At 63.8% G+C, this 55,643-nt stretch carries 51 protein-coding genes and 1 pseudogene (2 of these 52 only partly in view); 22 read left to right on the forward strand and 30 right to left on the reverse strand.

Annotation, left to right across the window (positions count from 1 at the left end; genetic code table 11):
- Both LNV07_RS21870 and LNV07_RS21875 read left to right on the forward strand, forming a co-directional pair.
- Positions 1–807, forward strand: the 3' portion of a protein-coding gene (locus LNV07_RS21870) for a LytR/AlgR family response regulator transcription factor (protein ID WP_263573319.1). The gene continues 42 nt to the left of window position 1, outside the view; the window shows 807 of its 849 coding nt (coding positions 43–849); its start codon lies off the left edge, out of view; its stop codon occupies positions 805–807.
- A 115-nt stretch (positions 808–922) separates the two neighbouring features.
- Positions 923–1,267, forward strand: coding sequence for a PspC domain-containing protein (locus LNV07_RS21875; protein ID WP_263573320.1), 345 nt, complete (start codon positions 923–925; stop codon positions 1,265–1,267).
- A gap of 24 nt (positions 1,268–1,291) precedes the next feature.
- On the opposite strand, the gene LNV07_RS21880 is transcribed toward LNV07_RS21875, so the two are convergent.
- Genes LNV07_RS21880 through LNV07_RS21890 form a run of 3 tightly spaced genes read right to left on the reverse strand, consistent with a single transcriptional unit; the run spans position 1,292 to position 4,516 of the window.
- Entirely contained in the window at positions 1,292–2,002 is a 711-nt protein-coding gene (locus LNV07_RS21880) for an ABC transporter ATP-binding protein (protein WP_263573321.1), read from the reverse strand.
- A complete protein-coding gene (locus LNV07_RS21885; RefSeq protein WP_263573322.1) occupies positions 1,995–3,260 on the reverse strand; it encodes an FtsX-like permease family protein in 1,266 nt (421 codons plus the stop codon). Before LNV07_RS21885 ends, LNV07_RS21880 begins: the two co-directional genes overlap by 8 nt.
- A gap of 5 nt (positions 3,261–3,265) precedes the next feature.
- Entirely contained in the window at positions 3,266–4,516 is a 1,251-nt protein-coding gene (locus tag LNV07_RS21890; protein ID WP_263573323.1) for an efflux RND transporter periplasmic adaptor subunit, read from the reverse strand.
- 204 nt (positions 4,517–4,720) lie between these two features.
- On the opposite strand from LNV07_RS21890, the gene gstA reads away from it, so the two are divergent.
- Positions 4,721–5,329: a glutathione transferase GstA gene (gene gstA, locus LNV07_RS21895; protein WP_263573324.1), complete on the forward strand. Its 609-nt coding sequence runs from the start codon at positions 4,721–4,723 to the stop codon at positions 5,327–5,329.
- Between the two features lie 65 nt (positions 5,330–5,394).
- Here the strand turns inward: gstA and LNV07_RS21900 are convergent, their stop codons facing one another.
- Entirely contained in the window at positions 5,395–7,425 is a 2,031-nt protein-coding gene (locus LNV07_RS21900; RefSeq protein WP_263573325.1) for a hypothetical protein, read from the reverse strand.
- A 100-nt stretch (positions 7,426–7,525) separates the two neighbouring features.
- Positions 7,526–8,713 carry a GGDEF domain-containing protein gene (locus tag LNV07_RS21905; RefSeq protein ID WP_263573326.1) on the reverse strand — a complete coding sequence of 396 codons (1,188 nt, stop codon included), beginning with the start codon at positions 8,711–8,713 and terminating at the stop codon, positions 7,526–7,528.
- Between the two features lie 107 nt (positions 8,714–8,820).
- Between LNV07_RS21905 and LNV07_RS21910 the strand changes: the two genes are divergently transcribed.
- Positions 8,821–9,600: a substrate-binding periplasmic protein gene (locus LNV07_RS21910; protein ID WP_263573327.1), complete on the forward strand. Its 780-nt coding sequence runs from the start codon at positions 8,821–8,823 to the stop codon at positions 9,598–9,600.
- A gap of 8 nt (positions 9,601–9,608) precedes the next feature.
- Here the strand turns inward: LNV07_RS21910 and LNV07_RS21915 are convergent, their stop codons facing one another.
- Positions 9,609–10,283 carry a nitroreductase family protein gene (locus LNV07_RS21915; protein ID WP_263573328.1) on the reverse strand — a complete coding sequence of 225 codons (675 nt, stop codon included), beginning with the start codon at positions 10,281–10,283 and terminating at the stop codon, positions 9,609–9,611.
- 148 nt (positions 10,284–10,431) lie between these two features.
- The gene (locus tag LNV07_RS21920) at positions 10,432–11,238 is read right to left on the reverse strand and encodes a DUF3667 domain-containing protein (protein ID WP_263573329.1); all 807 of its coding nucleotides are present in this window, start codon (positions 11,236–11,238) and stop codon (positions 10,432–10,434) included.
- Between the two features lie 848 nt (positions 11,239–12,086).
- On the opposite strand from LNV07_RS21920, the gene LNV07_RS21925 reads away from it, so the two are divergent.
- Positions 12,087–13,097, forward strand: coding sequence for an esterase/lipase family protein (locus LNV07_RS21925; protein ID WP_263573330.1), 1,011 nt, complete (start codon positions 12,087–12,089; stop codon positions 13,095–13,097).
- 474 nt (positions 13,098–13,571) lie between these two features.
- On the opposite strand, the gene LNV07_RS21930 is transcribed toward LNV07_RS21925, so the two are convergent.
- From LNV07_RS21930 to LNV07_RS21945, 4 genes are read right to left on the reverse strand one after another with little or no spacing between them, the layout of a single operon-like run.
- Positions 13,572–14,342, reverse strand: a complete 771-nt coding sequence (locus LNV07_RS21930; protein ID WP_263573331.1) for a LytR/AlgR family response regulator transcription factor — start codon at positions 14,340–14,342, stop codon at positions 13,572–13,574.
- The gene (locus tag LNV07_RS21935; RefSeq protein ID WP_263573332.1) at positions 14,339–15,439 is read right to left on the reverse strand and encodes a sensor histidine kinase; all 1,101 of its coding nucleotides are present in this window, start codon (positions 15,437–15,439) and stop codon (positions 14,339–14,341) included. The genes LNV07_RS21930 and LNV07_RS21935 overlap by 4 nt, the downstream gene beginning before the upstream one ends.
- A 49-nt stretch (positions 15,440–15,488) precedes the next feature.
- Complete coding sequence (locus LNV07_RS21940) at positions 15,489–15,911, reverse strand: hypothetical protein (RefSeq protein WP_263573333.1); 423 nt, start codon at positions 15,909–15,911, stop codon at positions 15,489–15,491.
- Between the two features lie 14 nt (positions 15,912–15,925).
- The gene (locus LNV07_RS21945; protein ID WP_263573334.1) at positions 15,926–16,960 is read right to left on the reverse strand and encodes a tetratricopeptide repeat protein; all 1,035 of its coding nucleotides are present in this window, start codon (positions 16,958–16,960) and stop codon (positions 15,926–15,928) included.
- Positions 16,961–17,243: 283 nt separating this feature from the next.
- On the opposite strand from LNV07_RS21945, the gene LNV07_RS21950 reads away from it, so the two are divergent.
- Both LNV07_RS21950 and LNV07_RS21955 read left to right on the forward strand, forming a co-directional pair.
- Positions 17,244–18,230 carry an extracellular catalytic domain type 1 short-chain-length polyhydroxyalkanoate depolymerase gene (locus LNV07_RS21950; RefSeq protein ID WP_263573335.1) on the forward strand — a complete coding sequence of 329 codons (987 nt, stop codon included), beginning with the start codon at positions 17,244–17,246 and terminating at the stop codon, positions 18,228–18,230.
- Between the two features lie 44 nt (positions 18,231–18,274).
- Complete coding sequence (locus tag LNV07_RS21955) at positions 18,275–19,006, forward strand: DUF2306 domain-containing protein (RefSeq protein ID WP_263573336.1); 732 nt, start codon at positions 18,275–18,277, stop codon at positions 19,004–19,006.
- A gap of 102 nt (positions 19,007–19,108) precedes the next feature.
- On the opposite strand, the gene LNV07_RS21960 is transcribed toward LNV07_RS21955, so the two are convergent.
- The gene (locus LNV07_RS21960; protein ID WP_263573337.1) at positions 19,109–21,586 is read right to left on the reverse strand and encodes a sensor domain-containing protein; all 2,478 of its coding nucleotides are present in this window, start codon (positions 21,584–21,586) and stop codon (positions 19,109–19,111) included.
- On the opposite strand from LNV07_RS21960, the pseudogene LNV07_RS25590 reads away from it, so the two are divergent.
- Together LNV07_RS25590 and LNV07_RS21965 are read left to right on the forward strand one after the other, a co-directional pair.
- Positions 21,513–21,860 (forward strand): annotated as a pseudogene (locus tag LNV07_RS25590) (SMR family transporter); the annotation flags it as partial. The gene LNV07_RS21960 and the pseudogene LNV07_RS25590 sit on opposite strands and share 74 nt — an antisense overlap.
- Before the next feature lie 176 nt (positions 21,861–22,036).
- Positions 22,037–22,774, forward strand: coding sequence for a transglutaminase-like domain-containing protein (locus tag LNV07_RS21965; protein WP_263573338.1), 738 nt, complete (start codon positions 22,037–22,039; stop codon positions 22,772–22,774).
- Positions 22,775–22,818: 44 nt separating this feature from the next.
- Here LNV07_RS21965 and LNV07_RS21970 read toward each other — a convergent pair whose 3' ends face one another.
- The gene (locus tag LNV07_RS21970; protein ID WP_263573339.1) at positions 22,819–23,295 is read right to left on the reverse strand and encodes an SAM-dependent methyltransferase; all 477 of its coding nucleotides are present in this window, start codon (positions 23,293–23,295) and stop codon (positions 22,819–22,821) included.
- A 419-nt stretch (positions 23,296–23,714) separates the two neighbouring features.
- Between LNV07_RS21970 and LNV07_RS21975 the strand changes: the two genes are divergently transcribed.
- A complete protein-coding gene (locus LNV07_RS21975) occupies positions 23,715–25,094 on the forward strand; it encodes a DUF885 domain-containing protein (protein WP_263573340.1) in 1,380 nt (459 codons plus the stop codon).
- Positions 25,095–25,519: 425 nt separating this feature from the next.
- Here the strand turns inward: LNV07_RS21975 and LNV07_RS21980 are convergent, their stop codons facing one another.
- Genes LNV07_RS21980 through LNV07_RS21995 form a run of 4 tightly spaced genes read right to left on the reverse strand, consistent with a single transcriptional unit; the run spans position 25,520 to position 28,395 of the window.
- Positions 25,520–25,864, reverse strand: coding sequence for a protein tyrosine phosphatase family protein (locus LNV07_RS21980; RefSeq protein ID WP_263573341.1), 345 nt, complete (start codon positions 25,862–25,864; stop codon positions 25,520–25,522).
- Between the two features lie 7 nt (positions 25,865–25,871).
- A complete protein-coding gene (locus LNV07_RS21985; protein ID WP_263573342.1) occupies positions 25,872–26,333 on the reverse strand; it encodes a YeeE/YedE family protein in 462 nt (153 codons plus the stop codon).
- A 14-nt stretch (positions 26,334–26,347) separates the two neighbouring features.
- The gene (locus LNV07_RS21990) at positions 26,348–26,779 is read right to left on the reverse strand and encodes a YeeE/YedE family protein (RefSeq protein WP_263573343.1); all 432 of its coding nucleotides are present in this window, start codon (positions 26,777–26,779) and stop codon (positions 26,348–26,350) included.
- Positions 26,780–26,829: 50 nt separating this feature from the next.
- Positions 26,830–28,395 carry a methyl-accepting chemotaxis protein gene (locus tag LNV07_RS21995; RefSeq protein WP_263573344.1) on the reverse strand — a complete coding sequence of 522 codons (1,566 nt, stop codon included), beginning with the start codon at positions 28,393–28,395 and terminating at the stop codon, positions 26,830–26,832.
- Positions 28,396–28,629: 234 nt separating this feature from the next.
- Between LNV07_RS21995 and LNV07_RS22000 the strand changes: the two genes are divergently transcribed.
- Positions 28,630–29,346, forward strand: a complete 717-nt coding sequence (locus LNV07_RS22000) for a hypothetical protein (RefSeq protein ID WP_263573345.1) — start codon at positions 28,630–28,632, stop codon at positions 29,344–29,346.
- A 62-nt stretch (positions 29,347–29,408) separates the two neighbouring features.
- Here LNV07_RS22000 and LNV07_RS22005 read toward each other — a convergent pair whose 3' ends face one another.
- Both LNV07_RS22005 and LNV07_RS22010 read right to left on the reverse strand, forming a co-directional pair.
- Positions 29,409–29,690 carry an HU family DNA-binding protein gene (locus LNV07_RS22005; protein ID WP_263573346.1) on the reverse strand — a complete coding sequence of 94 codons (282 nt, stop codon included), beginning with the start codon at positions 29,688–29,690 and terminating at the stop codon, positions 29,409–29,411.
- 155 nt (positions 29,691–29,845) lie between these two features.
- Positions 29,846–30,457: a hypothetical protein gene (locus LNV07_RS22010; RefSeq protein WP_263573347.1), complete on the reverse strand. Its 612-nt coding sequence runs from the start codon at positions 30,455–30,457 to the stop codon at positions 29,846–29,848.
- A gap of 129 nt (positions 30,458–30,586) precedes the next feature.
- Here LNV07_RS22010 and LNV07_RS22015 point away from each other — a divergent pair, with 129 nt between their 5' ends.
- Together LNV07_RS22015 and LNV07_RS22020 are read left to right on the forward strand one after the other, a co-directional pair.
- A complete protein-coding gene (locus tag LNV07_RS22015; RefSeq protein ID WP_263573348.1) occupies positions 30,587–31,420 on the forward strand; it encodes an AraC family transcriptional regulator in 834 nt (277 codons plus the stop codon).
- Between the two features lie 122 nt (positions 31,421–31,542).
- On the forward strand, positions 31,543–31,956 hold the full coding sequence (locus tag LNV07_RS22020; RefSeq protein ID WP_263573349.1) for a VOC family protein: 414 nt from the start codon (positions 31,543–31,545) through the stop codon (positions 31,954–31,956).
- Positions 31,957–31,996: 40 nt separating this feature from the next.
- Here the strand turns inward: LNV07_RS22020 and LNV07_RS22025 are convergent, their stop codons facing one another.
- The gene (locus LNV07_RS22025) at positions 31,997–32,632 is read right to left on the reverse strand and encodes an NAD(P)H-dependent oxidoreductase (RefSeq protein WP_263573350.1); all 636 of its coding nucleotides are present in this window, start codon (positions 32,630–32,632) and stop codon (positions 31,997–31,999) included.
- Positions 32,633–32,830: 198 nt separating this feature from the next.
- Here LNV07_RS22025 and LNV07_RS22030 point away from each other — a divergent pair, with 198 nt between their 5' ends.
- Complete coding sequence (locus LNV07_RS22030) at positions 32,831–33,952, forward strand: alpha/beta fold hydrolase (RefSeq protein ID WP_263573351.1); 1,122 nt, start codon at positions 32,831–32,833, stop codon at positions 33,950–33,952.
- On the opposite strand, the gene LNV07_RS22035 is transcribed toward LNV07_RS22030, so the two are convergent.
- Genes LNV07_RS22035 through LNV07_RS22045 form a run of 3 tightly spaced genes read right to left on the reverse strand, consistent with a single transcriptional unit; the run spans position 33,919 to position 36,973 of the window.
- Complete coding sequence (locus tag LNV07_RS22035) at positions 33,919–34,674, reverse strand: LytR/AlgR family response regulator transcription factor (protein ID WP_263573352.1); 756 nt, start codon at positions 34,672–34,674, stop codon at positions 33,919–33,921. The genes LNV07_RS22030 and LNV07_RS22035 overlap by 34 nt on opposite strands.
- Positions 34,671–35,741: a sensor histidine kinase gene (locus tag LNV07_RS22040; RefSeq protein WP_263573353.1), complete on the reverse strand. Its 1,071-nt coding sequence runs from the start codon at positions 35,739–35,741 to the stop codon at positions 34,671–34,673. The genes LNV07_RS22035 and LNV07_RS22040 overlap by 4 nt, the downstream gene beginning before the upstream one ends.
- A complete protein-coding gene (locus LNV07_RS22045; protein ID WP_263573354.1) occupies positions 35,738–36,973 on the reverse strand; it encodes a CaiB/BaiF CoA transferase family protein in 1,236 nt (411 codons plus the stop codon). Before LNV07_RS22045 ends, LNV07_RS22040 begins: the two co-directional genes overlap by 4 nt.
- Before the next feature lie 172 nt (positions 36,974–37,145).
- Between LNV07_RS22045 and LNV07_RS22050 the strand changes: the two genes are divergently transcribed.
- The 3 genes from LNV07_RS22050 (at position 37,146) to LNV07_RS22060 (ending at position 40,625) form a co-directional block, all read left to right on the forward strand.
- A complete protein-coding gene (locus tag LNV07_RS22050) occupies positions 37,146–38,819 on the forward strand; it encodes a BamA/TamA family outer membrane protein (protein WP_263573355.1) in 1,674 nt (557 codons plus the stop codon).
- Positions 38,820–38,939: 120 nt separating this feature from the next.
- A complete protein-coding gene (locus LNV07_RS22055; protein ID WP_263573356.1) occupies positions 38,940–39,554 on the forward strand; it encodes a DUF7010 family protein in 615 nt (204 codons plus the stop codon).
- A gap of 84 nt (positions 39,555–39,638) precedes the next feature.
- The gene (locus LNV07_RS22060) at positions 39,639–40,625 is read left to right on the forward strand and encodes a 2-dehydropantoate 2-reductase (RefSeq protein ID WP_263573357.1); all 987 of its coding nucleotides are present in this window, start codon (positions 39,639–39,641) and stop codon (positions 40,623–40,625) included.
- Between the two features lie 58 nt (positions 40,626–40,683).
- Here LNV07_RS22060 and LNV07_RS22065 read toward each other — a convergent pair whose 3' ends face one another.
- Entirely contained in the window at positions 40,684–40,914 is a 231-nt protein-coding gene (locus LNV07_RS22065) for a DUF3079 domain-containing protein (RefSeq protein WP_263573358.1), read from the reverse strand.
- A gap of 161 nt (positions 40,915–41,075) precedes the next feature.
- Complete coding sequence (locus LNV07_RS22070) at positions 41,076–42,839, reverse strand: ABC transporter ATP-binding protein (protein ID WP_263573359.1); 1,764 nt, start codon at positions 42,837–42,839, stop codon at positions 41,076–41,078.
- Between the two features lie 266 nt (positions 42,840–43,105).
- On the opposite strand from LNV07_RS22070, the gene LNV07_RS22075 reads away from it, so the two are divergent.
- From LNV07_RS22075 to LNV07_RS22085, 3 genes are all read left to right on the forward strand, one after another.
- Complete coding sequence (locus tag LNV07_RS22075) at positions 43,106–43,408, forward strand: luciferase domain-containing protein (protein WP_263573360.1); 303 nt, start codon at positions 43,106–43,108, stop codon at positions 43,406–43,408.
- Between the two features lie 58 nt (positions 43,409–43,466).
- The gene (locus LNV07_RS22080) at positions 43,467–44,090 is read left to right on the forward strand and encodes a glutathione S-transferase (protein ID WP_263573361.1); all 624 of its coding nucleotides are present in this window, start codon (positions 43,467–43,469) and stop codon (positions 44,088–44,090) included.
- 110 nt (positions 44,091–44,200) lie between these two features.
- Positions 44,201–45,457 carry a glycerophosphodiester phosphodiesterase family protein gene (locus LNV07_RS22085; protein WP_263573362.1) on the forward strand — a complete coding sequence of 419 codons (1,257 nt, stop codon included), beginning with the start codon at positions 44,201–44,203 and terminating at the stop codon, positions 45,455–45,457.
- Positions 45,458–45,521: 64 nt separating this feature from the next.
- Here the strand turns inward: LNV07_RS22085 and LNV07_RS22090 are convergent, their stop codons facing one another.
- Both LNV07_RS22090 and LNV07_RS22095 read right to left on the reverse strand, forming a co-directional pair.
- Positions 45,522–46,481 (reverse strand): PEP-CTERM sorting domain-containing protein, encoded by a 960-nt coding sequence (locus tag LNV07_RS22090; protein ID WP_263573363.1) that lies wholly within the window; start codon positions 46,479–46,481, stop codon positions 45,522–45,524.
- A gap of 154 nt (positions 46,482–46,635) precedes the next feature.
- Positions 46,636–47,502 (reverse strand): c-type cytochrome, encoded by an 867-nt coding sequence (locus tag LNV07_RS22095; RefSeq protein WP_263573364.1) that lies wholly within the window; start codon positions 47,500–47,502, stop codon positions 46,636–46,638.
- A gap of 157 nt (positions 47,503–47,659) precedes the next feature.
- Between LNV07_RS22095 and LNV07_RS22100 the strand changes: the two genes are divergently transcribed.
- Entirely contained in the window at positions 47,660–48,934 is a 1,275-nt protein-coding gene (locus tag LNV07_RS22100) for a glutamate-5-semialdehyde dehydrogenase (protein WP_263573378.1), read from the forward strand.
- 6 nt (positions 48,935–48,940) lie between these two features.
- Here LNV07_RS22100 and LNV07_RS22105 read toward each other — a convergent pair whose 3' ends face one another.
- Positions 48,941–51,673: a beta strand repeat-containing protein gene (locus LNV07_RS22105; protein ID WP_263573365.1), complete on the reverse strand. Its 2,733-nt coding sequence runs from the start codon at positions 51,671–51,673 to the stop codon at positions 48,941–48,943.
- A gap of 125 nt (positions 51,674–51,798) precedes the next feature.
- On the opposite strand from LNV07_RS22105, the gene LNV07_RS22110 reads away from it, so the two are divergent.
- Positions 51,799–52,434 (forward strand): response regulator transcription factor, encoded by a 636-nt coding sequence (locus LNV07_RS22110; protein WP_263573366.1) that lies wholly within the window; start codon positions 51,799–51,801, stop codon positions 52,432–52,434.
- Here the strand turns inward: LNV07_RS22110 and LNV07_RS22115 are convergent.
- Both LNV07_RS22115 and LNV07_RS22120 read right to left on the reverse strand, forming a co-directional pair.
- The gene (locus tag LNV07_RS22115) at positions 52,412–54,178 is read right to left on the reverse strand and encodes an ATP-binding response regulator (RefSeq protein ID WP_263573367.1); all 1,767 of its coding nucleotides are present in this window, start codon (positions 54,176–54,178) and stop codon (positions 52,412–52,414) included. The genes LNV07_RS22110 and LNV07_RS22115 overlap by 23 nt on opposite strands.
- Before the next feature lie 92 nt (positions 54,179–54,270).
- Positions 54,271–55,643, reverse strand: partial view of a beta strand repeat-containing protein gene (locus LNV07_RS22120; protein ID WP_263573368.1) — the final stretch only. It continues 1,375 nt past the right edge of the window; only the last 1,373 of its 2,748 coding nucleotides appear in the window; the start codon falls outside the window, past its right edge; its stop codon occupies positions 54,271–54,273.

The raw sequence follows: 55,643 nt of genomic DNA on the forward strand, positions 1-55,643 counted from the left end.
GAGGATGAGCCTTTGCTGGTCCGATTGCTCAAGGAGGCGCTAGGTCGACTCTGGCCGGAACTGGAGATCGTCGCGACCTGCTTGAACGGAATCGACGCGCTGGCGAAGGCGCTAGTGACCTTGCCCGATGTCATCTTTCTGGACATCAAGATGCCGGGCAAGAACGGCCTGAAGGTCGCCGAGGAGCTTGGCGCGCAATGGCCTGCCGGCAGCGAGCGGCCGCTGATTGTCTTCCTCACCGCCTACGACGAGTTTGCGGTCGACGCCTTCGTTCACGCCGCGGCAGACTACCTGGTCAAGCCGGTCGATGAAGACAGGCTGATGCAGACGGCGGCCCGTCTGCGCGAACGGCTGGCGCCGCGCTTGGCGCCCGCGCCGACCGACGGCGCGGGGGCTGCCGAGCTGACGCGCTTGCTGGCGCGCCTGGAGGTGCTGGTGCCCGAGCCGCCGATGCCGGTGCCGGCCATCGCGGCGCCGACGGGCGCAAACCTCACGCTGATCCGCGCCGCAGTTGGCAACGAGGTGCGCATAATCCCGATCGACGAGGTGTTCTACTTCGAGGCGCTGGATCGTTATGTCAACGTCGTCACGCGCGACACCGAGGCGCTGATCCGCATGAGCCTGAAGGAGCTGCTGCCGCAACTCGACGGCAACAAGTTCTGGCAAATCCACCGTGGCACCATCGTCTGCGCCCTGCGCATAGAAAGCGCGATCCGCGACGAGCGCGGCCTGGTTCTCAAGCTGAGCGGGCGTGCCGAGCGGCTGCGCGTCGGGCCGCTCTACACGCATCTGTTTCGCCAGATGTAGTAGTGCCGGCCCGCTTGTAGTTCAACACCTCGGCGCTACCGTTCGTCGCAGCTTGCAAACATGCCGTACAGGCCTCACGTTAAGCTGTGCACATCAATCTCCCGAGGAGCAAACCATGTCTGACAGCACCGAACTTGAAAAGCTGGCCGAACTACAGCAACGCGGCGTGTTGACGGCCGAAGAGTTCGCGCGCGCCAAAGAGCGCCTGCTGGGCGGCGCAGCCGCAGGCCCAGCTGGCTCGCAGCACCGCCCGGCATATTCGTCTTCGGCCGGCGGCATCAACGAGCTGCGCCGCAGCCGCGATGACCGCTGGATCGGCGGCGTTTGCGGTGGCATCGCCAAGCTCACCGGCATCGAGTCCTGGCTGTGCCGCCTGCTCTTGACGGTGCTGGCGCTGTTTGCCGGCTCGGGCGTGTTGGTCTACATCCTCTTGTGGATATTCGTACCCGAAGAAGATTGATTTGGCGCGGCCAGAACTCGATTTTCAACCGCTCAGCAAGCCATCGATCACCTCGATCTTGCGGTCGCAGCGCGCCGCCAAGGCCGGGTTGTGGGTCACAAACAGGATGGCGGTGCCTTGCTCCAGGTTGACCCGGCGCAGCAGGTCGAAGACGGCGGTGGCGCTTTTGCTGTCCAGATTGCCGGTCGGCTCGTCGGCCAGCAGCAGCGCCGGGCGCATGGCCAGCGCGCGGGCCACGGCGACTCTTTGTTGCTGACCTCCGCTCAAATTACCCGCTAGCTTGTGCTGCCATTCGCTCAGGCCGACGCTGGCCATCAGCGCCTGAGCGCGCTCATACATCGCCGCGTTGGGGAAGCCGGCCGCGCCCAGCATCGGCATCATCACGTTCTCCAGCGCGGTGAAGGCGGTGATCAGGTGGTGGTACTGGAACACGAAGCCGATGTTGTGACCGCGCAGCCGGGTCAGCGCGCGGTCGTCCAACTGGGCGGTTTCTTCGCCACAAATCGCCAGCCCTCCGCTGCTCGGGCGGTCCAGCAGCCCGACGATATTGAGCAAGGTGCTTTTGCCCGAGCCCGAGGGCCCCATCACCGCGCAGAACTCGCCCTGACGCAGGGTCAGGTCGATGCCATGCAGGACTTCGGTCGCAATCGCCGTGCCGGGATTGAACACCTTGCGCACGCCGTTCAACTGCACGACCACATCGCGGCGCGGGCTTGAGGGATCGAACTCAGCCACGGATCGCCACCACGGGGTCAAGTCTTGCCGCGCGCAAGGCCGGCGCAAAAGCGGCGATCAAGCCGGTCAGCGTGGCCAGCAACAGCGCGAGCGCGAACAGCTTGGGATCAAACACCAAGGGGAACAGCGGCGTGCCGTCGGCATTGCGCGCATAGCGTTGCCAGAGCAGCAGCGCGAGCGCACCGATGGCGCTGCCGACCAGCGAGCCGCCCATCCCCAGCAGCCCGCCTTGCAGCAGGAAGATGCGCAGGATCTGCCCTTGCGAAATCCCCATCGCGCGCAGAATGCCGATCTCGCGCGACTTCTGCACCACCACCACCACCAAAACGCTGGCGATGCCGAAGGCCACCGACAGGCCGACGAAGAAGCGGATCGCCGTATTGGCCGTGGTCTGGGCGCTGATGGCCGAAAAGAATTGCGCGCTGGACTTGATCCAACTGTCGGCCTCGACCTCGTTGCTGGCCGCGATCGCTTGCGCAATACGCTCGGCCGCGTACACATCGCGCACGGTCACTTCCAGGCTGCTGACGCCGCCGGGCAGGCCCAAGAGGCTTTGCGCGGTGTGCAGCGTCACAAAGCTGCTGCGCTGGTTGGCGCCCTTATTACCGAGGTCGAAGACGCCCACAATGCTCAGCGTGCTGACGCCTGCGGCTCCTGCACCGCCGGCCACCGTGTTGGCCGTCGTCACCCGGAGTTTGTCGCCCACGTCGACACCGAAATCCTTGGCCAACTCGCTGCCGATCAGGATGTCGCCTCCGCTGATATTGGCGTGACCGCGCAGCATCTTGTCGCGCAGATCCACGATCCGGTAGTACAGCTCGGGCTCGATGCCATTGAGCGAAATCGCCCGGCTCGCATTGCCGCGCAGCACCAGCGCCGAGCCGCTTGCCAGCGGCGACACCACCAGCACCTCGGGCTTGGCGCGCACCTGCGCGGCCACCGCCTGCCATTGGTCGATCGACTTGATCCGCTGCTGTGGCGCCTGCGTGATCGCACCCGGCTGCTCGGTCGGCGTGCCGGGGCGCAGCGCACGGGTCAGCTGCTGCGGCGGCAGCAATTGGATATGCGCTTGCGCCGACAGCACGCGCCGGATGAAGTTGCCTTGCAGGCCGGCCAACAAGGCCGACATGAACACAATCACGCCGACACCGATGGCCACGCCGACGATGATGAACAACGTTTGCAGCCGCCCTTCGTGCAATAAGCGCAGCGCCACGATCCATTCAAAGGGCAGCCAGGGCGGTAACTTTCTGGGCATAGGTTTCAACGCTTTGCTGGGCCGACAGCGCCTGGCTTGATGCGCACATGGGCGCCGGGCTCGACCGCCTCACTGGCCAACAGCAGCCGGTCGCCCTCGGCCAGCCCGTCCAGCAGCTCGGCATGGCCGCCGCTGCGCAAGCCCAGGCGCAGTTCGCGCCGCGTGGCGCGGCCCGATTCGTCAATGCGCAGCGCCCAAGGTGCCATGCCCGGCGCTTCATGCAGCGTACTCAAGGGCAGCAACAAGGCCTGCGGTTTGCGCGCCACCTCGATGTCCACCGAGACCGTCATGTCCTGGCTCAGATAGGCCGGCGGCGCGGCCACATCGAGCTTGACCTCGACCGCGCCGGTCTGCGCGTTGACGCCCGGGTTGATGAAGGCGAGCGTGGCCGGGAAGCGCTGATCCGGGTAGGCGTCGGCCGAGGCCAAGGCCTTTTGCCCCAGTGCAATCAGGTGCAGATTGCGCTCGTCAATGTTCAGGACCAGCTGGGTACGCCCACTCGGTGACAGCGTCATCAGCTGCTTGCCGGCCTGCACGACATCACCGACCTCGACATTGCGGCCGATCAGCGTGCCGTCGGCCGGGGCGCTGATGCGGGCATAGCGGGCGCGGGCGCGGGCCGCTTCGGCGCTGGCGCGGGCTTGTGCCAACGCAGCCTCGGCCAACGCGTGATCGCTGCCCTGTGGGCGCAGCGATTCGGTCTGCTTTTGGGTCAAGCGCCATTGGGCATCGCTCAATTCCAGCGCGTTGCGGGCCTGATCGAGCGCGGCCTCGCCGATAAAGCCTTGCGCGAACAGCGCCTGCTGGCGGCTCAGCTGCGCCTTGGCGTTATTCAGGTTCGACAGCGCTTGGCGCTGCTGCTGCTCGGCGACCGGCAGCTGCAAATCCGTCACCTGGCGCAAACGGGCCTGGGCCTGCTGCAGCGCCATCTCGGCCTGGCGCAGGCCGGCTTGCAGCTCGCTGGCCTCCAGCTCGATCAGCAGGTCGCCGGCGCGCACCACCTGACCCTCGACGACCGGCACGCGCAACACGGTGGCGGTGATCTGCGCGGCAATATCGACCCGGTGCGGCGCTTCCACCCGTCCGCTGGCCACCACCGACTGGACAAAATCGCGCCGCATCACCGTCTCGGCCTCGATCTCCGGCCCCTGCCAATGGCGCCAAGCCACCCCGGCAAGCAACAGCGTCGGGGCGAGCAAGGCAAGCTTTGATTTCCAGCCGAGTTTGTGCAGTATTGCGGGCAGGAACGGTTTCATGCGGGGGAGGACTCAAGGCTTGGGGCGATGCCTCAGTCTCGGTCGCCAGGGCGGCGGCGGCCTTGCGCTATGTCAAGCAGCAGGCGCGCAGGGCTTGTGCTGATTGGGGCGATCGCTAGCCCAAGCCAAATAGGTCCGTGCCATGCGGGTTAATCCAATTCGGGGTAGGCTTTGCGGTCTTTCAACCCGTGAGGAACAATGGTTATGAAGCTCTATTACAGCCCCGGCGCCTGTTCGTTGTCGCCGCATATTGCGCTGCTTGAGGCGGGCCTGAAGTTCGACCTCGTGCTGGCCAGCACCAAGACCAAGAAGCTGGCCGACGGCAGCGACTTCATGCTGATCAACCCCAAGGGCTCGGTGCCGGTCCTGGAGCTGGACAACGGCGAGCGCCTGACCGAAGGCCCGGCCATCGTCCAGTACATCGCCGATCAGGCGCCCGCCAAGCAGCTGGCGCCGGCCAACGGCTCGATGGCGCGCTACCGGCTGCAGGAATGGCTGAACTTCATCACCTCCGAGCTGCACAAAGGCTTCTCGCCGCTGTTCAACCCGGCCACCACGGAAGAATACAAACCGCAGGTGCGCGCCAAGCTGGCCGAGCGTTTCGCCTGGGTCAATGAGCAGCTCGAAGGCAAGCAGTATCTGATGGGCGAGCAGTTCAGCGTCGCCGACGCCTACTTGTTCGTGGTCAGCAACTGGGGCCAATATGTGGGCGTGGATGTTGCCGGCTACCCCAACTTGGTCGCCTTCCGTGCCCGTGTCGCGGCGCGCCCGGCGGTGATCGCGGCGATGACCGCCGAAGGTCTGCTGAAGTAAGCCGTCACTCGCGTGAGCCGGCCCTGAAAAACGCGCTTCGGCGCGTTTTCATTTGCCGGCCCTTATCACTGCGTCGCCAAGGCGTAGCGCGTGTAGTAACGCCGCCCCGCAGCGTCTTGCGCGCCGAGCCAGAATTCGACCGTCATGGTGGCCGAGCTTGGCCACGCGACCGGCGCCAAAACCAAGGCGGTCTTGCCGCCGCTTGGCGGCTCGTAGTCAACATACAAAGGCAAGACGAAGCCGTCCAGCAAGGCCCGCACGCTGATCAAACGCATGTCTGGATTGGCGGCCGCCCAGTTGGAGAAATTGATTGTCAGACCGGCGCGCAGGGCCGCCGTCGTGAGCGGCTGACTGCTGCTCAGGCCATCGATGGCGGGGAAGCGTGCCACCGGCGTGACGGCGGGTACATCGGCTAACAAATAGGCCGAACGGGTCTCCGTCAAGGGCTTGTCATCGAGCGTAAAGCTGGCGCTGTACTTCGCGCCGCGCTGGCTCTCGGCGCTGCCCAGCCAGCCGAGGGCCGATTGCCGCAAGACCAGTTCGGCAATACTGCCGGTTGGTTTGACCAGCTTCGCGCCCGGCGTGTCGGAGATGCACAGCAGCGGCCGGCCGCAATAGGCAAACGGAATGCTGTAGCCGCTCTGCAGTTGCACGGTGGCGGTGTCCATGATCTTGGCCGGCGTGGCGGTGTTTGACATCCCTTGAATCGCCACCTGTATGCCGACCCAGGGATTGGGCGCGGGGCTGGCGGCAGTGACGTTGGCATCCGGCCCCAGGTGAATGACGTTGACCGGGTAGACGTGCATGGCGAAATTTCGGCCATTGCCGACCAGGCCCCATAGGCCCGGCGTGCTCGCTGAGGCGCCCTTGGTGAAGGAGGCGGCATCGCTGAACTGACCCAGCAGGGCGCCGCTGGAATCGGTGACGTTGGCCGATATCAGCACCTTTTTGCACAGCCCTGCCACCAGCGCGTCATCGGCACAACCGGTCACCATGAAGCGGCCGAGCTGACCCTTCTTGACCGCAAAATCGGCCAGTTTGGCGGCCATCGCGTCCTTGTCGGCGCTGTCGTGCTGGCTGTAGGCGGCGAGCTGAGTGGCGGCCTTGAAGTCGGCCGCTGTTTTGCCTTGCGCGATCAAGCTGTTCAAGCCGGCTGCCAACTCATCCAGCAAGGGCAAGTTGTCCAGCGTCGCCTTGGCGGTCGAGGCCAGCTTCAGCGTCGAGGTAATGGCCGTGGCCGGCGCCGCGCCGGTGCTCTTGAGCAACTCGGTTTGCGCCGCGCCCAAACTGACCTGAACCTCGGGGTTGGCGCTGTTGATCAGCTTGTTGCTGATCAGCAATTGTTCGACGCCCTTGCTGTTCTTGCTCAGCTGAACGCGCAGGGATTCCAGCAACAGATCCTGCGCACTCTTGTTGGCCGTAAAACTGGCATCACCGAGCAGGTCCAGGGCGGCCGTGTTGGTGATCTTCAGATCGCTCAACTGGGTCTTGATCAGGGTCTTGACGAACTCGCCGGCGGCGCTGGCGGCCGAGGCTGCCGGTGCGGCCATGGCTGCGGCGCTGGCGGCGGAACTGGCAAACGCCGGCTGCGGGTCGCTGCCCATGGCCAGCGCGACGATGGCGTTGCTGAGTGGCGTGATGTTGGCGACCATCGCGGGCTTGGCCGCGTCAAGCACCGGCACCGCCGAATGCAGCACCTGCGGGTTGCCGCTGGCGTCAATGCCGGTGGCCTGGATCAGCAGGGGCAGCTTCAAGACCTTGTTGCTCAGGCTCAGGCTGTAGGAGCCATCGGCCGGCTTGGTGGTGGCCGTGCCAAGCGGAGCGCCGCTGCCGTCAATCACCTTGACCAAGGCATTGGTCAGGGGTGCACCCACGGCCGCCACACCGCTGAGTGTTGGCGTCACTGCGAAGGTGGTGACACCGGACGCGGCGCTGTCCGGCGGTGTGGTGGAGCCGGTGTCGGAGCCGCCGCCGCCGCAGGCCGCGAGGGCCAAGGCGAAGAACGCGGCCAAGGTGATGTTGCGCACGGAGCTGAACAGCGATGCTCCCGCCCACGCTCCTGGCAGGCTGGACGTGGTGAATTTGGGGCTTGGCATGGCTGCGTTCTATTGAGCGGAAGTTCCCAACATGATAGGGAGCCTGCGCAGCGCCGAAACGCCGAAGAGCCGGGGCTTTAGGCCGGATATCGCAGGCCGCTCAGTACGCCCGCTCGACCCGGTTGCGCCCTTCGCGCTTGGCCTTGTAGAGCGCCGCGTCGGCGCGGCCAAGCAGGTCGTCGAGCGCTTCCTCCTGGCCGCGCGGCATCGCGATGCCGATGCTGACGGTGCATTGAATGGCGCCAAATTCGCTGCCGAAGAGCTCATCCTCGACGCTTTGGCGCAACCGCTCGGCCAGCTTGACCGCATCCTCGGCGCTGACGTCTTGCCACACGACGGCAAACTCCTCGCCGCCCATGCGCACGGCCAGGTCATTCGGCCGCACATGGTTGAGCAATAGTCGGCCCAAGCCGCGCAGCACGGCGTCGCCGGCGGCATGGCCGTGGCGATCATTGATCTGTTTGAAATGATCAAAGTCGATCATGGCGACCACCACGCTGGGTGCGGCCTTGGCGACAAGACCGCGTTGGCGCAGGCGGCCGATGCGGTTCTTCATGCCGCGCCGGTTGAGCAGGCTCGTCAAGGGGTCGATCTCGACCATCGACCAAAGGCTGCGCTGCAATTCGCTATTGACCAGCAAGAGCACGGCGAAGGCCTGGCCTGTCAGCAAAACGATGAAGAGCAGCAACCACAGCCCGTTGACCGTGACCGCCTGCTCGAGCGAACCGGCAAAGGCGGGTGTCACGGTGATTGCGCGCAGCGCATAGGCTGCCACCGACAAGGACAAATCGACCAGCATCAGGCCGAGCGCGAAACCACCCCGGCTGTTCCATGAGCGGATGATGGGCGGCAGCGCGAAACCGCGCAGCAGCGCGCTGGCGGCCAGGGTCAGCGGCAGTGACAGCAAACTCCACTGCGGCTGCCCCGTGCTCACCACCAGCACCGAAGCCAAGCAGGCCAGTCCGGTGAACAAGATCACCGGCAGCCTGTGCAGGCGCAGGCCCAGAAAACTGCGCACCGCCAGCAGCACCAAAGCGCTGGAAATCACGCCGCCGATATGGCCGATGCTGAGCCAGGGTGTGGGCGCGCCGAAGGACACCAGCAGCGCGCGCAACAGTTGCGCCAGCGCGATGACACCAAAGGCGCCGGCCCAGAGCCACAGCCCATGGCGGCCACGCGCGCTCCAGGCGCCTCCGAGGGTGACCACTGCCATCAGCATCGCCACCACCTGATAGACGATCAGCAGCGTGGGGATATCCAGCGTGGGGAGGTGGAAAGGCGTCTGCATGGGGGTCCATTGTCCATGCCGCGCAGCTCACCTCCACTTTGCTCGCCACGCCGCTGCTGCCAGGTGCTGGACTGCGGTATGGTTGCACATCGTTGGAGTGCAAACAGATGTCCCCATCAAGCCCGCCCGGTCGCGACCGGCTCTGCCGCCGCCGCCGCCGCTTGCTGCTTGCCGGCTTGGCCGCGCTGACCCCGCCGGCCCGGGCACTGGAGCCGATAGCATTGGCCAGCACCGAGTTTCCGCCCTACACCGGAGAGAGTTTGCTTAGCGGGGGCTTCCTGACCCGTGCGATCGCGATGGCTTTTGAGTACTCGGGCTACGCGGCACAGACCAGCTTCTACCCCTGGAACCGCGCGCTCCAATTGACCCAGACCGGCAAGGTCGATGGCATCACCGCCATTTGGCGCACCGCCGAACGCGAGCAATGGCTGGCCTTCTCCGACCCCATCGTCAATAACGAGCTCGGCTTCTATGCGCTTGCCGAACGAGGGCCCTTGTTACTCAAGCTATCGGACATCAAGGACCGCAAGCTGAAGGTCGGCGTCGTGCGCGGCTACGCCCTACCCAAGGCCTTGCTTGATCTGAAGCCACAGTTAGAGGAAACGCTGAATGACGCGACCGGCTTGCGCATGCTGGCCGCCCAGCGCATGGACCTGATGCTGATCGACCGGGCCGTGGGCCACCACATCCTGACCGAACAAGTGCCGGGCTCGCGGGCGAGCCTGGTCTGGCAGAACATTGTGGTGGAGGCCATGCCCTTGCACATGGCCTTGCGGCGCGACTCGCCCCGGCAGGTTCAACAACTGACCGCTTTCAATGCCGGCCTGGCCGCCATCACCGCAGATGGCTCACTCACCAGACTCAAGAAGGAATACGGTTTGGCTTAGCTGCCGAGTTACAGCCAGCTGCTGATCGCCTCCAGCGGCTTCTTGATACCGCCATGCACCGGCACTTGACAGCCGGCCTTGGGGTAGCCGACGACCAGCAGAATGACCGCCTTCTCGGCCTCGGGCCGGCCACACAGCTTGCTCAAGAAGCCCATCGGGCTGGGCGTGTGGGTCAAGGTGGCAAGGCCGGCGTCATGCAGCGCACTGATCAAGAAGCCGGTGGCGATGCCGACCGACTCGGGCACGTAGTAATGGCTGAAGCGCTCGCCTTGTGCATCGATGCCGTATTTCTGCGCAAAGATCGCGATCAAGACCGGCGCTTCTTCCAGAAAGGGCTTGCTGGCGTCGGTGCCCAGCGGAGCCAGCGCGCGCAGCCATTCTTCGGGCGCGCGGCCGCTATAAAAAGTGCGCTCTTCTTCCTCGGCGGCGGCGCGAATCTGCGCCTTGCGATCGGCGTCGGTGATAACGACGAAATGCCAGGGCTGCTGGTTGGCACCCGAAGGCGCGGTGCCGGCGGCGAGCAGGCATTGCTCGATCACCGCGCGGTCCACGGGCCGGCTGTCATAGTCGCGCACGGTACGGCGGCGCAACAGATTCTGGTAGTTGGCCTGAGCGTGCTCCAGCATGGTCTGGCTGGGCAGTTCGCGGTAGCCCGTCAAGGGCTCCATGGCGGGGGCGGGCATTGTGTGCATGAAACGGCAATCGAGTGAAGTTGCAGGAGACGCTTTGGGGTGGGCGGCCCAAGATCGGCACCCGGGTTGGGTGAGGCGCCAGCATAACGCCGACATGTGACGCATTAAATCGGGCCTGACCCCAGCATGCCGGGCCGCCTCATTGAATGCCGGGCAGCCAGGCCGCAATGCCGTAAATGGCCATCTCCTGCAACTGGTTCATCAGCGCAAAGCCGAACAGGCAGGCCGCCACAACCCGCAGCAGCGTCCAGGGTTTGAACCCCAGCCAGGCCAGGTAGTAGGCGATGGTAATCAGCAGCAACATCGCATCGGTGATGATTTGCAGCCGCAGCATCGGCATTCGGGCCCATTGACCCAGGGCGCTGACAGCCAAGTCGAACAACATGGCCATGGCGATGCCGTACAGGCCTACCGCCCAAGCCTCGGCGACGGTAAAGCCGCGCTTCGGGAACAATGCTCGCATCAAGCCGGCGGTGGGCAAGGTGAAGACCAGCATCCAGTAAGGCATGGCCAGGCTGAGCCACAAATTGAGCTGCGCATAAAGGGCAGCGCGAGCCGGCGACAAACTGCCCCGTACCTGCTGCAGCAACTTGGCCCGGTACACGTCGAAGTAGGCGTCACCGTAGAAATGGCTCAGCAGCACGGAGAGCGTGGCAATCGCCACCAAAAAGGGCAGGGGATGGGTGTAGCTGAGGCGCTGGCCCTGCAGAAAGGCCTTGAAGACCGCTTGCGGCTGCCAGCACAGATGGCCGACCGTGCGCTTGAGACTTTTCTCGATATGCAGCACCCGTTCGCTGAAGTCTTGCCACATGCCGGCCAGCGTCAGCGGCAGATGCGGCGCCTTGATGCCACAGACATGGCAGAAGGGGCCTTGCAGAGGCGCTGCGCAGGAGCGGCAAGACGGGTGCACGATGGGTGTCGAGCCGCGTGCGGTGTCGTGGGGCATGGGTCAAGTCCGGGAGAGTTGCCGGAGCATTTTCGGCAGGGCTAACCATAACATCCACATCCGGCTGAGCGCCGGGCGCGCCGAAAGCGAGCGAGCACCTCCAGATGCAAGATCTGACCTCAAGCCCTGCATCGGTGTTGAATGGCTCCGATGTGCCCATAGCCGTCAGTCGGTTCAAACCTTCAGCGGACACTGGTCACCCAGACTGCTGGCGACGCAGAAATGGGTTCGCGTACCAGCTCCGGGCTTCCAGTCTAAACCGTTCTTTATGTGCGGGACCGTACCGACGACTTGGGGCACCTAGCTGTCATCAAAGTCACCCAGTTCCCTAGCGTCGGGACCTGGCCGTCTTGGTAAAGATGAACTCGACCGGGAGACACGTACAGGGAAGCGATTCACGATTCATTGATCTCTAGGCGGCACAACGTACTGTCGGCACGGGCCAAACGGATAGGTTCAACTGATTTTTGAGGGGCTGCACCGCGCGCGCCGCGCAAACGGACCGGTTTGGCGGCAGATCAAACCACGGCCGGCCAGACCAGCCCATTCATGTCGCCATGCGACGATTACTCGGGCGGAACGAGCTTCGCAAGCCCCGACATAGCGTCAAAAAAATGTGGCAATATATGCCGGCCTTGGGCCCCTGGGCGGCTGTTTTTATCGGTGGTCGAAGTTGTTCTAGGCGTGACTTTTTTCGGCGGGTTTATGGCCTACGGCAGAGCTGCAAATGACGTATAGAAATCAAATGCATAAAACACTTGCAGTACCGAGCCGAGAAGCTGTTAGCGCACGGGATTTGGTCTCTCAAAAACGCCTACAGGGCACCTAACGAACGAGGTTGGATCCGCATGACCATCTACCGCAGATTGGCTTCGCCTCAGCTTAGAACGCTCTATGCGGGCGGCATCCTACTCGGTGCACTCCTTGCGAGCCTGCTTGCCGGTTGCGCACTCCCGCGACCGTCGGATTTCGACCCCACGCCCCTGGATGCCAGCGGCCTCCCTACGCCCGACATGAGCGTCCAACTCCCACAGTTGGGCCCCTGCACCGATGCGTCGGAACAGGCCTTCTCCCTCGACTCGTCGAAACCGGTGACCGTGCTGGTACACGGTTGCAATGGGTCAGCGGGGCGGTTCCGGTCGCTCGCGCAGCTCTACGCGTTCCACGGCCAGCAGGCGGTCTGCTTCAGCTATGACGACCGGGCCAGCATGGTGCAGAGCTCCGCGCAACTGGCCGCTGCAGTCGGGGCACTGACGGAACGAATGCGCAATCGCGACATCACCATCATCGGCCACAGCATGGGTGGGCTGATCGCGAGGAAGGCGCTGGAGGGCGAGCGCCGCATTGACTGGGAGCGCGACGGCGTGAATTTGAACCTGGTGACGGTCTCGGCGCCGGTCTCAGGCATCGCGGTCGCGAACACATGCGGCTATCGCAGTCTGCACTGGGCGAGCCTAGGCATGGTGCCGCTCACCTGCTGGGCCATCACCGGCGACAACTGGCATGAAATCACCGGCTCGTCCGATTTCATCCGCCGCCCTGGCCCGCTGCTTGCCTCGGTGCGGCACTACGTCAAGGTCGTCACTGATGAGCGCGGGGCCTGCCGCCGTCGCGACGCGAAGGGCACTTGCCTGGAGAGCGACGACATCTTCAGCCTCGCGGAACAGTACCAGCCGATCATCGATGGGTACCCGCGCCTTGCCAACGTCCAAGTCGCGGCGGGGCATGTGGCGATCGTGGGCTACCAGGGTGTCGCGCCGCGCCAGCTGATCTCGATCCTGCAGCAGCAGGGCTTGCTCGCCGCCACAGCAGCGGGACGCGAGGATGCGCTCGAGCGGCTGATGGCGAAGCTTTACTGATGCCAAGTCGCCCGTGAATATGCGCTCGGCCAAATAAGACTGGTGAGGGCCAACAAAATCGAACAGAAGGACGCGCAAAGCTCACGAAGGAACACGGCAGCGAAATCCCCGTCACTTTCTTCGCGCTCTACGCGCTCTTCGCGTCCTTCTGTTCAAAATCTGTGCGTCAGGTCAATCCGTCCTTGCTTCGGTGAACAAGGGATAGGAAATTCAACCGCCCCACAGCGAATATGACGACGCTGGAACGGTTGACCCATCCGGAATTCCCCCTTGGCAAGGCCAGCGTCGCTTGGCTGAGGCGCTTGGCGCGCCGCCAGCATCAACTCTTGACGCTCATTCGGGCTGAATCATGCTGGAAGTGGCCTGTATGGGCACATCCCGGACGTTTCAAAATCATTGACACAGGAACAAGGACAGCGATTCTCGGCTGGCTTGACTCGCACCGAATGCTTGACCGTTTTGGCGGGCCCCGGCCTACATTTCCTTGAAGAACTGCAAATAACTGCGGCTCACCGGCAGGCGCTCGCTGCGGCCTTTGAGCTCGATGTCGGCGGTTTCGTTCTCGCCCCTCGTGACGCGGCGAATCGAGCGCAGATTGACGACGACCGAGCGATGCACCTGGGCAAACTGCTGTGGGTCGAGCTGCGCAATCAGCTCCTTCAGTGGCATCCGTATCAGCGCCTCGGCGGCCTGACCCTCATCGCGGTAGGCGACCAAGGTGTATTTCGTGTCGCTCTTCAGGTAATCGATGTCGTCGACCGGAATCATCCGCAAGGAGCTGCCGACCGTGGCGCGCACCCAGCGCATCGGCTCGGGTTGATCGAGCTTGAGCCGCTCGGCCAGCTGCGCCAATAGCGCCTCGGTGTGCACGGCCGGTTGCGCCGTTTGCAAGCGCGCTTGCAGGCGACCCACCGTCTCGGCCAGGCGGGCGGCGGTGACCGGCTTGACAAGATAGTCGAGCACACCATGCTCAAAAGCGTCCAACGCGTACTGGTCAAAGGCGGTCACGAAGACCAGGTGCGAGCGCTTGCCGATCTGCCGCGCCACCTCGATGCCGCTCAGGCCCGGCATATGCACGTCCAGAAAGCAGATCGTCGGCTGATGCTGCTCGAACAGCTCAAGCGCTTGCCGGCCATTGCGTGCTTGCGCGACGATTTGCAGTTCCGGCCAGGCGGCGGCCAGGCGCGCCTCCAGGATTTCGCGCAGCAGCGGTTCGTCGTCGGCAATCAGGGCAGTCATTGTCATAGGGGCTCGATCTTGAATTCAATCGTCACTTGCACGCCATGCGGCTCCACCTCGTTCAAGTTCAGCGCCGCGCTGCCGCCATAGGCCCACAGCAGCCGTTCGCGCAGCGCCGCCAGCCCGGTGCCGAGGCCGCGCCCGGTCGCCTGCAGGCCGACGCCGGTATCGGTGACGCTCAAGCGGCAGCGGCCGTCACCAAGCAACTCGGCGCGAACATCGATGCGCCCGCCTTCTTCGCTCGGGTCGATGCCATGCTGGACCGCATTTTCCACCAAGGTCAGCAGCGTCATCGGCGGGCAACGCAGCAGGTGCACGCCGCTGCCAACCTGCAAGTCAAAGGCGAGGCGGTCGGGCATGCGCATCTGCATCAGCTCCAGATAGGCACGCACCAGCTCCAACTCCTGGCCCAGCGTATTGGCCGAGCCGTCCAGGCGGGGCACGGCGGCGCGCAGATAGGACGTTAGACTTTGCAACAATTGCGGCGCGCGCGGCGAGCCGGCCTCCACCAAGGCCTGCACATTGGCCAGCGTGTTGAACAAAAAGTGCGGCTGGGCCTGCGCGGTCAGTAGGCGCATGCGGGCGTCCAGGGCCTGGCGGGCCATTTCGCTGCGCTCGAGTTCGAAGTCGATCGCCTGCTCCTCTACCTTGGCCTCGCGCTGGCGCAACAAGGCCGCCAGCGCTGTCCAAGGCGCCACCAGCATGCCAAGAAAGGTGAAGGTCATGTAGGCTACTAGACGTTTGGGCTCGTTCCAGAACATCGGCGCGCCCGTTTTTGTGGTCCACAGAAAGGCGATGAAGAGGGCGATAGGCACCGCCACCCCGACAGCCGCCACTTGCAATGCCCAACGCGCCAACCACTTGGGCAAACGGCGCGGCCATTGCTCGAACAAGCCAAACACCAGCAGCAGCGCAAGCCCTACGCCGTACACCCGCGCGACCAGCAGCCACATCGATGGTTTCCAGCCAAAGCTGTACAGCAGAACGAACAGCGCGCAAATGATGGCGACTGTCCGCACGCGGCGCCAGCCGAACAGGGCTCGCCAATTGAATGACGGAGGTGTTGGCGTAGCGTCGATAGTGGTCTTGGTGGGCGGTGACATCACGGCAGAATACTCGAGTGAATGGCGGGAAGGCTGGACCGACTGAGCGTCAGGCCCTCGGTTTGCGCCAGGGCTGAGCGGGCTTGCGGAAGTAGTGATGCGCGATATAGCGCCAAGGCAGCACCAGCGGCGTCAGCACCACCCCGGCCAAGCAGGCATAGAAGGACCCTTCAACGCCCGGCGTGACCGCCCCGCCCAGCCACAGCGGGTAGGCGATGACCAAGATCCAGAGGGTCTTCCAGATCAGCTCAAAAATCAGCAAGGGCAACATCTGCAGCGGGTAGCGCAGCCCCCAGATGCAGAAGAAGGCCAAGCCGATCAACATCGCGCCCAGCTCACCCCGGCGCTGCGCCCAAAGGTCGGTGTGCTGCAACATGCTCGGCCCCCAGCTGCTTGCCAGCCCGACCGTGATCAGCAGATAAAAGGCGCGCAACAGATTCAGGCGCCAGAGGGGAAGGTCTTGGCCGGACATTGGAATACCCTCCTTCAGCCGAGCTTGGCCAGGCTCTTGCGAGCGTCTTCGACATTGGCCGGGTTGGCCCGCTTGTTGGCGATGAAACGCTCGTAGGCGGCCTTGGCCTGCGCCTTGTCGCCCTTGGCCAGATAGGCGTCACCGAGGCGGTGGTCGACGGGCAATTCGTCGGCGCCGCTCAGCGTCCTAGCCCGCTCCAGATAGCGAATCGCCTCGTCCGTTTGGCCTTGCGCGGCGTAGACCCGGCTGAGCCCGTAGGCGCCGCTGGCCTTTGTGGGTTGATCGCGGTGCAGACCCTCGTACAAACTCTTGGCCTTGGCCAAGTCTTTGCTGTCCTTCAAATAGACCCGCGCCAATTGCAGCGTGGCTTCGCGGATTTCATCAAGCATGGCGCCATCTTTGCTCGGCTTGAGCGCTAGCAACTCGCTCTCCATCTCGGCCCATTTCTTGTCTTCGGCGGCAATATGGACGCGGATGATGCGCGCCGTTTCGGGCTGGCTGCTGCGCACGGCGGCCTCCAGCTCCTTGGCCTTGGACACGCTGCCGCCCATCATGCCGGGCACCGTCAGATAGAGCTTGGCCAACTGCACCCGGGCCGTAAAGCTGCTCGGCTCCAACTCCAGCGCGCGGATCCAGGTCTCTTTCAAGGTGCCAACGTTGCGCATGGCCTTGGCCATGCCCATGCTGATCATCTGCAAGCCGAGGTTCTGCGCCGAGGCCAGGTGGCAAACCGCCATGTTGGGGTGCTGCTCGACGCACAGCTTGGCTTGCTTGGCGCCGGCCTCGAGGCGCTTGCCGTCGCCGGCGTCGCTGAAGCTCAAGGCCAAGGACAAAGCCGCGCTAGCTTCGGCATCGGCAGCATTGGCCTTCAATCGTGTTTGGGCCTGCTGTTCCAGTTCGACAAACTTGCCGGCATCTTGCAGCGACTCCAGCTGCGCATCTTTGAAGACGGCGGCCTGGACCGTGCCCAATGAACTCAACAAGGCCATTGCGGCGATAGCGCTGGCGATGGTCCGGCTGCGGCGAGGGGAGGTAAAAGGTGTTTTCATGCTCGGGTTCCCGTTAGAGTGGGTGGTCAAATTTCTAAGGACAGGGCCATTGTGTTGAGCCGCCGGCTGAGCCGTAGGGGCTCTCGGACGAGCGACGACGCGCGGGCCTTTAAACACGATGCGGCGGGACGAGCGGCGCCCGAGGCGGATAAAACGGGGCCGGCGCCATTGGTCGTGGTCAGGCGTCGCTCGTCCCCGCAAGCGCGTCACCGATCCGGGATGGCTTGGCCGCGACCGGCCTGCAAGGGCACAGTCGACCCCGTCACAACACGAATGCACCATCATGAAGAGAGTTCTGCGTTTCCTGCTGCGAGGCCTCTTGGGCCTGATCGCCCTGCTGGCCGTGCTGGCCGGCGTGTTCGCTTACTTTCTCTACACGCCCGATCCCGAAGTTCCTCAGCTGTCCGGCAGCTTGGTCAAGGGCGAGATCGACGTGGCCGGCGTCAAACGCGGTTACCGGACCTATGTGCCCAAGGATCTGCCCAAAGGCGCGCCGCTGGTCTTGGTGATGCATGGTTCGGGCGAAGGCCCGGGCCGCATCCGCGTCGGCACCGGCTATGCCTTCGAGCGCCTGGCCGATCAGCATGGCTTCGCGCTGGTCTATCCCAAGTCCTTCGCGTCCGACTGGAACGACTGCAGCCGCATCGGTGACAAGGAGCTGAACGGCGTTAGAGGCGACGATGTCGGCTACTTGGCCGCGCTGGTCGATAAGCTGGTGGCCGATCTGTCGCTCGACCCGGCGCGCGTGTTTGCGACCGGCGTTTCCAACGGCGGCTCAATGGCGCTGCGCCTGGCGCTGGAGCAGCCGAACCGCTACAAGGCGGTGGCCGCCGTCGTCGCCAATGTGCCGGCGCCGCAGAACTTTCAATGCAAGCCGGCAGCAGCAAAAGCCACCTCGGTGATGATCATGAACGGCACGGAGGACCCGCTGGTGCCCTATGCCGGCGGCGAGATCAATCTGCTGGGCCTGTTCTACAAGGGCGGCGAGATCATTTCCTCCCGCGCATCGGCGCAGTATTTCGCCGATTGGGCTCACTTGGCCGGCCCACCCCAGACCAGCGAGAAAACCGTCGCCGAGGGTGTGCGCGTCGAGCAGAACCGCTGGCGCAATGAGGAAGGAAAGGCCGAGGTCGAGCTGGTAAGCATTCACGGCGGCGGACATGGCCTGCCGCAGCCCTACTCGAAGCGCCCGCGCCTGTTGGGTCCGTCCCCGATGGAACCCAATGGGCCGGCCATGATCTGGGCCTTTTTCGAGCGACAGCCGAAGTAGACAGCGCCACAGACCCCATCCACTGAATTTCGGAGTTAAAGAAAATGACCGTCCTCTACATCGCCCCCGAGAGCTCCGCCCTGGTTCACGCCGCCGCTGCGGCGGTGCTCTACCTGCACATCGGCGCCGGCAGCGTCGGCCTCTTGTCAGGCACGGCCGCCTTTGTATGCCGCAAGGGCACGCCGCTGCACCGCCTGATCGGCAAAATTTTTGTCGCTTCGATGCTGATCATGTCCGGCATCGGTGCCGTCGTGGCGCCGTTCCTGCCTACGCCTGAGCGCGCCTCGGTGATTGCCGGCATCCTGACTTTCTATCTGGTCTTGAGTTCCTGGATGGCGGTCAAACGCAAGCCGGGTCAGATCGGGCGCTTCGACTACGGCCTGCTCCTGACCTCCTTGAGCGTCATCGCCACTAGCGCCTACCTCTTCTGGCTGGCCTCGCAAAACCCGCGCGGCATGCTGGACGGCCAGCCGGGAGCCGCCTTTGTGATGTTCATGATCATCGGCAGCTTGGCGGCGGTCGGAGACCTGCGTTTGATCTTGAAGCGCGGTGTCACGGGCGCCACCCGCCTGGCCCGCCATCTGTGGCGCATGACGGTGGCCTTGTTCATCGCCGCCAATTCGCTCTTCCTGGGCCAGCCGCAAGTCTTTCCAAAGGCGGTGCAAAAGTCCGGCTTGCTGATGGTGCCGGCGCTGCTGATTCTGGCGCTGCTGCTGTTCTGGCTCGCCCATGTCGCCTGGGGCGCGCACAAGCGGCGCCGGGTGAGCCGCATTTAAGCCGCCTTCGAGCTGGCGCTGTGTGGACACAAGCTTGGCAATCTGCTGTTGAGCTTGGATCAGAGCCGGGCCCGGCCGAGCCTGCTCGCCAAAACCTTGCGCTCAGGCCAGCCAGTCCGGCTTTTCAGACCAGGCGGCAACCCAGGCGGGCACGGCGGCGGCGGGCATGGGGCGGGCGATGCCATAACCCTGAGCCAGCTCGCAACCCAGGGCCAGCAGGCGCTCGCCATGCGCGGCGGTCTCCACGCCCTCGGCAATGACCTGGCGACCGAAGGCCTTGGCCAGGCCAATCACGCCGGTGACGATGGCCAGATCGTCGGGGTTGACCAGCATGTCACGGACAAAGGTCTGGTCGATCTTCAGCAGCTTGATCGGCAGGCGGCGCAAGTAAGTCAGCGATGAATAGCCGGTGCCAAAGTCATCGAGCGCGAAATGCACACCCAGGGTTTGGCAGGCGTGCATCAGCTTGGACATCTGAGCCATGTCTTCCAGGGCGCTCGTTTCCAGCACCTCCAACTGCAGGCCACAAGCCTGGTCACCCGCGGCGGGGAGCAGCAAGGCGGACAGGCGCGACACGAAATTGGCCTGTTGCAGTTGCATCGCGCAGACATTGACGCTGACTTGCAAGTCCAGACCCTCGGCGCGCCAGAGGGTGATTTGCCGCAGGGCCTGCGCAATCACCCATTCCCCCAAGTCCACGCTGAGCGCTTGATCTTCGATCAACGGTAGAAAAGCCGCCGGTGGCAGCTCGCCGCGCTGTGGGTGCTGCCAGCGAATCAGGGCCTCGACGCCGACCACGGCATTCGTGCGCATATTGACCTTGGGCTGGTAGCAGAGCTTGAACTGGCCAAGGGCTAGGGCGCTGCGCATCTCCGCCAGGCCTTCGCGCTGCTGCGTGGCCGCAGTTTCATGCGCAATATCGAACAGATGAAAGCGATTCTTGCCGGCTTGTTTGGCCAGATACATGGCTTGGTCGGCATGGCGGATCAGGCGGTCCGCATCGGCGCCATCTTGAGGATAGATCGTGACGCCGATGCTGGTGGAAACCTCCAGGAGCAAGTCTCCCAGGGTGACCGGCGCACTGGCCGCCTGCAGCAGGCGCTCCAAGGCCTGCTCGCAATCGCGCGGATGCGCCAGTTCGCTCAGCACCGCCACAAACTCATCGCCACCGATGCGTGCCAGCACGTCGCCATCCCGCAGCACCGACTGCATTCGATTGGCCACGGCAATCAACAGCTCGTCGCCGGTGGCATGACCATGCCGGTCGTTGATGCTTTTGAAACCGTCGAGATCCAGATAGGCCACCGCCAATGAAAGCTTGCGGCGTCGGCATTGCGCCATGGCGTGCTGCAGCCGCTCGGCCAACAGCACCCGGTTGGGCAGGCCGGTGAGCGCGTCAAAATGGGCGTTGCGCTCAAGTTGGCGCAGATGCTGCTTGGTCTGGGTGATGTCGGTGAACAGCGCGACAAAATTCTGCGTTTCACCCTTTTTGCCCTTGACCGCGCTGATGGTGAGCATGATCGCCACGATGTCGCCCGCGCTGCGCCGAATCCACAGCTCGCCGCTCCAATAGCCGCCGGCCTGCAGATCGCGCCACAGCTGGGTATAGAAGCCGGGGGCTTGCGTCGAGGAGCGCAGCATCAGGGCGGCTCGGCCCAGCACAGCTTCTCGCGAGTAAGCGGTGATCAGGCTGAAGGTTTCATTGACATCGATGATGTTGCCGGCGGCGTCGGTGATGACGATGCCTTCGCGGGCATGCTTGAACACATTGGCGGCCAGCAGCAACTGCTCTTCGGCGAGCTTGCGGGCGGTGATGTCGGTGCTGGTGCCCGTCATGCGCAAGGCTTGGCCTTCGGCGTCGCGGCTTGCGACCATGCCGCGGGCCAGCAGCCAGCGCCATTTGCCGTCTTTGTGCATGCGCCGATGCTCGCTGACATAGCCGGGCGTTTGCCCTGCCAGATGGGCATGTACGGCTGCCCAGGCCGGGTCGAAGTCATCGGGGTGAATTTTGGGCGGTTCTCTGGAGCAGATATCACCGTCTAGATCGGCGCCTGAAAATCCCATCATCTCCTTCCAGCGACGCGAATACTGGGTGATGTTGGCCCTGACATCCCAATCCCAGACCCCGTCGCCAGCCCCTTCGAGGGCGAAGCGCAGCACCACCTCGCTGGCGCTCTTGGCCTCCAACTCTGCAGCCAAGGCGCTGATGTCGCAGTAGCTTCGCAGCCAGCCACCGCTGGGCAGCATGTGGGTCGTGAGCTGCAGCGTTTTGCCCGCTGCGGTGCGGCGGGTGCTGCTCGAATTCTGTGCAGGGGCAAAGTCCTCCGCCGGCGCCCCCCGCGCGCCTTGATAGCCAGCGATTTGCTGGCCCGTACAGCGCTCGGCGACCCAACGCGCCAGCAGTTCGACGGGCAGATCCAGCAGGATCGCGCACGCAGGGTTGCCAAAGACCAGCCGGTGCTGAGCATCGAACACCAGCAGCGCTTCGGGCAAATGGGTCAGGGCCATGTCGCTGGCGGGCAGCGCGGAACCCAGCAGCGGCGCTGCGGTGGGCTCGGGTTGCAAAAGCGGCGGATTCATCGTGGCGGCAGTTTATCGGCGCAGGCCAGAGCGTGCGCGGCATGATCCGGTTCGGCCCTCAATCTTAAAAGGACGAGTGTGCTGCCGTTCAATCGCGCCTGGGATTTCGGCGCCATTGCCATGCTTTGGTTGGCGTTTTTTGCTGCTGGGCCAAGCCATCAAGAGCATCGACCTCGCCGTGGCCCATGCGATGTGGGGCTCAATCGGCATTCTGAGTACGGCCATCTGCGGACGGCTGCAGTTCGGCCATCGACTCAAGCCGATTGCTTGGCTGGGCATTGCGCTCGGCACACCACCTTCGGTGCATGACCGTGGCCTGGTTCATTGCCGCCAATTCCCTGTTTCTTGGCCCACCCCAAGGCCCGGAGCGCATGAGGAGCGGCTGCGGCTTTACTCTGTAGTGACTACAGGCAATCAAATCAAGCCTTGCCAACAATCAAGCACGCCACCATGCCTCAGACAGCCGAAATTTCTTCTTCCTCGCCCTCGGCAAGCCTCTTGCTTGCGACCCCTTTGTTGGACTATCAGCATTCGTCCGTCGCCCAGTTGGTGGCGGCGCGCGGCTGGCGAAATCTGGCCGAGTTCGAGCGCATCGGCGCCATCTATGACTTCGTTCGCAATGAGTTGCCGTTTGGCTACAACGCCAGCGACGACATGCCCGCCTCGGCGGTGTTGGCCGATGGCTATGGCCAATGCAATACCAAAAGCACGCTTTTAATGGCCTTGCTGCGCGCCAGTGGCGTGGCTTGCCGCTTGCATGGCTTCACCATCGACAAGGCCTTGCAGAAGGGCGCGGTTAGCGGCATCGCCTTCTGGCTGGCGCCGCGCAATATTGTGCATAGCTGGGTCGAAGTCAGCTTCAAGAACGCGTGGATCAACCTGGAAGGTTTCATTCTTGATCAAGGCTATCTCGCCGCCGTGCAAGAACGTTTTGCTGGGCAAATGGCATTCTGCGGCTACGGCATCGCGACGCCGGATCTCGCTGCCCCTGCCGTGCAATGGCGCGGCAGCCACACCTATATTCAAAAAGACGGCATCAACCAGGACTTCGGTCTTTTCGACAGCCCCGACGCGTTCTACGCTCGCCATGGCGTCAATCTGAGCGGCCTGAAACGCTGGCTCTACAGCAAGCTTATTCGCCACGGGATGAATCGTCGGGTGGCGAAGATTCGGCAGGGGCGAGGCTGAACCCTCTGCGCGTTCTTGCGCAGGGTTCAACCTCCCCCCTGCCGCTATTGCGGCTGCTTGCGCGACCAATACGCTTGCATCAGTTCATGCGACCAAGCCGGTTGGCGGACTTGCTGGCGTGGCAGGAACTCGGTCATCACCGGTTTGATGTCCAGCACAGGTGTGCCATGGATGGCATCGAGCTCGGCCACAAACAACTGGCAGCCCGCCACTCGCAGCAGCCGGCAGATCGTGCTGCCGATTCGATTGGGCCGGTTCTTGCCGCGTTGGGCAAAGATGCCGACGGCCGGCCAAGCGGGGTTGTTCCTGGGGTGTCTTGCGCCGCACACTATCTTGGACGGGTCCAGCTCATGGAAGAGGAACAGCACTTCAACATGGGAGAACTCGGCCAGACCCGCCAACGCATCGGCCGTGAAGCCTTCGGCAAGAGTGATGCAGGCTTCTTCGCCGCCCCAGAAATCGTCTTCCGCGTGCGGGCGGATGGCGTCGACAAACCCGATCGCTTCAATCTGCGCCTTCATCGCGACGCCGCCATGGCAAAACCGGCCCCGCCTGGGCATTGCCCAGCAACAGGCAGTCGAAGGCGCAAGGACTGGGTCGCGGAGGGCGAAGCGGCCTGCGGTGAATGTGATCTCGTCGGACTTGTTGTCATCAGGGCTTGCTGCGGCAAATGGCCGCCGGCCCGGCTATTCTCGCCGGGTGCGGCGGCCCTTTTTCGAGCCAAGGCAGCCCAAGCAGTTAAATGGGGTCAGGTTCATTTTTTAGTTAAATGAACCTGACCCCAATTTCGTCCGAAGGATGCGAAGCGTCCCAAGGGCAATTGAATGGCCATGGCCAAACTTTAGCCACTGGGTGCGCAAGGCTTGCAGCCCGGATACTGTCCGCCCATGAACCCGCTTTGTACCTTTTACACAGACCTCTAGAGCGCGCGCCGCATCCAATGAACGAGAAAATTTCTGCGCTGTTTGCCGGGCTGTGCCTGGCTGCGTCCTTGGCCCCTGCCGAGGCCAGCACCAATAAGCCGGTCGAGCAATTCATTGCCGCTTACAGCCAAGCTCACCAGCAGCTTGGCTTGGGCGCAGAGATGGAGCTGTCCTACGTCAAGAACATCGAGCATTTGCTCAAACATAACGATGTGGCCGCGCAGCTGATGGTGCTCGACGAGTTGAGCCGGCAGTTGAAGGCGCTCGATCAGGCTGGCAGCGATAGATGCCAACAATTGCAGCTGCACCAGATCGGCTTTGAGCTGGCGTTGAACCAGCAAAAATTGGCTGTGCTCGGCCCCTATCTGTTGCTGGGCGAGCGGGCGATTTTGTCCGAACAGGGTCTGGCCAAAACCAGCCTCGGCAAGGATTGGTACGCCTATTTGCGCCGCGCCTGGTTGACCATGGACAGCACGCCCGAGGCGCTGATGGCGATGGGGCATAGCGAACTGGAACGCGCCCTCAAGCGCTACCGCGAACTGCAAGCACGGATGGGCTACGGCGGCCGCGACAAGGCCTTTGCCGCTTACCTGGACAGCCCCGCCTTCAGTTATCCCGATGGGGAAACGCCGCAAGCGGACTACGAGGCGCGCCAAGCGATTGTCTACAAGCATATGCACAAGCTCTTCTTGCCGACCGCGATTGCGCCGCCGCAGATTCGCCGCTCCGATTTAGGCGCAGCCTTGCCGGTGGATGGCTATTACGAGCCGGATGAGAACACCTTCTATTTCAACCGCGCGCAGGCCACTTACGGGCGCCGCAATATCGATTGGCTGCTGCTGCATGAGAGCACACCCGGCCACCACTACCAAAGCCGTTATGCGCTGGAGCAGCGTGGCTGCCCCGTCGGTCTGCCGCACGGCTTTTACTCGGCCTTTGCCGAGGGCTGGGGCGCTTATGTCGAGGAGTTCGGCGGCGAGCTGGGATTGTTTCAACAAGACTCGGATGCCTTGGGGGCGGTGGAATGGGACTTGGTGCGCTCGATCCGCGTGGTGCTCGATGTCGGCATCAACGCCTTCGGCTGGAGCGAGCAGCAGGCGCAGGATTTCTGGCGCAGCAAGCTGCCGATGTTGCCGCATTTGGCTGAGCGCGAGATCACCCGCGTGCGCAACTGGCCGGCGCAGGCGATCACCTACAAGCAGGGTGCGGTGATGCTGCGCCAGCTGCGCGAAGCGGCCCGAGAGCGCGAAGGGGCCGCCTTTGACATCCGAGTCTTTCACGACAAGTTGCTCAAGCACGGCCCACTGCCGCTGGCGCTGCTGGCCGATGCGCTAGAGGGCGAAGGGCGAGCGGTGGGGCCCTTGCCCGGCACAGTCGCCTTGCCAAGGACCGATTGACGGATTGTTCAGCGGGCGCAACTCTTCGCTGCTGCGGCTTGCCTGGCTTCGAAATTAAATAGGGTCAGGTTAATTTTTTCAGGCCGAAAGAGGTGGCGCGCAATTAAATGACCCCCCGTTTTTTATCAATTGGTATCGCGGGGATTTCCAATGCAGCCGTGGGAGCAAAGACGCGGTTTTGCCAGCACCTCAATCAGAAAGCCCACCAGTCCTTGCGGATTGGCGGGCTTTGGTGAAGCTTCCCATCTTGCTGCTTTGAGTCAGAAAATGGTCTGAGATGTGCTTCATCCCCCATGGCCTTACGACTGCATGGACGCCCTATTCAAGGCGATCTCACCTTCACGCTCCGATTCAGACTTCCGCCTTAGGTCGAAGCGTGAAGTCAGTTTAGACAGTGCGGCATGGCCTGTATTGCGTTTTGGCAATCAAACGACTTGTTGAGCCAACATGAACAACTGCGTAGAACGCGCACCGGACCGACAAAATGCCAGCACGGGCGGCAGCGCCGCGTCCAGCGCTTGCTTCATGCTGGCCGCTTGCTCCGGGGTGATGGCACCGGCCACCACCGGCAAGTGCACATAGACCAGACCGGCCGCCTCGGCCGCCGCTTGAATGCTGCCGCTGGATGGTTGCTCGGCGCCGCCCTCTAGATCCGGGCGGTTGTTGATGACGGTCTTGAAACCCATGGCCGCAGCGCCGGCCATATCGGCCGGGGTCAGCTGGGCCGCAACATAGAACTCGGGCGTGACGGAACGAACAGGGATGCTCATGGTGTGCTTAACTTTGTTGAACTAACGGTTTATTGGAGCGGCCTTCGGCGAATTCGAAAATCGCCATACCCGCCAGCATAGCCAAGACGAAGACCATGGCCTTGGGGTTCGCGGTCGCCAGCGAGACGATCGCCGGGCCGGGGCAAAAGCCCGCCAGTCCCCAACCGCTGCCAAAAAGCAGGCTGCCGATGATGAGACGACGGTCAATATCGCGGCCGCTGGGCAGGTGCATGGCGCCACCCAGATAGCCCGCACTGCGTTGTTTGGCCAGCGCAAAAGCGCCCAGGCCGACCAAAATGGCGCCGCCCATGACAAAGGCGAGCGAGGGATCCCAAAGACCGGCCAGGTCCAGAAAGCCCAGCACCTTGCTGGGGTCCGTCATGCCCGCGATGATCAGGCCCAGCCCGAACAGCAGGCCGACGCCAAATTCAGACAGCCGGTGGTGAATGGAGGTGTTGAAGGTGCTCATGAGGTACTCCGGGTTCAGCCCAGCAGATGGCGAGAGATCCAGACGACGGCAAAGCCTGCGCCCATAAAGGCCATGGTGGCGACCAGTGAGCGAGGCGACAGGCTCGCGAGCCCGCAGACACCATGGCCGCTGGTGCAACCCGAGCCGTAGCGGGCGCCCACGCCGACCAGCAAACCGGCCACGATCACCGTGCCCCAACCGGCCTCTACCGTGGCCATCACTGGCCCGGCGACCAGCCCGTACAAGGGCGCTGCGGCCAATAGCCCCAGCACCAAAGCAATGCGCCAAGCGAAGTCTGCACCGCGTGGCCGCAAGAGGCCTCCGACGATGCCGCTGATACCCAGGATGCGGCCATTCGCCAGAATAAAGAAGCTGGCCGCCAGCCCGAGCAGCAGGCCCCCGGCCAAGGAGGCCCAGGGCGTGAAATGGTTCCAATCGATTTGCATGCGTCTGACTCCTTTGACTTGAGGCCCGACCGGGGTTGGACAGGGCGTAACTATTCAGCCAGTTTAAAACCCTGCACGGTCTGAAACAGCTCCTGCGCCTTGCCACGCAAGGTCGTGGCCGAGGCCGCCATCTCCTCGACCATGGCGACGTTTTGCTGCGTCACGGTTTCCATGTGGTGGATGGCGGCGGTCATCTGTGCGACGCTGCCGCTTTGCTCCGCGCTGGCCGTGTTGATGGTGGTCATGATGCTGGACACTGCCTGGATGCTCTTGACCACCTCGCTCATCGTGGCGGCGGCTTGGTCGACCAGCGACGAGCCTTGCTCGACCCGCTCGACGCTGGTGTTGATCAAGGCCTTGATCTCCCGCGCGGCTTCGGCCGAGCGGCCCGCCAAGGAGCGCACCTCGCTGGCCACCACCGCAAATCCGCGGCCCTGCTCACCGGCGCGGGCCGCCTCGACGGCCGCATTCAGTGCCAGGATATTGGTTTGAAAGGCGATGCTGTCGATCACGCCAATGATGTCGCCGATCTTGCGTGAGGCTTCGTTGATGCCTTGCATGGTGCCAACGAACTGCGACACCAACTCGCCCCCGCGCTCGGCCACCTGGCTGGCGGAGGACGCCAGCGCTTGGGCCTCGCGGGCGCCGTCGACATTCTGTTTAACGGCGACGTTCAGCTGATCCATCGAAGCGGCGGCCTCTTCCAAGGCGTTGGCATGGCTGACCGTGCGATCCGACATATCGTTATTGCCATCGGAAATCTCGGCGCTGGCTTCGGCCACGCCGGCCGATTCACGGCGCACGGTTGCAACGACCGAAACCAGACCCAGCTGCATCGTCTTGAGTTGCGCCAGCAGGCTGCTGTCGTCGCCGGGCTCAACGATGATCTCGCTGCACAGGTCACCCGCGCCCACGCGTTGGGCCAGGCGAACCGCGATGCGTGGCTCGCCGCCCAGTTGGCGCAGCAGCAAGCGAACGATCAGCGAGCTGATGGCAACGGCCGCGATGGCAGCCACGACGCCGCCGGTCAGCAGCAGCATGCGAATCTTTTTGCTCAGTTGGTCGGCCTCGTTGGCGCTGGCTCGGGCCGCTTCGACCTCGGCCGCACGAAACTTCTCCAGCCGCTCGCCCAGCGTTTCGCTGAGTTTGTCGAAGCCGGGCTTGTCGGGCGAGCCCTTCATCAATTGATTGCCGGCCTCCATGCCTTGGCTGAGATAGACCTGCGCCATCTGCTTGCCACCGCTCGCAAAGGTCTCGAAGCTGGCGCTCAAGGCCTCGAGCTCCTGCAGCTTGGCTTGCGCCTTCTCGGCCTGGAACTGGCGGCGAAACTCAGCCACGTTCTTGCGGAACACCTGCGCCGAGTTTTCGGCGTCCTTGTAGCCCGCCTCGTCGTGGGTGGCCGCCACATCGGTCAAGAACTGCTGCACATCCGAGCGGCTGAGATTCATCTCATCCACCATCAAGGCGCGCGGCAAAGACTTCTCGCTGATGTCGTGGACGCCGTCCGACAGCGTGGCCACCATCAGCCCCACGCCCAGCAGGGCCAGCACGAACAGCCCCACGACCAAGCCAAACCCCAGCGTCAGTTGGGCTTTTACATCGAGTTGCTTGAACATCAGAATTTCCTTGGGGCGAGAGGCGCAGCCGAATCACGGCCATGCGGGCGGGGCACGCGGGGATGCGCGAGCGGCAAAATGCTTAAGTATGAGCCGTGATGGGGTCGAAGCCGAAACCAAGAAGCACCCGGTTAGCGGCGCTTTTCATGCCGTGAGCGGGACCGCGCCGCACGCGCCGCCCTTCGGCGTCGAGTAGAGTCTGCCCTTCTATCAGTCCGTCTTTTTTCAGCGCCCATGACCCGACTCCAATCCGAGCTGCAAAGACTCTACGGCCCGCCAGCGACGGCGCCCACAGGCCATGGTTTGATCGATATTGCCGATGCGGTGCGCCTGGTTGTGCTGGAGTTGGCCAGGCCCGCCGATTGGACGCTGATCTCCAAGGTTTGGCGCGGGGTGCAGGCCGATTTGGCCTTGCCGGCACCGGCCATTGCCGTCTCGGGCGTGGATGGCTATCTGCTCTGTTTCTCGTTTGCCGAGCCGCAGCCGCGCTTGCAAGCGCAGGCGTTTGCCGAGGCCTTGCGGCTGCGCTACCTGGACGATGTCGCCCGCAAGCGTATCGGGATCTGCTCGCCCAGCAGCGCGGCCTTGCCGCCACGGCAGACGGATCAGCCGCAGGATCTTTGGTCGGCTTTCGTCGCTCCCGATCTGGCACCGGTATTCGCCGCCGAGCCTTGGCTGGACATCCCGCCCAGTCACGAGGGGCAAGCGGATCTGCTGTGCCGCTTGGACAGCATCAAACCCGCGGCCTTGCAACTGGCTTTGCAGCGACTGGGCGCGCCCACGCTTGCGCCGGCACCCTCAGTGAATGAGCCGGCCCCAGCCCAGCTCACGCAAGCAGCCGGCAGCGCCGCGCCAAGCCTTGACCCCAGGAGTTTTCTGCTTAAGGTGATGAACGACGAGTCGGTCGCGATGGCCTTGCGCATCGAAGCGGCGAAAGCCTTGCTACCCTGAGACGGGCAAAAAAATAGGCGCTCGTCGCGATGACGGCGCCTCTTCTCCGCAATTGCTGCGGTTTACTTCTTTGTGTTCACGGCGTCTTTGAGGGCCTTGCCAGGTGTGAACTTGGCGACCGTTGCGGCGGCGATTTCCAGCGCCTCGCCGGTGGCAGGGTTCTTGCCGGTGCGGGCAGCGCGCTCGCTGACCTTGAAGTTGCCGAAGCCGAGGATGGCGACCGAGTCACCGGCGGCCAGCGCTTCGGTGATAGCGCTCAGAGCGGCGTCCAGGCTGGCCGTGGCGGCAGCGCGGGTGGAGCCAGTCTTGGTGGCAATGCTTTCGATCAGTTCGCTTTTATTCATCAGATATCCAGTGGGTGCAAATAGGTAAATCCCGGTGACCGGGCCGCGATTATCGGCCTTCTGGCCGATGCGCCGCAAAAACTCGCGCTCGGCCGGCGATTATTCCTTCAAACACGGCCTTGACCGGTGCCAAGTTCACCCAATGCTTTTGTGGGTCACCGGTCCGGCAACAGGCTTGCCGGTATCGGATGGCTGGCCGCTTCGCTCATCCACATCACACTCGCGATCCACCAGCGTTGGCCGTCAAAGTAGAGCTCGATGCTGTTGACGCCGCGAAAGCGCTGTGGGCTATTTGGCCCGTCGAGCACGGCCTCGTAGGTCGAGTCGACATGGGCAATATTGCCGTAGCTGCGAGTGCTGCGGTGAATCTCGGTCTCGCTGAAGCCGCGCTGCACCAGCGGCTCCGAGGCGTCAACCAATTGCTGATGATCCCAGACCACCACCTCGGGCGTGCCGCTGGCCGATATCGACGTGCCGATAAAACGGACCCAGGGGCTGTAGAGCGTGCGGTCGCGCGCCCACAGGCGTTGGCCGTCCGGCCGAACATTGACGACCGCGTAGAAGGCGCGCATCAAGCCGTCCACGCTGGCCACATCGGCGGCGTTGGCGGCAATGGTGGGCACGCTTACGCTCACATTTAGGCTGGCCTTGGATGCCGGCTCGCTGCGCGCCGGTGCCGCCAAGACAGGGCCGAGCAGGGCCAAGCCAAGCGCGGCCTTTTGCAACAGGGGGCGAAGGAAGGAGATGGGGTGGGGTTTCGATGTCATGCGGCCATTTTCCGAAGCCGCAGCAATCGCCGCTATCAGAATCTTGCTCGAACAAACGCGCGTCCCCCAAGCGCTTGGTGGCAAACTGGCCGGGCTTGTTGATCCATCTCGCCGCCGCACTCTTTCCCCATGTCTTCGCCGCCTACCGTCACCAACACCGCGCCTAGCGCAGGCCCGCGCGTGGTCGTCGGCGAATGGCATTGCCCGGGTCGGCAAAGTAGTTGGGCGGATGAGTATCAGAGCCACTCCTCGATCGAATTGCCCCTGCTCGGCCTGGATCTGCGCGCCATCCGGGGCCGCCAACTGGTGGTGGACCCCGGCATGGTCGTGCTGCATGCGGCGGAGGAGGAATTCCGCGTCGCCTCGCCCACCGCGCGGCCACGCCGCAACACCAGCCTGACGCTGCCGCACGAGTTGCTGGACGAAGTGGCCCCCGACTTCGCGCCGGGCGCGCTGCGCAGCTCGCCCCGGACTGCGCTCTTGCATCAAAGGCTGCGGCTTAGCCAGCGCCGTGATGCTGCTCTGAACGAATTGGCCGGCGACGAATTGGCCTTGATGTTGTTAGAGAGCGTGCTGGTCGATGCGCGCCAGCAAGCGGGGACATGGACACAGGCCACAGCCTTGAGCCCGGCGTGGCGGCGCTTGGCCGATGCACTGAGCCAAGTCATGGCACAAGATTTCGATCAGCCCTTGACGCTGGAAGCCTTGGCGCAGGCCTGCGGCGCCTCGGCCTTTCATGCCAGCCGGGTATTCAGGCGCGTGACCGGCCAGAGCATTCACCGCCATCTGAACCAATTGCGGCTGCGGGCCGCGCTGTTTCGCCTGCCCGATATGCGGGGCCGCCTCACCGAGCTGGCGCTGGACAGCGGTTTTTCCTCGCACAGTCACTTCAGCAGCGCGTTCAAGGCCGAGTTTTCTTGCGCGCCGACAGCATGGTTTGGTGACGCCCAAATAGACAGTTAGTTTGCTGTCAACTTGCGCTGATCTTTGGATGTTGGGCCCTACGAGTCGCGCCGATGAAACTGTACAAAAATACAGTACAGTCGTGCGGCGCATCTTGCCAATCCAACTCAGGAACCACTCACATGCTTGACCACATGACTTTTCGCGTCAGCGATATTGGGCGCGCCAAGGCGTTCTACAGCGCGGCCCTCGCACCACTGGGCTACAGCCTATGCTTCGAGGGCAATTACGGTACGAATATGCTGGGCTTCGCCTACCCCGATGCCTCCGAGCCCGATGGCAAGAAGGCCGATGTCTGGTTTCTCGATGGCCCATCACCGTATGGCGGGCCAGCAAGCACCAGCGGCTGCCATCTCGCCTGGCGGGCCGAGACCCGCGCGCAGGTGGACGCTTTTTACCGGGCAGCGATCGCTGCGGGGGGCACAGACAATGGCCCGCCCGGTCTGCGCCCGGACTATCACGCCCACTACTACGGCGCCTTCGTCCTTGACCCGGAAGGCAACAATATTGAAGCGGTCTGCCATCGGCCCGAGTAAGTGAGACGAAGCGACGCCTCAGCGCCGGTTTAGCCGGGCATCAAGCCGCCAGCGGGACCGCTTCAGACAGCCAGAGCCGCAGTCGCTCCGCGTAGCTGTTCAAGGCCTCCGCGCGCTGCTCAGCGTCCAAGTCGGCCGGGCCATGCACCAGATGCAGGCCCAGGATCCGCCAGCCCATATAGCCAAACACATCGTCGGCCATCGCTTGCAAGCGCGCCTGTGAGCGCTGCGCGTCTTGCTCGTCGGCGATGCCACCGGTAGTGACGGCCAGCAACACCTTTTTGGCCGGTAGGGTCTTGTCGCGGCCGTAGGCAAAACCGTAGCTCAGCACGCGCTCGATCCAGCCCTTCAACACCGCCGGATAGCCGCCCCACCAGAGCGGGAACTGCAGAATTACGGCGTCGGCCTGCTCGAGCTTTTCTTGTTCGGCTTGAATGTCGAGTGCAAAGCCACCATGCTGTTGATGGGCTTTTTGAGCCTGCGCCAGATCGAAGGACTGCGTGGCCGGGAAGTCTTGAAAGTCGGCCCGGCCCGGCGTCGGCGCAAAGCCCTGCTGGTACAGATCCGAAAAACTCAGGCCTGCGCCGACCCGGGCGGCGACTGTGGCGGCGCGCTCACGCATGGCGAAGTTGAACGATTGCGTTTCGGGGTGGGCGGTGACGATCAGGAGTTGCATGAGCAGGGTGCGAAAGTGTCGAGTTCGCAGTGTGTTCGCACCCCTCTTCAGCCGCTATCAAAATCCTGCTCGGCCGAAGCCAAGCCGCCGGCTTTTGCGTGCTGATGAACGCAGGCCTGACTTTCGTTTGCGCCGAGCGGCTATGCTAAAAACCGCCTGCTCCTGCATCCATCTATTCACGCCGACAAGGCCGCGCCCATGACCCAGCTTTCCAAGGCCATCGGCCGACCGCTGCTCGCACTGGGCCTTGCTCTGCAACTAGGCGCAATGCAGCTCGCGCACGCCAAAGAAGCGCTGCCGCCGCCGCAGCAATTCGCCCAGCTCGGTGCCTTCAAGCTGGAAAATCAGACCGTCATCGACGACTGCGCGCTCGGCTACCGGACCCTCGGCACGCTGAACGCCGAGCGCTCCAACGCCATCGTTTTCCTGACTTGGCACAACGGCAAGAGCAGCGACATCTTGGGGCTGCTGGGCCCCAAGGGTTTGTTTGACCCCGCGCCCTATTACGTCGTGGTGATCGATGCGCTCGGCAATGGCGTGTCCTGCTCGCCATCGAACAGCAAAACGCAACATGGCCCGGCCTTTCCGGCCTTCAGCATCCGCGATATGGTGGCCTCGCAGCACCGTCTTTTGACCGAGACCCTCAAGCTGAACCATGTACGTGCGGTGATGGGCTTCTCGATGGGCGGCATGCAGACCTTTCAATGGATGGTCAGCCACCCCGAGTTCATGGACCTTGCCTTCCCGCTCTCGGGCACGCCGCGCATGAGCAGCTACGACCAGCTGTTCTGGCGCACCGAAGAGTTGCTGATGGTCAGCGACCCCGACTACGCGCAAGGCCACTACAAAAAAAATCCGCCGTTGGCCGCCATGCAGCTGGTCTTTTCAATGAACTTCAACACGCCGGCCTACCGCGTGGCCAACACCGGCCCCAAGCCCGAAGAGTTTGAAAAATTCTGGCAAGAAACCATTGCCTACGACCCCGACAACGCCGACGCCAATGACTGGCGCTGGCAAGCCCGCGCGATGTTGACGCAAGACATTGGCGTGCCGGTGACGCAGGCCGACGGCCAAACCCGCCGCTCGCTGGAGGCGGCCGCCGCCAAGGTCAAGGCGCGCAGCCATGTGGTCGTGGCCCGCCAGGATCATCTCGTCAACCCCAAGCCGGCGCTCGACTTTGCACCCTTGATCAAGGCCGGCAGCACGGTGCTGGAGAGCGACTGCGGCCACTTGGCGGTGCAATGCGAGATCGATAGGCTGCGCCCCATCATCGAACGCCTGCTGGATCAGGCTGCAGGTTCGCTCAACACCCCGCGATAGCCGCGCGACACCCGTAACTTCACACCCGAGCTGAGCGTCAGCTCGGCCTCGCCGCGCGGCAGCGAAGCCAGGCCCTGGATATGCGCCGGGTTGACCGCATGCGAGCGGTGCACGCGCAAGAAGCGCCCCTGCAAGGCCGGATGCGCCAGAAAATCGGCCAGCGTGTGGCGATCCAGATGGCTGGCGGTGGCGGTGTGCAGCTCGATGTAGTTGTCGGCCGCGGCCACCCATTCGACCTCGGCCAGCGGCAGCTTGCTCAGCCCCTGGCCCGACCCTGCGCGCGCCGGCACCAGCCAATGGCCGACCACCGGCTGCACCTGTTGCAAGGCGCTGAGCAAGGCCGTGCGCGGCTTGGCGCTGGAGGTTTTTGGGTCCATACGAAGGCGCAAGCGCTGCACCGTCTCGGCCAAACGCTCGGCGGTAAAGGGCTTGAGCAGATAGTCCACCGCATTCAACTCGAAGGCCTTGACCGCGTATTGATCAAAGGCGGTGCAGAACACGCAGAGCAGCTTTGGCGGCAAGGCCAGCGCCAGCTCCAATCCGCTCATGCCCGGCATTTGGATGTCGAGCAGCGCAGCATCGGGTCGCAATTGCTCAACCATGGCCAGCGCCGCATCGGCATCGCCGGCTTCGCCGACCACCTCCACATCGGGCATCGCCGCCAGCAGGCGGCGCAGCTTGGCGCGTGCCGGCGGCTCGTCATCGACGATCAGTATCTTCATTGCAGCTCGGCCGGCAAGCGCAGGCTCAAACAGCTGCCGCCGGCCGCATCGGCTTGCAGCGCAAGCTGCGCCCGCTCGCCATACAAGCTCAGCAAACGTGCGCGCGTATTGGCCATGCCGATGGCGCCGTCACGGTGATCGCGCCGGGCCGCAATGCCGCTGTTTTTAACGGTTAGCAGCAGCTCGCCCGCCAGCACCTCGGCACCGACGCTGACCCGCACCGGCCCACTGCTTTGCGCCACATCATGGGTGATCGCGTTCTCGACCGGCGCGATCAAGAGCAGCGCCGGCAACAGGCAGCGCCGCGCTTCTTCGCTGGCCTCAATCTGCACGCTCAAGCGCTCGCCAAACCGCGCTTGCATGATGTTCAGGTAGGGCTCGACCAGGCTCAGTTCTTGCGCCAGGGTGTGGCGGCCGCTGTCCTGCGCGCTCAAGGCCTGACGCAAGAGCGCCGCCAGGTCACACAGAATGCGGTCGGCCCGCGCCACATCCTCATACATCACCGAAGAAATCAGGTTCAGCGTATTGAACAGGAAATGCGGCTGAATCTGCTCGGTCAAGCGGGTCAGCTGCGCCTCGGCCAGCTCGGCGCGCAGCTGCAACAACTCCTGTTCGCGCCGGCGCATCTCCACCATCACATAAATACCGTGGCAGATGGCGACGATGATGGCGTAGCTGACCAGGTCTTTGCCAGTCTCGTAGGCGAGGATCTCGGCCGCGCTGCCGGGCCGGTAGGCCAGGCCGGCCAGCGCGTAGACGGCAAAGCGCAGGCCAAACATGCCGGCCACATGGGCCAGGGTATAGCCGGCCGCGCCGACCAGATGATGGACCGACAGGCGCAGCCTGCCCGGCAGCGCCAGACCCAGCAGGTGCCAGCGGTAAATCAGCGGCCCCAACAAACCTGTCATCAAGACGGAGCTGAGTTCCCACAGAAAAGGCTCCCATGGATGCTCGCCGCCGCGCTCCAGGTAATGCTGCAGCTCGGCCAGGCTCTGCAAGAGGCCGACGGCCAGGACGCTGGCCGCGTAGGCCCAGACCAAGCTGCGCTGTTGCCGAGCTGTCGTCATGCGACTTCGGCGGCGCCGACCACGCCTTCGGCCAGCAAGGCGGCGATGTCATCTTCGCCATAGCCCAGCCGCCGCAGCAATTGGTGGTTATGCTCGCCAAGCCTGGGCGGGCTCAGGCGCAGGCCCAGGCGCTCACCGCTCAAACTCAGCGGCAGCAGCGGCACAAGGGTTTCGCGCCCATCCGGCAGCGTCATCGGCGCCAAGCCGCCGGTGGCCAGCAGATGCGGATCGTCCATCAGCTGCTCGGGTTTGGTGATCGGCGCGAAGGGCAGGCCGGCGGCCTCGAAGATGGCGGCAATCTCGGCCGCTTTGTGGGCCTTCAGGCGTCGGCGCAGCTCGGGCATCATCCACTCGCGCGCCTGCACGCGCTGGTTGTTGCTGGTCAGGCGTGCATCGGCTTGCAAATCGCTCATGCCGAAGGCCTGGCAGAAGATCGCCCATTGGGTGTCGCTGACCACGGCCAGAAAGATCTGCTCGCCGCCGTCGACCGCGAACACGTCGTAGATCCCCCAGGGCGAGATCCGCTCCGGCATCGGCGCGGGCGGTTTGCCGGTGACGGCGAACTGCATCATGTGCTGCGCGACCAGAAAGATATTGTTCTCGAACAAGCTGGCCTGCACCTGCTGGCCGCGCCCCGTGCTGTGGCGCTGCTGCAGCGCCGCCAGCACGCCGATGGCGCCAAACATGCCGCCCATGATGTCGTTGACGCTGCTGCCGGCGCGCAGCGGATCGCCGGGCCGGCCCGTCATATAGGCGAGGCCGCCCATCATCTGCACGACTTCGTCGAGCGCGGTGCGGTGCTCATAAGGGCCGGGCAAAAAGCCCTTGTGCGAGACATAGATCAGCCGCTCGTTGAGGCGACTCAGCGCTTCATAGCTCAGACCGAGTCGGTCCATCGCACCGCTCTTGAAGTTCTCGCTGAAGACATCGGCGCCGGCCACCAGCTTCAACACGATCTCCAGCCCGCGCGGGTGCTTGACGTCGAGGCTGAGGCTGAGCTTGTTGCGGTTGAAGAGCGGGTAGAAGCCGGCACCGGCGCCGAGCAGGCGGCGCGTGCTGTCGCCCTCCAGGGGTTCGATCTTGATCACCTCGGCGCCCAGATCGGCCAGCACCATGCCGCAGGTCGGGCCCATCACCATATGGGTGAACTCGATCACTCGCAGGCCGGCCAGCGGCAAAGGGGCGGCTTGCACCGGGGCTTGGGCTTTGCTCTGGTCTGGCTGTGTACTCATGGCGGGAGAGGCTTCCTTCGGAAATTTCTGTTGGCAAGTATCTCGTAAGGCTGGTTTCTTGATCATGCTCATCGGCCAGCGGCGCGTGACGCCCCGGCTGACGTAGTATTGAGACAAACTTGGCGCAATCTGGGCAGGTCTGGGCAACGGCGATTTCATGAGGATTTTGTGCATGGCTTCCTATTGGCAATGGCTCGGAATTTTTCGCAGGCTTGCCCGGAGCGGCGGCTTCCTGCTGCTGCTTGCCAGCCTGCACGGGGTGGCTAGCGCGCAAGCCGCATCGCTTGCGCCGCTGCCCAGCTTTGCCGAGCTGGAAGCCGCCGGCGCCACCATCGGCGAGATCCGCGTGCTTGCCCAAGACATTTTTGACACCAGCGACCCGCAGGAAGACAAGCTGCTGTTCCGCTGGGCCAATGCGCTGCACATACAGACGCAGCCCAAAGTCATCCTGCGCGCCTTGCTGTTCAAAACCGGCGAGCCGGTCTCGCTGCGGCTGATCGAAGAAACCGAACGCCTGCTGCGCAGCAAGCGGTTTCTCTACGATGTCCAGTTCCGACCGGTCGCTTATCACGACGGGGTGGTCGACATTGAGGTCTTGACCCGGGACACCTGGTCACTTGATCCGGGCGTCACTGCCGGCCGCTCGGGCGGTGCCAACTCCGGAGGCATTCACCTGAAGGAATACAACCTGCTCGGCACCGGCACCTCGCTTTCCTTCGGGCATTCTCGCAATGTCGACCGCAGCAGCAACGAACTGATGTTTGCCAGCGACCGCACTTTCGGAAGCTGGACCGCGGTCACGCTCAGCCTCGCGTCCAATAGCGACGGGCGACGCAATGCCGCCTCCATCGTCAGACCGTTTTATGCGCTGGACTCTCGCTGGACCGCGGGCGTCTTGGGGTCCAAAGATGACCGCGTCGATGCCATTTACAGCGCCGGCGAGATCGTCGGCCAATATCGCCACAAGCAAGACCTGGCCGAGGTTTTTGCGGGCTGGTCGCGCGGCTTGGTAGACGGTTGGGTACAGCGTTACTCCATCGGCCTCGGTTACCGGAACAACGCCTATGCCCTGGAGCCCGATGTGGCCCCGCCGGCCTCCTTGCCTGGCAATGAAAAGCTGGTGTCCCCCTTCCTGCGCTATACCGTGATCGAAGATCGCTTCGACCGGGAATTGAATCGCAACCTGATCGGCCGCCCCGAGTTTTTTGCCCTGGGCCTGGCCTCCAGCGTTCAGCTCGGTTATGCCCCCACCGGCCTGGGTTCAAGCAATAACACCCTGCTTTACGCGGCGACGGTCAGCCGTGGTTTCGAGCCGGCCCCCAAGCAGACCCTGATCGCTGCGGCCGCGCTGTCCGGGCAATATGCTGACGCTCGGATTCGGCGTCAGCAACTCGGCGCCCAGGCGCAGTACTACCTGCCGCAGTCGCCACGCTGGCTCTTCTATGCCGCAGCGGCCGGCGATGTGCTAACCAATGCCGAGTCGGTCGATGATTTGCTGCTGGGGGGTGACAACGGCCTGCGCGGCTACCCCTTGCGCTACCAGAGCGGCACCCGCCGCGCGCTGTTCACCGTCGAGGAGCGCTTCTACACCGACCTCTATATCTGGCGGCTGTTCCGCGTCGGTGGCGCGGCCTTTATCGACCTGGGGCGAGCTTGGGGCGGCGTCAATGCCTACAGCAACAGCGTCAATCCGGGCTGGCTCGGTGACGCCGGCTTCGGCGCCCGCATCGTCAGCGCCCGCGCGGCCTTCAGCAATGTCTTGCACCTCGACCTCGCTTTCCCATTGAATGCCACGGCGGACATCAAGAAGGTTCAGTTCCTGGTCAAGACCAAGGCCAGTTTCTGAACCGAAGTGCTGGAATGGCGATTCATCGGCGCTGCTGTTGAACCGTCGCAAGCGCCGGGCTGGGCTGGCCAGCGCTTGCCAAGATGCGCTCCATCGACCACCCAGCAACGGAGCATCACCATGAGCCAGCCCGCAAGCGCTTCAAGCAAGCCAGGCACCCTCGAGCAGCAGCGCGAAGAATATGCCAGCCGCCGTTTCCTCGCCATGCCCTTGGCCGGCACGATAGCCTGGACCATCATCGGCCTGGTCGGCTGGCTTGGCACGCCCTATCAGGCGGTGATGACGCTCTACTTCGGCGCCGGGGCGATCTTCTACTTGGGGGTCTTGCTATCGCGCTTCACCGGCGAAAACTTGTTGGCCAAGAACAAGCCCAAGAGCGATTTTGACAAGCTCTTCATCTCGACCGTCATGATGAGCTTGCTGGTGTTTGCCATCGCCTTGCCCTGGGCCGCACAAGACCATCGCTCGGTGCCGCTGAGCATAGGCATACTGGCCGGCTTGATGTGGCTGCCCTTCGGTTGGGTCATCCAGCATTGGATCGGCGCCTTCCACGCCATCGCTCGCACTTTGTCCATCGTGGCCGCCTGGTACGCGTTTCCGGGACAGCGCTTTGTGCTGATCCCGGCCATCATCGTGGCCATCTACATCGTTTCCATCGTGGTGCTGGAGCGGCGCTGGCGGCGGGCCAATGGCCGCAGCGGATTTTCGCGGTCGGCGCCACCGATCATTGCATAGCCCTCGACTTGGGCGCAGCTTTCCTGCGCAGGCTTCATGCGAGACTGCAGCCGCGCGGTTCGCGTCATTGGAAGCTCTCAGATCATGAAAATTTGCATCGTCGGCGCAGGCGCCATCGGAGGTTGGTTCGCCGCCCATGTCGGCCATCAACTGGGATCGGAAGTCCAGCTCAGCGCCTTGGCGCGCGGCGCCACCCTTGATGCCTTGCGCGCCCATGGTTTGCGCATGGACAAGACAAGCGGCGAGCACATCTCGGTGCCTATCCTGGCCAGTGACAAGCCGGAGGACCTGGGTCAACCCGATTTGGTCGTGATTGCCGTCAAAGGCCCGGCGCTGGCCGCCGTGGCGCCAGCCGTCAAGGCACTGCTGGGTCCGCAGACCCGCGTGCTGGTGGCGATGAATGGCGTGCCCTGGTGGTTCTTCAATGGCCTGCAAGGCCCCTGCCAAGGGCTGCAGCTGCGGTCGGTCGACCCCGGCGGCGTGATCGCGGCGTCGATACCGGCCGAGCGCGTGATCGGCAGCGTCGTGCACGCGAGCTGCTCCAGCCCTGAGCCGGGCTTGGTCAAACATGTGATGGGCATGGGCCTGATCCTCGGCGACCCGGCCGGTGGCCGCCCCGCACATGTCACGGAGCTGGCCGACCTGCTGGGCCGGGCCGGTTTCAATGCGACGGTCTCCGAGCGGATTCAAAAAGACATTTGGTACAAGCTCTGGGGCAATATGACCATGAACCCGATCTCGGCGCTGACCGGTGCCACCTGCGACCGGATTCTTGATGACGACTTGGTGTGCGGCTTCGTCACCGCCGTGATGTTGGAAGCCGGTGCCATCGGCGAGCGTATCGGCTGCCCGGTCGGCCAGACACCGCAGGAGCGCCACGCCGTAACGCGCAAACTCGGCGCCTTCAAGACCTCGATGCTGCAGGATGTGGAAGCCGGCCGGCCGCTCGAGCTGGATGCGCTGGTCGCTTCGGTGCGCGAGATCGGCCAGCATATCGGCCTGGCCACACCCTATACCGATGCCATGCTGGGTTTGACCAGGCTGATGGCGCAAACGCGAGGGCTGCTGTGAGCACTGACGTCGGCACGCCGCCGATCCGAAGCAAGAAATGCCGAAAAAACCGCTGCGCCTAAGCTTGTGACAGCGGCCCCGCGAGCTTATCCAGGGGCTCGGCAGACGATTCGGGGTCGGCCAGCGGCGACCACTCCAGCCAGTCCTCGCCGAACAACTCGGCCGGGTGCAATGTGCGGACCGAGCCATTGCCGCAGGCCATCGCGTCGGCGGCGCAGTAGCGATCACAGCCCCAGCACAGGCGATGAGGCTGGCTGGGCTGCAAGGGGAATCGTTTCGTCGTAGCCATGCGCCAAACGATAGCGGCACAAACGAAACGCCGATATGAAGCGGATCAAGCCCGCGACCAAAAAACCGGGAATTGGAATCTTCTTCACGCCCGGCTTGAGTTGCGTCGCGCCTGGAAGTTTGCTGCCGCGAATAGACAAGGGCGGCAAGCCGACACTCTCCTCAAACCAACTCCCCGGTCTGCAGCCGCCACAGCGCCGCATAAGCCTCGCCGCGTGCAAGTAACTCGTCATGCGTGCCACTCTCGACGATGCGGCCACGCTCCAGCAAATGGATGCAATGCGCTTGGCGCACGGTCGACAAGCGGTGCGCGATCACCAGCGTTGTGCGGCCTTGGCTGACGATGTTCAGCGAGCGCTGAATGGCCGCCTCGGTTTCGTTGTCGACCGCGCTGGTCGCTTCGTCCAGGATCAACAGCGGCGGGTTCTTCAGGATCGCGCGCGCCAAGGCCAGCCGTTGGCGCTGGCCGCCGCTGAGCTTTTGCCCGCGCTCGCCGATGCGTGTCGCAAAGCCCAAGGGCAGGCGCTCAATGAACTCCAGGCTCTCCGACAAACGCGCCGCCTCATGAATCTGCGCGTCGCTGGCCTCGGCCATGCCGTAGGCGATGTTCTCGGCGATCGTGCCGTCGGTCAGAAAGCTGTCCTGTGCGACATAGCCGATCGCGCGCCGCAGATCCTGCAGATTCAGCTCACCGATAGGCCGACCGTCAAACAAGATACGGCCCTGCTGCGGCTCGTAAAAACGCAAGAGCAGCTTGACCAGGGTGGACTTGCCCGAACCGGTGCTGCCGACGAAGGCAACCGTTTGACCGGCGGGTATGCTGAGGTTCAGGTCTTGCAGCGTCGGCTGCTCGGCATAGGCAAAGCCCACGCCCTCGAAGCTCAAGGCGCCGCGCGCCTGTTCGACCGGGAAATGCTCGCCTTCGTAGGCAATTTTGATCGGCGTGGCCAAGAGGCCCAGCGCCCGCTGGGTGGCGGCCATCGAGCGCTGGTACATATCGGCCACCTCGGCCAGCCTGGTCATCGGCCAGAGCAGGCGCTGGGTCAGGAAGACCAGCACCGAATAGGCGCCGACCGCCAAGTCGCCGTGGATCGTCAGCCAGCCGCCATAGAGCAAGGTGGCGGTGAAGCCGGCCAGGATGCCCATGCGTATGACCGGCGTGATCGCCGAACTGAGCCGGATCGCGCTGGCATTGGCGACGCGGTAGGCATCGCTGGCCTGGCCGATATGGGCGGCCTCCAAGGTTTCGGTCGCGAAGGCCTTGATGGTGGCCAGGCCGAGCAGGTTGTTATTCAAGCGGGCCGACACATCGCCGGCCGCCTCGCGCACCACCGCGTAGCGCGGCGCCAGGCGTTTCTGGAACCAGAAGGTACCGAACAGAATCATCGGCACCGGCAGCAGCGCCACCACCGCCAGGCCCGGCTGCAAGGCGAAGAAGACCGCGCTGACCATGATGGAGGAGCACACGACCTGGATGATCTGATTGGCGCCGCCATTCAGGAAGCGCTCGAGCTGATTGATGTCATCGTTCAAGACCGACATCAAGGCGCCGGTGCGCTGGTTTTCGAAGTAACTGAGTTCGAGCTTCTGCACATGGCCATAGGTATCCAGGCGCAGCTCATGCTGGATGTTCTGCGCCAGGCCGCGCCATTTCAGCTCCAGCAAATACTCGAAACCCGACTCGCCAATCCACACCGCGATGTTCAAGCCGCCCAGGAACAGCAGTTGCTGCCAGGTGTCGGTGATGCCGAAATTGACGAGTAAATTCTTGGCCAAAAAACTCTGATCGCCGCGCACCACCACGTCCACCGCCGCGCCAATCAGCACCTCGGGCAGGATGTCGAAGAACTTGTTGAGGATGGAATAAAGCATGGCCAGGCGGATGTCGCGCCGGTGGCCTTGGGCATAGGCCAACAGTTTTTTCAAAGGATGTTGTGTTGTCATGGACCGAAGCGTACCGCAGCCAAGTCGGCCCGAACTGCGCTCTAATCAGATGCTAGGGACAAGAGGGATTTTTCAGTGACAGAAGACGAATCGCTTCAACTCGCTATCCACAAGCCAGTGAGCTTGTGTGCCTACAGCATCGAATGGCCTGCATTGTTCGCGCTGGAGCGTGAGCGTCTGTTGAGCTGCGGTTGTCGCTTCGCATGTGGGCGAGGGCTAAGCACATGGCGAACTTGAAGTCCAGACTATTGCTGAAGCTGGCGCAGATTGAGGGCCTTGAGAACAAAGCTTCCGGCATCCCAGGATCGACCTCCTTGTTCTATTTGGGGCAGGAGTTTGCCCACTTCCACAGTGAGCAGGAGCTTGATCTGAAGCTCGGCAAGACCCTCATACGGGAACTTGGCTTGACCCACCCCGCCGGCTCGATTCAGCATCCCGATCGCTCGCCGAATTCGGCTTGGATTGAGCTGCGCTTTGCGAGCGATGCCGACGTCCAAAGCGTCGCCGAACTGGTGGGCCTTGCCACTACAAGGATCCATCGTGTCAAATGAAGCGAAAACAAGCGCCGCACCCCCATCACGCCCCACCACCCCAACTCAGGACAGCACCATGAGCCAACTCAAACTCACTTATTTCGACTTCCACGGCGGCCGCGCCGAGCCCGCGCGGCTGGCCTTTCATATCGGTGGCGTGGCCTTCGAGGACCATCGTTTCAGCTTCCCCGAGTTCGAGGAGGTGCGCAAGACGACACCGCTGAACCAGGTGCCGGTGCTGCATGTGGACGGCGTGCAGGTCACACAGTGCGACGCGATCATCCGTTATGCCGGCAAGCTGGCCCATCTGTACCCGAGCGATCCTTTTCAGGCCCTGCTCTGTGACGAGGTGATGTGCGTGGTCGAAGAGGCCTCGGTCAAGTTGGGCCCAAGCTTTCGCATGTCAGGCGAAGAGCAAAAGCAAGCCCGTCTGGCGCTCGTCAATGGCTCAATGCCGGTCTATTTGCGCTGGTTGCAAAAGCAATTGCTTGCGCATGGCGGCGAGTACTTTGCCGACAACCGTTTGACGGTGGCCGACCTGAAGGTGTTTGTCGATGTGCGCGGCCTGAACTCCGGCCGCCTCGACCATGTGCCGCGCGATCTGGTAGAGCAAGTCGCGCCGGCTCTTAATGCTCATATGCAGCGGGTTGAGCAGACCCCGGCGATTGCCCAGTACTACGCCAAGTTTGCTGTGAAGTAGGCGTTGACAAGGTGGCGTCCAAACGGACGCCACCACGTTTAATTGGGGTGTCATCTGGGTGGGCGATGCTGCGTTGTCAGCTTTAACTTCCTTACAACCGGACATCCCCCATGAAATTGCACGCCATTTCTGCCGCGCTGTGCGCGCTTGCCGCCGTCGGCGCCACTTCGGCCCAAGCCTCACTCGCCACCGGTTGGCAAACGCTGGATGGCGCCGCGCCCATCGTCATCGGCCATCGCGGTGCGTCCGGCTATCGCCCCGAGCACACGCTGGAAGGCTATGCCTTGGCCATTGCCCAAGGTGCCAACTACATCGAGCCGGATCTGGTGATGACCAAGGACGGCGAGTTGATCGCCCGCCATGAACCGCTTTTGGCTCGGGTGAACTTGAACGCCGACGGCAGCATCAAGATGGTCAATGGTGTACCCGACCTGAACCGTACCGACAGCAGCACCAATGTCTGGCAACTGGCCAAGTATGCGGACCGCCTGGCCGTCAAGACCGTCGACGGTGTCAAAACGGCCGGCTGGTTCGCCGAAGATTTCACCGCCGCCGAGATCCGCCAGGACATCCGCGCCCAAGAGCGCCTGCGCGACTTGCGCCTGGGAAATAACGCCTATAACAACCAGTTCGTGATCCCGACGCTGCAAGAGGTGATCAATCTGGCCAAGGCCAAGACGCTGGAAACCGGCCGGGTCATCGGTATCTACCCCGAGACCAAGCACCCCACTTACTTCAAGAACTTCAGCGATGCCAACGGCCTGCAGCGCATGGAGGACAAGCTGGTCGCGACGCTGCACGCCAACTATGGCAATGACCGCAATGCGCCGGTGTTCATCCAGTCTTTCGAGGTGCACAACCTCGAATACATCAATGGCAAGACCGACATCAAGATCGTGCAGTTGCTCAATGGCAGCGGCAGGCCCTTCGATGACAGCCGTAGCTATGCCGATCTGGCCTCGGCCGCCGGCTTGGACACCATCATGACTTACGCCGACGGCGTCGGCTCCAACACCAATCTGATGATTTCACTGGTGGGCGGCAAGTTGGGCGCGCCGACGCAGCTGATCGCCAACGCACACCAGCGCGGCCTGGCCGTGCATGGCTGGACCTTCCGTGCCGAGAATGTGTTCTTGCCGAACGAGTTCGACAGCAGCGCCGACCCGGCCGCTTACGGCGATTTGGCCGGCCAGATCAAGGCCTTTGTGGACTTGGGTATGGACGGCCTCTTCACCGACCAACCCGACCTCGGCGTCGCCGCCGTGGCCGCGCTTTCGGCCGTGCCGGAGCCGCAGACCTATGCGCTGATGTTGGGTGGGTTGGTGGGGGTGTTGAGCTTGGCAAGGCGGCAAAAGCGCGCGAGCTGAAGCCCGATAGGGTCAGGACTTGAGGACTTGCGCAAGACCTGACCCTTGTGCCCAATACGGAATTTCAGCCTTGGCTGCGCTTGCGCAGAGCCAAGCTTGCCAGGCCCAAGGCCATCAAGGCCCAGGTGGCCGGTTCCGGCACCGGTGCGGCGACCCAGCCGCTTGCGGCACCCGTTACGTTGTCCGATTTATAGCCTACCAACATGCCTTGGTTGTTAATACCGTAAGCAGCTATTGTGCTATCGGCCACGCCGGGGAAAACAGTCCAGTCACCGGGCCTGCCGACGAAAGCTTGGCCGCTCGCGAATCCTGCAATAACACCCGAGTCGTTGATGTCGCGAAAGCGAGGGTAGGTAAGTCCATCAACCGTCAGGTACTCGGTGCGCGACATGGTGTTCAGGTCAACAATAAAAGCGCCACGTACGCCGCCTCCGCGATTGAAGCTACCGGTAACCTGACCCATTATGTTGGCGCCTTGAGCAAAAGAGAAAAGATCCCCTGCCACGTGGAGATCAATGAATTTTTGGCTGCTGCGGTCAAAGGCAAAAGCACTGGCAGTCCCGTTCACATCTTCGGCATAGCCTGTGAGGTAACGGCCATCGGACGAGATGTGACGAATGTTTGTGCTGCTGGAGCCCGCCGCACTGAACGCCGACAAACTGCCTGCTGAGTAGATAAAACTCTGGAACTTTCCATCGTCCGGGTTCCCCACGCCATAAATGCCGACCAAAGTGCCATCATTGGCAATGCCGGTCAGGCTGGTACCGGCGGTGGCATCTGGGTGACTAAAACTGCTGAAAACACCGGCACTGTAGATGAACCCGACACCATCTGACTGCCCAACAATGACGCCACTATCGCTGATGTCCCACGGCAACGTTTCGGCAAAGCCAGGCCGATTGAGGGCCTCCGGCGCGCCATAGCTCGTGGTGGCACTCGCGTTCAGTGGCATCCACAGGGCCAGCCCGGCACAGGTGCCGAGCGCGGCGCGCGTCATGATTACTGAAAAGTTCATAGTTTTCATTCCCTTGCTTTGTTGCACCGTGGCCTGCGTGGGCGCAGTGTGATGGGCGCGACTATCCAAGCGCCACTGCCACTATGGCCTAACTTCCTCCTTCCATTCACCCGGCATTACCCTAGCCCAGGCCGCCAGCTGTCTCGTGGAGTTCTGGCCGGCCTCAAGGCATCGGCGAAAGGCTGCGCAGGTAGGCGATCAAGGCCGCCATATCCTCGTCCTTGATCGACCGATAAAAGCCATAGCCCATCGGCGGCTTGTAGGGCTTGCCTTGCCGGTCGACGCCGTCTCGTATTGCTTTGGAAATCTGGGCGTCGGTCCAGTCTTTCAGTCCGTTGGCATGCGAGCTTAGGTTACGGGCGACACTCTCGCCCCAAGGCCCTTTGAAGGTCTGACCGCCGGCGCCGAGCTTGTCCATTTCCAGGCGGCCCTGCGGACTGCGGGGCGTGTGGCATTCCATGCAATGGCCGATTCTTGCCAGGTACTCGCCGGTCTTCACCTTGTCCTTGACCGAGGGCGCGGCCACGGAGGCCAGCGCAGGGCCGTAGCTTGGCGGCAGCGGCATCGCGTAGGTCGATTTGGCGACCGCGTTGCGCATCGGCGGCTGATCCCTCAAGTAGGCAATCAGCGCGGCCAGATCCTGGTCTGAAATATGCCGGTACATCTCGATCGGCATCGGTGGGCCGATGATGCTTTTGTCGGGACGCACGCCTTCGCGGATGGCCTTGGCCAATTGCGCATCGGTCCATTTGCCGATGCCGGTCTCCGGGTCCGGCGTGATGTTGGGCGCCACCGCCTTGAACACCGGCTCATCAAACACCATGCCGCCCGACAAGCCTTTCTCGAACAGGGGCTGGCCCTGCTCGCCTCGGGCGATATGGCAGTTGCCGCAGGCGACCACGCCATTCATCAGGTATTTGCCTCGCTCCAGCAGCGCGGCGTCGCGCGCCAGCGCCGCGGTGGCGCCCAGGCCGAGCCCCAGGCCCAGCAACAAAATCGCCCTGAACGGCTTGATTGACCTTCTTTGCATGGAGCACTCCTGTCGCAGCCCGAGCCGCCGAGGTTTGAAGAATGGAATCGCCGGCCGGGATTATTGCGGCGCCATTGCCATCTGTCGAGCGCCGCCGCTGCGAGCCTTCGCTGCGTCATCGGTGAAAATACCCGCCATGAACTCACCCCGCCCCGATCTGAATGCCCTGACCCAATATATGGACGGCGTCGGCAGCGCCGCCCGCAGCGCTGCCGCCTTGATGGCCGCCGCCCCCACCGCCGCCAAGAACCAGGCGCTGCTGTCGCTGGCTCGCCGCCTGCGGGCCAGCGGCTCGGCACTGAAGGCGGCCAACGCCAAGGATCTGGCCGCGGCAAAAGCCGCCGGCCTCAAAGGCCCGCTGCTGGACCGCCTGAAGCTCACGCCGGACGTCATTGCCACCGTCGCCGAAGGCTGCGAACAGATCGCCGCGATGCCCGACCCGGTCGGTGAAATCAGCGGCCTGAAGCGCCGCCCCAGCGGCATCAGCGTCGGCCAGATGCGCGTGCCGCTGGGCGTGTTCGGCATGATTTACGAGAGCCGCCCCAATGTCACCATTGAGGCCGCCTCGCTGGCGATCAAGAGCGGCAATGCCTGCATCCTGCGCGGCGGCTCGGAGGCCTTGCATTCGAATCTGGCCTTAGCGGAACTGGTGTCGGCCGCCTTGAAGGAGGCCGGCCTGCCTCCGACCGGCGTGCAGCTGATCAACACCACCGACCGCGCGGCCGTCGGCCTCTTGATCACCCGGCCCGAGCATGTCGATGTGATCATCCCGCGCGGTGGCAAGAGCCTGATCGAGCGCATCAGCGCCGAAGCCAAGGTGCCGGTGATCAAGCACTTGGACGGCAACTGCCACACTTACGTCGACGCCGAGGTCGATTTCGGCCTGGCGCTGACGGTGGTGATCAACGCCAAGACGCAGAAATACAGCCCCTGCAATGCGACCGAGTCGCTGCTGGTGCATGCCGAAAGCGCGCCGGACTTTCTGCCGCATATCGGCGCGGTCCTGGCCGAAAAAGGTGTCGAGATGCGCGGCTGCGCACGCACCTTGGCCCTGCTCGGCCCGCTGCCCGGTGCCAAGGTGACGGCCGCGACCGAGGCCGATTGGAGCGAGGAATATCTGGCGCCCATCATCAGCATCAAGGTGGTCGACAGCCTGAACGAGGCGATCGCGCATATCAACCGCTATGGCTCGCACCACACGGATGCGATCCTGACGACCAACCACGCCCACGCGATGCGCTTCCTGCGCGAAGTCGATTCGGCCAGCGTGATGGTCAACACCAGCACCCGCTTTGCCGATGGTTTCGAGTATGGCCTGGGCGCCGAGATCGGCATCTCGACCGACAAGCTGCATGCGCGCGGCCCCGTCGGTTTGGAGGGTTTGACCTCGCTGAAATGGGTGGTGCTGGGGCAGGGCGAGGTCAGAACCTAAGCGAGCTTACGCCCGACGCCTACGCGCGACGAAACCGACGCCGCCCAAGCCCGCCAGCATCAAAGCCCAGCTGCCGGGTTCGGGCACGGCTGTGACCGAGATCGTGCCGTTTGTGTAGAGCTGGCTGAAATCCAGCTGCGTGCCGTCGGCCAGCGTCAAACCAGTTGCGTCAATGCTCTTGAAAGTGCCGCTGTTGCTGCCCCAGTCCAGCAGATCAAAGCTCTGGCCGGCTTGCGCCACAAAACCGTTCCAGGAGGTCAGGGTCAGCTTGCCGCCTAACTTCAAATTCCCACCCACCGCCAGCTTGTCAAAACTGCTGTCCAGCAGCGGCGAACCCTCGGCGCAGCTCAAGACCGTGCAGGCGTTGATGCCACCGATTTCGGCCGTATAGGTGTTGCTGCTGGCGAACGTGACCGAGCCCTGGATATAGCCATAGCCGGGCGAGTTGCCGATGGCCAAGCCGCCCTCGAAGAACATCTTGCCGTCGCCGTTGACGTCGGCGCCGCTGCGCTGCTTGACCTCGGCCGCAAAGGTCGCCACCGAGCCCTCGGTGACGCGCAGCTCGGCGCCGTTCTGGACCTCCAGCTTGCCGTAGAAGGTGGTGTTGCTGAGGCCCGAGAGAATGATCTGACTGCCCGCGCCGGCCACGATGTCGGCCCGCAGCGCCGATGTTCCCCCGCTCAGAAATATCTGGCCCTGGTTGGTCACGGTGCCCGCGTTCAGTGTGCCGAAGCCATTGATGCTGGCGCCGGCCTGATTGATCAGGCTGAGGCCGTTATTGTCCAGCGTGCCGCCGGCCAACTGAATCTGGCCGGCATTGTTGAACAGCCCCCGGCTGATCAACAATTTGGCGCCGCTGCCGGCGGCCAGGATGCCGCCGTTGGGGCTGACGATGCGGCCGGCCAAGGTCAAGGTGCCACCCTGCGCTTCGATCACGCCGATGGGGTCGATATTGGAGATGTCGCTGTTGATGCGGCCCAGGCCCTGGATCAGGCCGTGGTTGCCGATCTGGCCGCCCGCCAGGGTGGCCGTATTGCCGCCCAGCAAGATCTGACCCCGGTTGGTAAAGCTGTTGTCGATCAGCGTCTGCCCCTTGTCGACCACCAGGCTGCCCGCGTTGTAGAAGCCAGAGGCAATGCGGCCGTTGCCGCTGATCAAGCCCTGGGTGGCGTTGGCCAGCCCCCCGCTGCCGATGACGAAGCCGCCATTCAGATTGAGTTGACCGCTGTTTTCCAGGCCGGTGCCGCTGATTTCAAGTTGCCGCCCGGCCAAGAGGTTCCAACTGCCGCGGTTTTCGTTGTCACCGGTGTTGCTGAGCACCAGATCGCCGCCGCTCTGGGTCAGCAGCCCGGTGTTGACGAAGCCGCCCGTGCCGTCGATACGGCCATAACCGCTCAGTTCGGTGGTGTTGAACAGCTGGCCGGCGCCGCTCAAAGTACCGCCGGCCAATTGCAAGCTGCCGGCGTTGCTGAGCTGGGTGTTGGTGGTGAGCGTGCTGCCCAGGCCCACCGTGACTTGGCCGGACAGATTGGCGCTGCCGACCTGCAGCTGGCCGCCGGCCAAGCTCAGCGTGCTGCTGACGCTCTGCGTCAGCTGACCATCGACGCGCAGGCTCATGGCGCCGGTCAGCGTGGTGTTGCGCGCCAGCAGGCCGGCGTCGGCAAAGCTGGCGTCGCCGCTGAAGTGCAAGAGCCCGCCGGTCCAGACAAAGCTGCCGTCCTTGAAGGAATCGGCGCTGTTGACCAGCTTCAGCGTGCCGCCGGTCTGGGCGACGGTGCCGCCGGCCTCGATGATGAGGCGGCCAGCGCTCAAGGTCCCGCCGTTCAGCGTGTAGCTGCCCGCCTTGCCCAGCTGCAGCCGGCCCGCCACCTGGTGGGTGGTATTGCCCGATTGGGTGAAGCTGCTGCCGCCGCCGCCCCTGCTGATATCCAAATAGCCGCTGCTGAGGCTGGCCGCGCCGTCGTTGCTGTTGAGGATGTAGCTGCCCTTGCCCTGGCTGTCGAGTTGATAGCCCAGCACCAGCCCGCCCAGGGTGGCGCTGCCGCCGCTCTGGGTGACGCTACCGGTGCCAAACACGCCGATCGTCATTTGACTGCTGACGTTGAAGCTGCCGCCCTTGAGCGTCACCGTGCCGGCGGCGCCGGGGTTGTAACCCGCGCGGAATTGGCCCAGCACCGTCGTCGCGCCGGCACTTTGATTGAAGGCGCCGCTGGTTCCGCCGCCCCAGCCGAGGTCCACATCACCCGCCACAGCGGCGGTGCCGACATTGAGCGCGCCGCCACTCAGGTTATAGACGCCCGCGCCCGCGCCCAGGTAGCCGACGAAGAGCCGACCGGTCGTGTTCGAGCCACCGGACTGGTTGTAGGTCGAGGTCTGCGCCTGGCTGCTGCCGATGGTCACAGTCTTGGCGATCATCGCGCTGCTGGCGAGGGTCTGGTTGAGGGTGGAGCCATAGTCCAGGTTCAGCAAATTCAGGCCAGCGCCGGTCATCACCGAGGCAAAGCTCGCCGTCCTGCTGCTTGCGCCCGAGCTGCCGACCACGGCATCGTCGCCATTGGCAGGCAAGACGCCGCCCGCCCATGAGCTGGTGGCGCTCCACAGTGCACCACCGGCGCCGGTGAAGGTGACGGTGGCGGCTTGTGCCGAGCTGACGGCGCAGGCCGCCAGGGCCAGGCTGATGGCCAGGTGCAGTGGCAGGCGACGGAATTGGGGGGCATGGGCTAAGGCAGAGTGGTTCATGTGAGCGTGTCCTGTTGAGGTGAGCCAGTGTCCGAACACCGGCGTTGGCGCGCAATCGGACCTTGGACCCAAGACCTGGTCTCGGGACCTACCCAGCCCCTGCGCCGGCTGCTAGAGTGCGCTGCATGAAACTGTTGTTAGTCGATGACCACCCCCTGGTGCGCGCCGGTGTCGTCGCCGCGCTGCAAAGCCTCGGGGCGCCCGAACTGATCCTGGAGGCCAGTGACGGCGTCGCCGCCATGGACTGCCTGGCCCAGCACCCCGATGTGGACGCCGTCCTGATGGATCTGCGCATGGCGGGCATGGCCGGCATGGCTTTGCTGGAGCAGCTCAAGCGGCACTACCCGCTGCTGCCCAGCCTGGTGCTGTCATCGTCGGAAGACCCTGCCGATGTGCGCCGCGTGCTCAAAGCCGGCGCACGCGGCTATTGCCCCAAGTCTGCCAGTCCGGCCACGCTGCTGGCGGCGCTAACGCTGGTGCTTGGCGGTGAAATCTATGTGCCGCCGCTGATGGCGATGGCGCCCGAAGCCGGCCCGGCCGAGTCGAACTTGAGCGGCCTGACGCCGCGCCAGCGCGAGGTGCTGCAAGAGCTGTGCAATAGCAAGTCGAACAAGGAGATTGCGCGCGAGCTGGGCATGGAGGAGAAGACCGTCAAGGGTCATGTCTCGGCGATCTTCAAAGCCTTGGGCGTGGTGCACCGCCTGCAGGCCGTCGAGGCGGCGCGCGCGGCCGGCATGGTCAGCCAGGCGCTGTCGTATTGATGCTATTGCTCGGCCGCAAGGCCTGGCCGACCGCCGCGCGCAGCTGCGCTTGCGAGACCGGTTTGTGCAGCAGGGTCAGGCCCTGGTCCAGCGCTTCGCGCCCGCGCTCTAGGCCGGTGTCGCCGCTGAGCAGCAGGGCCGGGATGTCGCTGTTGAACAGTTCGCGCAGCCGGGCAATTGCGTCGCTGCCGGATTCGCCGGCTCCTAAGCGGTAGTCGCACAGCAGCAGGCGTGGCGCTGCGCTAGCGCTCATCAGCTGCGGCATCAGCTCGGCCATGCTGGCAGCGCTGACGACGCCCAAGCCCCAGGCCGACAGCAGGGTGCTCATGGCCAGCCGAATCTCGGCGCTTTCATCCAGCACGATGACCATCTCCCCGCCTAGCTGAGGCTGCGCGAGCGGGCCAGGTGCTGCAGCCGGCCCCACGTCATGCGGCTCCAGCAGGAGCGTGAACAAGCTGCCCCGACCAGGCCGTGAGCGCAGCCGCAGCTCCAAGCTCAGCAGGCCGGACAAGCGCTGAACAATCGCCAGACCCAGGCCCAGGCCTTGGCCCGAGCTGTGCAGTTGCACGAACTCATCAAACACCTCGGCGCGGCGCGCCCTGGCAATGCCCACCCCGCTGTCGGCCACCAGCAACTCGATGCGGCCATGCCGCCGGCGGGCCCGCAGCAGCACGCCGCCTTGGGGCGTGTAGCGCAGCGCATTGGAGAGCAGATTGCGCAGCACCCGCTCCAGCAAGGCCGGGTCGCTGCGCACCATCAGCGCGGCCGGTTCTGGAGGCAGAGCGCAAACAAAGCGCAGCCCCTTGGCCTGCGCTTGCAGGCTGTGGTCGGCCGCCATGCGGCTCAGCAGCGCGTGCAGATCCACCGTCTGCCACTGCGGTTGCAACTGCTCGGCGTCGAGTTTGGAGATATCCAGCAAGGCGTTGAACATCGCCCCCATGGCGTCGACGGCGCTGCTCACATGCTGCAATATCTGCGCTGACTGCGCCTTGCTGGGGTTTTGCTTGAGCGCGCCGACAAACAGCGACAGCGCATGCACAGGCTGGCGCAGATCATGGCTGGCGGCGGCCAGGAAACGGCTGCGCGACTGACTCAGCTTGACCGCCAGGTCCTTCTCCAACTTCAAGCTCTCGCTCAAGTGCGCGAGCTGATGGGCTTGGCGCAGCGAGTCCCACAGCAGGCGCCGCAGGGAAACCGCAAAGTGAATGTAGAGCGTGGAGCCCAATAGCAGCACGGCCAGGATGGCCCAAGAGTCAATCGCGCCATGCACCAGCACGGCCAGCAACAGCCCCAGCAGGACCGGCCCCACCATGGCGAAATAGGCCGGCAAATGGGCGTGCAGGGAATGCAGTGCGGCGGAACTGATGCCTATCATCCAGGCCCATAGCAACATGCGTTGAGCATCGCTGCCGCCGGGCCAGAAGATCTGCACCGCCAGCAACCACAGCACGCCGTTGATCGCTGAGGTGCGCGTCACCCGACGCAGCCAGATCGGCGCGTTGGCTGTCGTCAACGGGCTGCGCAACCAGCGCAGGCCCAGCCAAAGATGAAACGCCGCGTTGACGAACTGCACGGCCAGCCAGCAGGCCACCCAAGCCGGCGGCGCTGCCTTGTGCAGGCTGGCGGCAACCAGCAGCGCGAGCACAAAGTTGCCCACGGTCAGACTCAGATCATTGCTGCGCAGCCGCTGCGCCACGTCCATTCGGACCAGGGCTTGCAGCCGCGTCTCATCATCGATTGGCATGGTTTGTAGGAGGGCATGGGCTTGGCGCGGATTGTGCATGCTGCGCCGCAATTCAACCGCAACGCGTGGCAGCCCGACCCGCTAGCCCCTGCTCAAACTGCTGCCGGCGCCGCGCGGCGCCTTTTTGCAATGGCGCCGACCCCGAGCAAGCCCGCCAGCATCAAAGCCCAGCTGCCGGGCTCGGGCACGGCGGTGACCGTGATGGTGCCGTTTGTGTAGAGCTGGCTGAAGTCCAGCTGCGTGCCCTCGGCCAGCATGAAGCCGGTCGCGTCGATGCTTTTGAACGTGCCGCTGCTCGTGCCCCAATCGAGCAAATCAAAGCTCTGGCCGGCCTGCGCCACAAAGCCGTTCCAGGAGGTCAGCGTCAGCTTGCCGCCCATCTTGAAATTGCCGCCGACCACCAATTTGTCAAAACTGCTGTCCAGCAGCGGCGAACCCTCGGCGCAGCCCAAGGCCGTGCAGGCGTTGATGCCACCGATTTCGGCCATGTAGGTGTTGCTGCTGGCGAAGGTGACCGAGCCCTGGATATAGCCATAGCCGGGCGAGTTGCCGATGGCCAGGCCGCCCTCGAAGAACATCTTGCCGTCGCCATTGACGTCGGCCCCATTGCGCTGCTGGACCTTGGCCGCAAAGGTCGCGATCGAGCCTTCGGTGACGCGCAGCTCGGCGTCCTTCTGGACCTCCAACGTGCCGTAAAAGGTCGTGTTGCTGAGGCCCGAGAGAATGATCTGGCTGCCCGCGCCGGCGACGATATTGGCCCGCAAGGCCGAGGTTCCGCCGCTCAGAAAGATTTGGCCTTGGTTGCTCAAGGTGCCCGAGCTCAGCGTACCGAAGCCATTGATGCTGGCGCCGGCCTGGTTGACCATCGCTTTGCCGTTGTTGTCCAGCGTGCCGCCGGCCAATTGGATCTGGCCGGCATTGCTGGCCAGACCCTGGCTGATCAGCAATTTGGCACCGCTGCCGGCGGCCAAGGTGCCGCCGTTCGGGCTGACGATGCGGCCGGCCAAGGTCAGCGTGCCGCCTTGCGCTTCGATCATGCCGACGGGGTCGATATTGGAGATGTCGCTGGTGATGCGGCCCAGGCCCTGGATCAGGCCATGGTTGCCGATCTGGGCGCCGGCCAGGGTGGCCGTGTTGGCGCCGAGCAAGATCTGACCCCGGTTGACAAAGCTCTGGTCGATGCGGGTCTGGCCCTTGTCCACCACCAGGCTGCCAAAGTTGACGAAGCCCGAGGCGATGCTGCCATTGCCGCTGATGCTGCCCAGGCTGGTATTGAGCAGCACGCCGCTGCCGACCACGGCGCCGCCGTTCAGGTTGAGCTGACCCGCGTTGTCCAGCTGGGTGTCGAGCCCAAGTTCCAGCTGCCGCCCGGCCAAGAGGTTCCAGCTGCCGCGGTTCTCGTTGACGCCGGTGTTGCTGAGGATCAAATCGCCGCCGCTCTGCGTCAGCAAGCCGGCGTTGATGA

This window comes from Roseateles oligotrophus (assembly GCF_025717515.1).
In the GTDB taxonomy this organism is placed as follows: domain Bacteria; phylum Pseudomonadota; class Gammaproteobacteria; order Burkholderiales; family Burkholderiaceae_C; genus Paucibacter_A; species Paucibacter_A oligotrophus.

Bases quoted from the DNA above. Each gene is read 5' to 3' on its own strand.
- LNV07_RS21975 (WP_263573340.1), top strand. From the start codon at position 23,715: ATGAACGAGAAAATTTCTGCGCTGTTTGCCGGGCTGTGCCTGGCTGCG.
- LNV07_RS21950 (WP_263573335.1), top strand. From the start codon at position 17,244: ATGAAGAGAGTTCTGCGTTTCCTGCTGCGAGGCCTCTTGGGCCTGATC.
- LNV07_RS22065 (WP_263573358.1), bottom strand. From the start codon at position 40,914: ATGGCTACGACGAAACGATTCCCCTTGCAGCCCAGCCAGCCTCATCGC.
- LNV07_RS21970 (WP_263573339.1), bottom strand. From the start codon at position 23,295: ATGAAGGCGCAGATTGAAGCGATCGGGTTTGTCGACGCCATCCGCCCG.
- LNV07_RS21935 (WP_263573332.1), bottom strand. From the start codon at position 15,439: ATGTCACCGCCCACCAAGACCACTATCGACGCTACGCCAACACCTCCG.
- LNV07_RS22035 (WP_263573352.1), bottom strand. From the start codon at position 34,674: ATGAAGATACTGATCGTCGATGACGAGCCGCCGGCACGCGCCAAGCTG.
- LNV07_RS22020 (WP_263573349.1), top strand. From the start codon at position 31,543: ATGCTTGACCACATGACTTTTCGCGTCAGCGATATTGGGCGCGCCAAG.
- LNV07_RS22025 (WP_263573350.1), bottom strand. From the start codon at position 32,632: ATGCAACTCCTGATCGTCACCGCCCACCCCGAAACGCAATCGTTCAAC.
- LNV07_RS21925 (WP_263573330.1), top strand. From the start codon at position 12,087: ATGACCATCTACCGCAGATTGGCTTCGCCTCAGCTTAGAACGCTCTAT.
- LNV07_RS22090 (WP_263573363.1), bottom strand. From the start codon at position 46,481: ATGAAAACTATGAACTTTTCAGTAATCATGACGCGCGCCGCGCTCGGC.
- LNV07_RS21985 (WP_263573342.1), bottom strand. From the start codon at position 26,333: ATGAGCACCTTCAACACCTCCATTCACCACCGGCTGTCTGAATTTGGC.
- LNV07_RS21910 (WP_263573327.1), top strand. From the start codon at position 8,821: ATGTCCCCATCAAGCCCGCCCGGTCGCGACCGGCTCTGCCGCCGCCGC.
- LNV07_RS22080 (WP_263573361.1), top strand. From the start codon at position 43,467: ATGAGCCAACTCAAACTCACTTATTTCGACTTCCACGGCGGCCGCGCC.
- LNV07_RS22060 (WP_263573357.1), top strand. From the start codon at position 39,639: ATGAAAATTTGCATCGTCGGCGCAGGCGCCATCGGAGGTTGGTTCGCC.
- LNV07_RS22000 (WP_263573345.1), top strand. From the start codon at position 28,630: ATGACCCGACTCCAATCCGAGCTGCAAAGACTCTACGGCCCGCCAGCG.
- LNV07_RS22030 (WP_263573351.1), top strand. From the start codon at position 32,831: ATGACCCAGCTTTCCAAGGCCATCGGCCGACCGCTGCTCGCACTGGGC.
- LNV07_RS21915 (WP_263573328.1), bottom strand. From the start codon at position 10,283: ATGCCCGCCCCCGCCATGGAGCCCTTGACGGGCTACCGCGAACTGCCC.
- LNV07_RS21875 (WP_263573320.1), top strand. From the start codon at position 923: ATGTCTGACAGCACCGAACTTGAAAAGCTGGCCGAACTACAGCAACGC.
- LNV07_RS22005 (WP_263573346.1), bottom strand. From the start codon at position 29,690: ATGAATAAAAGCGAACTGATCGAAAGCATTGCCACCAAGACTGGCTCC.
- LNV07_RS21980 (WP_263573341.1), bottom strand. From the start codon at position 25,864: ATGAGCATCCCTGTTCGTTCCGTCACGCCCGAGTTCTATGTTGCGGCC.
- LNV07_RS21905 (WP_263573326.1), bottom strand. From the start codon at position 8,713: ATGCAGACGCCTTTCCACCTCCCCACGCTGGATATCCCCACGCTGCTG.
- LNV07_RS21965 (WP_263573338.1), top strand. From the start codon at position 22,037: ATGCCTCAGACAGCCGAAATTTCTTCTTCCTCGCCCTCGGCAAGCCTC.
- LNV07_RS21940 (WP_263573333.1), bottom strand. From the start codon at position 15,911: ATGTCCGGCCAAGACCTTCCCCTCTGGCGCCTGAATCTGTTGCGCGCC.
- LNV07_RS21990 (WP_263573343.1), bottom strand. From the start codon at position 26,779: ATGCAAATCGATTGGAACCATTTCACGCCCTGGGCCTCCTTGGCCGGG.
- LNV07_RS22040 (WP_263573353.1), bottom strand. From the start codon at position 35,741: ATGACGACAGCTCGGCAACAGCGCAGCTTGGTCTGGGCCTACGCGGCC.
- gstA (WP_263573324.1), top strand. From the start codon at position 4,721: ATGAAGCTCTATTACAGCCCCGGCGCCTGTTCGTTGTCGCCGCATATT.
- LNV07_RS21900 (WP_263573325.1), bottom strand. From the start codon at position 7,425: ATGCCAAGCCCCAAATTCACCACGTCCAGCCTGCCAGGAGCGTGGGCG.
- LNV07_RS21890 (WP_263573323.1), bottom strand. From the start codon at position 4,516: ATGAAACCGTTCCTGCCCGCAATACTGCACAAACTCGGCTGGAAATCA.
- LNV07_RS21930 (WP_263573331.1), bottom strand. From the start codon at position 14,342: ATGACAATGACTGCCCTGATTGCCGACGACGAACCGCTGCTGCGCGAA.
- LNV07_RS22050 (WP_263573355.1), top strand. From the start codon at position 37,146: ATGGCTTCCTATTGGCAATGGCTCGGAATTTTTCGCAGGCTTGCCCGG.
- LNV07_RS21960 (WP_263573337.1), bottom strand. From the start codon at position 21,586: ATGAATCCGCCGCTTTTGCAACCCGAGCCCACCGCAGCGCCGCTGCTG.
- LNV07_RS22085 (WP_263573362.1), top strand. From the start codon at position 44,201: ATGAAATTGCACGCCATTTCTGCCGCGCTGTGCGCGCTTGCCGCCGTC.
- LNV07_RS21955 (WP_263573336.1), top strand. From the start codon at position 18,275: ATGACCGTCCTCTACATCGCCCCCGAGAGCTCCGCCCTGGTTCACGCC.
- LNV07_RS22115 (WP_263573367.1), bottom strand. From the start codon at position 54,178: ATGCCAATCGATGATGAGACGCGGCTGCAAGCCCTGGTCCGAATGGAC.
- LNV07_RS22045 (WP_263573354.1), bottom strand. From the start codon at position 36,973: ATGAGTACACAGCCAGACCAGAGCAAAGCCCAAGCCCCGGTGCAAGCC.
- LNV07_RS21945 (WP_263573334.1), bottom strand. From the start codon at position 16,960: ATGAAAACACCTTTTACCTCCCCTCGCCGCAGCCGGACCATCGCCAGC.
- LNV07_RS21920 (WP_263573329.1), bottom strand. From the start codon at position 11,238: ATGCCCCACGACACCGCACGCGGCTCGACACCCATCGTGCACCCGTCT.
- LNV07_RS22010 (WP_263573347.1), bottom strand. From the start codon at position 30,457: ATGACATCGAAACCCCACCCCATCTCCTTCCTTCGCCCCCTGTTGCAA.
- LNV07_RS22110 (WP_263573366.1), top strand. From the start codon at position 51,799: ATGAAACTGTTGTTAGTCGATGACCACCCCCTGGTGCGCGCCGGTGTC.
- LNV07_RS21995 (WP_263573344.1), bottom strand. From the start codon at position 28,395: ATGTTCAAGCAACTCGATGTAAAAGCCCAACTGACGCTGGGGTTTGGC.
- LNV07_RS21885 (WP_263573322.1), bottom strand. From the start codon at position 3,260: ATGCCCAGAAAGTTACCGCCCTGGCTGCCCTTTGAATGGATCGTGGCG.
- LNV07_RS22105 (WP_263573365.1), bottom strand. From the start codon at position 51,673: ATGAACCACTCTGCCTTAGCCCATGCCCCCCAATTCCGTCGCCTGCCA.
- LNV07_RS22015 (WP_263573348.1), top strand. From the start codon at position 30,587: ATGTCTTCGCCGCCTACCGTCACCAACACCGCGCCTAGCGCAGGCCCG.
- LNV07_RS22055 (WP_263573356.1), top strand. From the start codon at position 38,940: ATGAGCCAGCCCGCAAGCGCTTCAAGCAAGCCAGGCACCCTCGAGCAG.
- LNV07_RS22095 (WP_263573364.1), bottom strand. From the start codon at position 47,502: ATGCAAAGAAGGTCAATCAAGCCGTTCAGGGCGATTTTGTTGCTGGGC.